The 57,671-nt window shown below is 42.0% G+C and carries 47 protein-coding genes, 1 tRNA gene and 1 pseudogene (1 of these 49 running past the window's edge); 16 read left to right on the top strand and 33 right to left on the bottom strand.

The window, feature by feature from the left end; genetic code table 11:
* The 4 genes from CL181_RS18895 to acs all read right to left on the bottom strand — a co-directional run.
* A protein-coding gene (locus CL181_RS18895) for a nucleotidyltransferase domain-containing protein (RefSeq protein ID WP_097300878.1) crosses the window boundary here: on the bottom strand, positions 1-64 show its 5' portion. Its footprint begins 482 nt before the window's first position; the window shows 64 of its 546 coding nt (coding positions 1-64); the start codon lies at positions 62-64; its stop codon lies beyond the left edge, outside the window.
* A gap of 74 nt (positions 65-138) precedes the next feature.
* Complete coding sequence (locus tag CL181_RS18890) at positions 139-645, bottom strand: DUF3368 domain-containing protein (RefSeq protein ID WP_097300877.1); 507 nt, start codon at positions 643-645, stop codon at positions 139-141.
* Positions 642-947, bottom strand: a complete 306-nt coding sequence (locus CL181_RS18885) for a UPF0175 family protein (RefSeq protein ID WP_097300876.1) — start codon at positions 945-947, stop codon at positions 642-644. The genes CL181_RS18890 and CL181_RS18885 overlap by 4 nt, the downstream gene beginning before the upstream one ends.
* A gap of 48 nt (positions 948-995) precedes the next feature.
* Positions 996-2,957, bottom strand: a complete 1,962-nt coding sequence (gene acs / locus CL181_RS18880; protein WP_097300875.1) for an acetate--CoA ligase — start codon at positions 2,955-2,957, stop codon at positions 996-998.
* Positions 2,958-3,423: 466 nt separating this feature from the next.
* Here acs and CL181_RS18875 point away from each other — a divergent pair, with 466 nt between their 5' ends.
* Complete coding sequence (locus CL181_RS18875; RefSeq protein ID WP_097300874.1) at positions 3,424-3,957, top strand: hypothetical protein; 534 nt, start codon at positions 3,424-3,426, stop codon at positions 3,955-3,957.
* Between the two features lie 383 nt (positions 3,958-4,340).
* Here the strand turns inward: CL181_RS18875 and CL181_RS18870 are convergent, their stop codons facing one another.
* The gene (locus CL181_RS18870) at positions 4,341-4,595 is read right to left on the bottom strand and encodes a hypothetical protein (RefSeq protein ID WP_097300873.1); all 255 of its coding nucleotides are present in this window, start codon (positions 4,593-4,595) and stop codon (positions 4,341-4,343) included.
* Between the two features lie 63 nt (positions 4,596-4,658).
* On the opposite strand from CL181_RS18870, the gene CL181_RS18865 reads away from it, so the two are divergent.
* The 10 genes from CL181_RS18865 to CL181_RS18820 all read left to right on the top strand — a co-directional run bounded on the left by CL181_RS18865 (position 4,659) and on the right by CL181_RS18820 (position 11,152).
* Positions 4,659-5,180, top strand: coding sequence for an S-layer protein domain-containing protein (locus CL181_RS18865; protein WP_097300872.1), 522 nt, complete (start codon positions 4,659-4,661; stop codon positions 5,178-5,180).
* A 4-nt stretch (positions 5,181-5,184) separates the two neighbouring features.
* Complete coding sequence (locus CL181_RS18860) at positions 5,185-6,231, top strand: mRNA surveillance protein pelota (RefSeq protein ID WP_097300871.1); 1,047 nt, start codon at positions 5,185-5,187, stop codon at positions 6,229-6,231.
* Positions 6,228-6,887 (top strand): DUF434 domain-containing protein, encoded by a 660-nt coding sequence (locus CL181_RS18855; RefSeq protein WP_097300870.1) that lies wholly within the window; start codon positions 6,228-6,230, stop codon positions 6,885-6,887. The genes CL181_RS18860 and CL181_RS18855 overlap by 4 nt, the downstream gene beginning before the upstream one ends.
* Before the next feature lie 4 nt (positions 6,888-6,891).
* A complete protein-coding gene (locus CL181_RS18850; protein ID WP_097300869.1) occupies positions 6,892-7,764 on the top strand; it encodes a RimK family alpha-L-glutamate ligase in 873 nt (290 codons plus the stop codon).
* A 184-nt stretch (positions 7,765-7,948) separates the two neighbouring features.
* Positions 7,949-8,203, top strand: coding sequence for a hypothetical protein (locus tag CL181_RS18845; protein ID WP_141398974.1), 255 nt, complete (start codon positions 7,949-7,951; stop codon positions 8,201-8,203).
* Positions 8,204-8,384: 181 nt separating this feature from the next.
* Positions 8,385-9,182, top strand: a complete 798-nt coding sequence (locus CL181_RS18840) for a hypothetical protein (protein ID WP_097300867.1) — start codon at positions 8,385-8,387, stop codon at positions 9,180-9,182.
* A gap of 202 nt (positions 9,183-9,384) precedes the next feature.
* The gene (locus tag CL181_RS18835) at positions 9,385-9,735 is read left to right on the top strand and encodes a hypothetical protein (protein WP_097300866.1); all 351 of its coding nucleotides are present in this window, start codon (positions 9,385-9,387) and stop codon (positions 9,733-9,735) included.
* Between the two features lie 252 nt (positions 9,736-9,987).
* Positions 9,988-10,185 carry a protein translocase SEC61 complex subunit gamma gene (locus tag CL181_RS18830; RefSeq protein WP_255251639.1) on the top strand — a complete coding sequence of 66 codons (198 nt, stop codon included), beginning with the start codon at positions 9,988-9,990 and terminating at the stop codon, positions 10,183-10,185.
* Complete coding sequence (locus CL181_RS18825; RefSeq protein ID WP_097300864.1) at positions 10,182-10,649, top strand: transcription elongation factor Spt5; 468 nt, start codon at positions 10,182-10,184, stop codon at positions 10,647-10,649. The genes CL181_RS18830 and CL181_RS18825 overlap by 4 nt, the downstream gene beginning before the upstream one ends.
* A gap of 20 nt (positions 10,650-10,669) precedes the next feature.
* On the top strand, positions 10,670-11,152 hold the full coding sequence (locus CL181_RS18820; protein ID WP_097300863.1) for a 50S ribosomal protein L11: 483 nt from the start codon (positions 10,670-10,672) through the stop codon (positions 11,150-11,152).
* Positions 11,153-11,179: 27 nt separating this feature from the next.
* On the opposite strand, the gene CL181_RS18815 is transcribed toward CL181_RS18820, so the two are convergent.
* The 9 genes from CL181_RS18815 to CL181_RS18775 all read right to left on the bottom strand — a co-directional run bounded on the left by CL181_RS18815 (position 11,180) and on the right by CL181_RS18775 (position 19,594).
* Positions 11,180-12,469, bottom strand: coding sequence for a hypothetical protein (locus CL181_RS18815; RefSeq protein WP_097300862.1), 1,290 nt, complete (start codon positions 12,467-12,469; stop codon positions 11,180-11,182).
* The gene (locus CL181_RS18810) at positions 12,466-13,209 is read right to left on the bottom strand and encodes a hypothetical protein (RefSeq protein ID WP_097300861.1); all 744 of its coding nucleotides are present in this window, start codon (positions 13,207-13,209) and stop codon (positions 12,466-12,468) included. The genes CL181_RS18815 and CL181_RS18810 overlap by 4 nt, the downstream gene beginning before the upstream one ends.
* On the bottom strand, positions 13,206-13,670 hold the full coding sequence (locus CL181_RS18805) for a hypothetical protein (protein ID WP_097300860.1): 465 nt from the start codon (positions 13,668-13,670) through the stop codon (positions 13,206-13,208). The genes CL181_RS18810 and CL181_RS18805 overlap by 4 nt, the downstream gene beginning before the upstream one ends.
* Before the next feature lie 4 nt (positions 13,671-13,674).
* A complete protein-coding gene (locus CL181_RS18800; RefSeq protein WP_097300859.1) occupies positions 13,675-14,430 on the bottom strand; it encodes a hypothetical protein in 756 nt (251 codons plus the stop codon).
* Positions 14,430-15,017 (bottom strand): hypothetical protein, encoded by a 588-nt coding sequence (locus CL181_RS18795; protein WP_255251638.1) that lies wholly within the window; start codon positions 15,015-15,017, stop codon positions 14,430-14,432. Before CL181_RS18795 ends, CL181_RS18800 begins: the two co-directional genes overlap by 1 nt.
* Positions 15,018-15,019: 2 nt before the next feature.
* Entirely contained in the window at positions 15,020-15,532 is a 513-nt protein-coding gene (locus CL181_RS18790) for a hypothetical protein (RefSeq protein WP_097300858.1), read from the bottom strand.
* 181 nt (positions 15,533-15,713) lie between these two features.
* Positions 15,714-16,025, bottom strand: coding sequence for a 30S ribosomal protein S10 (gene rpsJ / locus CL181_RS18785; protein WP_097300857.1), 312 nt, complete (start codon positions 16,023-16,025; stop codon positions 15,714-15,716).
* Positions 16,026-16,060: 35 nt separating this feature from the next.
* On the bottom strand, positions 16,061-17,332 hold the full coding sequence (gene tuf, locus CL181_RS18780; RefSeq protein WP_097300856.1) for a translation elongation factor EF-1 subunit alpha: 1,272 nt from the start codon (positions 17,330-17,332) through the stop codon (positions 16,061-16,063).
* 72 nt (positions 17,333-17,404) lie between these two features.
* Positions 17,405-19,594 (bottom strand): elongation factor EF-2, encoded by a 2,190-nt coding sequence (locus CL181_RS18775; protein WP_097300855.1) that lies wholly within the window; start codon positions 19,592-19,594, stop codon positions 17,405-17,407.
* Between the two features lie 266 nt (positions 19,595-19,860).
* Between CL181_RS18775 and CL181_RS18770 the strand changes: the two genes are divergently transcribed.
* On the top strand, positions 19,861-23,460 hold the full coding sequence (locus CL181_RS18770) for a PAS domain S-box protein (protein WP_097300854.1): 3,600 nt from the start codon (positions 19,861-19,863) through the stop codon (positions 23,458-23,460).
* A 134-nt stretch (positions 23,461-23,594) separates the two neighbouring features.
* On the opposite strand, the gene CL181_RS18765 is transcribed toward CL181_RS18770, so the two are convergent.
* The 16 genes from CL181_RS18765 to CL181_RS18690 form a co-directional block, all read right to left on the bottom strand.
* Positions 23,595-24,155 carry a 30S ribosomal protein S7 gene (locus CL181_RS18765; RefSeq protein ID WP_097300853.1) on the bottom strand — a complete coding sequence of 187 codons (561 nt, stop codon included), beginning with the start codon at positions 24,153-24,155 and terminating at the stop codon, positions 23,595-23,597.
* A 1-nt stretch (position 24,156) separates the two neighbouring features.
* Positions 24,157-24,585 (bottom strand): 30S ribosomal protein S12, encoded by a 429-nt coding sequence (locus tag CL181_RS18760; protein WP_097300852.1) that lies wholly within the window; start codon positions 24,583-24,585, stop codon positions 24,157-24,159.
* Between the two features lie 34 nt (positions 24,586-24,619).
* The gene (locus CL181_RS18755; protein WP_097300851.1) at positions 24,620-25,051 is read right to left on the bottom strand and encodes a NusA-like transcription termination signal-binding factor; all 432 of its coding nucleotides are present in this window, start codon (positions 25,049-25,051) and stop codon (positions 24,620-24,622) included.
* Positions 25,048-25,338 carry a 50S ribosomal protein L30e gene (locus tag CL181_RS18750; RefSeq protein ID WP_097300850.1) on the bottom strand — a complete coding sequence of 97 codons (291 nt, stop codon included), beginning with the start codon at positions 25,336-25,338 and terminating at the stop codon, positions 25,048-25,050. Before CL181_RS18750 ends, CL181_RS18755 begins: the two co-directional genes overlap by 4 nt.
* Before the next feature lie 12 nt (positions 25,339-25,350).
* Positions 25,351-26,496, bottom strand: a complete 1,146-nt coding sequence (rpoA2, locus tag CL181_RS18745) for a DNA-directed RNA polymerase subunit A'' (RefSeq protein WP_097300849.1) — start codon at positions 26,494-26,496, stop codon at positions 25,351-25,353.
* On the bottom strand, positions 26,493-29,123 hold the full coding sequence (locus tag CL181_RS18740) for a DNA-directed RNA polymerase subunit A' (protein ID WP_097300848.1): 2,631 nt from the start codon (positions 29,121-29,123) through the stop codon (positions 26,493-26,495). The genes rpoA2 and CL181_RS18740 overlap by 4 nt, the downstream gene beginning before the upstream one ends.
* Before the next feature lie 9 nt (positions 29,124-29,132).
* Entirely contained in the window at positions 29,133-30,947 is a 1,815-nt protein-coding gene (rpoB, locus tag CL181_RS18735; RefSeq protein ID WP_097300847.1) for a DNA-directed RNA polymerase subunit B, read from the bottom strand.
* Positions 30,940-32,535, bottom strand: coding sequence for a DNA-directed RNA polymerase subunit B'' (locus CL181_RS18730; RefSeq protein WP_097300846.1), 1,596 nt, complete (start codon positions 32,533-32,535; stop codon positions 30,940-30,942). Before CL181_RS18730 ends, rpoB begins: the two co-directional genes overlap by 8 nt.
* Positions 32,536-32,553: 18 nt before the next feature.
* Positions 32,554-32,811, bottom strand: a complete 258-nt coding sequence (locus CL181_RS18725; RefSeq protein ID WP_255251637.1) for a DNA-directed RNA polymerase subunit H — start codon at positions 32,809-32,811, stop codon at positions 32,554-32,556.
* Between the two features lie 20 nt (positions 32,812-32,831).
* Positions 32,832-32,920 (bottom strand) — tRNA-Lys (locus CL181_RS18720).
* Between the two features lie 173 nt (positions 32,921-33,093).
* A complete protein-coding gene (locus CL181_RS18715; RefSeq protein ID WP_097300844.1) occupies positions 33,094-36,636 on the bottom strand; it encodes a hypothetical protein in 3,543 nt (1,180 codons plus the stop codon).
* 205 nt (positions 36,637-36,841) lie between these two features.
* A complete protein-coding gene (locus CL181_RS18710) occupies positions 36,842-37,864 on the bottom strand; it encodes a PGF-pre-PGF domain-containing protein (protein ID WP_097300843.1) in 1,023 nt (340 codons plus the stop codon).
* Between the two features lie 32 nt (positions 37,865-37,896).
* The gene (locus CL181_RS18705) at positions 37,897-40,734 is read right to left on the bottom strand and encodes an ammonia-forming cytochrome c nitrite reductase subunit c552 (RefSeq protein WP_176505335.1); all 2,838 of its coding nucleotides are present in this window, start codon (positions 40,732-40,734) and stop codon (positions 37,897-37,899) included.
* A gap of 89 nt (positions 40,735-40,823) precedes the next feature.
* Positions 40,824-46,457, bottom strand: coding sequence for a PGF-pre-PGF domain-containing protein (locus CL181_RS18700; protein ID WP_176505334.1), 5,634 nt, complete (start codon positions 46,455-46,457; stop codon positions 40,824-40,826).
* A gap of 421 nt (positions 46,458-46,878) precedes the next feature.
* Positions 46,879-47,721, bottom strand: a complete 843-nt coding sequence (locus CL181_RS18695) for a pirin family protein (RefSeq protein WP_097300840.1) — start codon at positions 47,719-47,721, stop codon at positions 46,879-46,881.
* 99 nt (positions 47,722-47,820) lie between these two features.
* The gene (locus CL181_RS18690) at positions 47,821-51,852 is read right to left on the bottom strand and encodes a S8 family serine peptidase (RefSeq protein ID WP_097300839.1); all 4,032 of its coding nucleotides are present in this window, start codon (positions 51,850-51,852) and stop codon (positions 47,821-47,823) included.
* A gap of 344 nt (positions 51,853-52,196) precedes the next feature.
* On the opposite strand from CL181_RS18690, the gene CL181_RS18685 reads away from it, so the two are divergent.
* The 4 genes from CL181_RS18685 to CL181_RS18670 all read left to right on the top strand — a co-directional run bounded on the left by CL181_RS18685 (position 52,197) and on the right by CL181_RS18670 (position 55,828).
* Positions 52,197-53,048, top strand: a complete 852-nt coding sequence (locus CL181_RS18685; RefSeq protein WP_097300838.1) for a glycosyltransferase family protein — start codon at positions 52,197-52,199, stop codon at positions 53,046-53,048.
* A 47-nt stretch (positions 53,049-53,095) separates the two neighbouring features.
* Positions 53,096-54,121: an S-methyl-5-thioribose-1-phosphate isomerase gene (locus CL181_RS18680; RefSeq protein ID WP_097300837.1), complete on the top strand. Its 1,026-nt coding sequence runs from the start codon at positions 53,096-53,098 to the stop codon at positions 54,119-54,121.
* 127 nt (positions 54,122-54,248) lie between these two features.
* Entirely contained in the window at positions 54,249-54,614 is a 366-nt protein-coding gene (locus CL181_RS18675; RefSeq protein WP_097300836.1) for a roadblock/LC7 domain-containing protein, read from the top strand.
* Between the two features lie 41 nt (positions 54,615-54,655).
* Positions 54,656-55,828, top strand: a complete 1,173-nt coding sequence (locus CL181_RS18670; protein ID WP_097300835.1) for a redox-regulated ATPase YchF — start codon at positions 54,656-54,658, stop codon at positions 55,826-55,828.
* Between the two features lie 456 nt (positions 55,829-56,284).
* Here the strand turns inward: CL181_RS18670 and CL181_RS19905 are convergent, their stop codons facing one another.
* From CL181_RS19905 to CL181_RS18655, 3 genes and pseudogenes are all read right to left on the bottom strand, one after another.
* Positions 56,285-56,485 (bottom strand): hypothetical protein, encoded by a 201-nt coding sequence (locus CL181_RS19905; RefSeq protein WP_141398973.1) that lies wholly within the window; start codon positions 56,483-56,485, stop codon positions 56,285-56,287.
* 34 nt (positions 56,486-56,519) lie between these two features.
* Positions 56,520-56,942 carry a transposase gene (locus tag CL181_RS18660; RefSeq protein ID WP_097300833.1) on the bottom strand — a complete coding sequence of 141 codons (423 nt, stop codon included), beginning with the start codon at positions 56,940-56,942 and terminating at the stop codon, positions 56,520-56,522.
* Between the two features lie 240 nt (positions 56,943-57,182).
* Positions 57,183-57,455, bottom strand: a pseudogene (locus tag CL181_RS18655) (formylmethanofuran dehydrogenase subunit B); the annotation flags it as partial.
* Between the last annotated feature and the right edge of the window lie 216 nt (positions 57,456-57,671).

The following is a 57,671-nucleotide window of genomic DNA, read 5'->3' as shown; positions in this document are numbered from 1 at the left end:
GGTTTCGGATTTCTTCTTCATTACTTTCTATACATTTCACAATTTCTTCACCAATTATCATCATTTCATACTCCTTCGGTTTCCGTTAACATTTGGACTCATTTGATCTTTACTCACTTTTCCCTTCAAAATCGCCTTCTATTTCATCGCCATCAAAATCTCAGCATACAATTCTGTCGAACATCTCCAACCGTGATGTATCATCTCATTCAGGCTTTCCAGCGTCTTTTTTCTGGTTATAAGCTTCATTTTCATCATACGAAGGAGCAAATAGATAGTTCCATGATGCCCTATTCCTTCCATCTGTGCCATTCCTCTTGCTTCTTCGTCATCCAATAACGCGATTCCATCCAATTCAGAAGCGAGAGCAAGTGTATCCACATCACCCGGATGGATTTTTGGATTGTCTGTAAGGTGATGTATGTATTTTTTATTGTGAGGGTTCTTTATTTTTATTATACCAGCCTCGATAATTTTTTCAATCATGAAGGCTTCCGGTTCTCCGATTTCTTTGCCTCTTTCCACCACTTCCCTGAAAATGGATTTAGTGATATATTTATCTTCAGGGAAATGCGCCACTTTATCTAAAATTTTTATCTTCCCCAGATATATCAAAGGCGTGGCGTCAAATACCAGTGGTTTCATCGCAGCGCATCATCCATATCCTGTTGTATGAATTTTTGGGATTTTATCCATACTATTCCTTTTTCCCTCACGGCATCAGCAAAATCCCATACTGTCATTCCAGACATTTCCGCCGCCTTAAGGAAGGTCACTTTTCCGTCCTCAAGGAACCTCAAAGCCTTCTCTACTTTCCATTTCTGTAGCCCATCCGAAAGCAGTTTCCTGATAGAAGCTGATTTTTCAAGTGATTCCTCTTTCATAAATTTCTCAAGTTCAGAGAATATTTCTTCAGGAATCCTTGCAGAAATGCTTATTTCTGTCATGTATGTAATGTATGCATTGCATACATAAATGCTTTATGTTTTTTCAATTCACTCCCTCTCCTCCACAAGCACTTCCACAACAGACGGATCAGCAAGCGTAGTGATATCCCCCAGGTCATGGACATCGCCAGATGCGATCTTCCTCAATATGCGTCTCATTATCTTTCCAGAGCGCGTCTTGGGAAGCGCATCTGCAAATTGCAGCTTCTCAGGCTTTGCGATTGGACCAATAGAATTCCTGACATGGGTGACAAGATCGGCTTTCAGGTCAGAGTTCTTTGTCACTCCTTCTTTAAGTGTGACAAAGGCGTAGATGGCTTCTCCTTTAATATCATGCGGATAACCCACAACAGCGGCTTCAGCAACTGCATTGTGGGACACAAGTGAACTCTCTATCTCCGCAGTTCCCAGCCTGTGCCCTGAAACCTTTATCACGTCGTCGATCCTTCCCATGATCCAGAAATATCCATCCTCGTCCTTTCGTGCGCTGTCCCCGGTCTGGTACACTCCCGGGAACTGGGCAAAATACTTCTCGATAAAGCGCTCATGGCTGCCGAAAACAGTTCTCATCATCCCGGGCCAGGGCTTCTTTATCACAAGCTGCCCGCCTTCATTAATGCCCGCTTCAGTTCCATCCGCTTTCACGACCATAGGCTCAATTCCTGGAAAAGGAAATGTCGCAGAACCGGGTTTGAGAGGTGTAGCTCCCGGAAGTGGTGTTATCAGTATTCCCCCGGTCTCAGTCTGCCACCATGTATCCACTATGGGACAGCGCCTGTTCCCGATCACGTTATAATACCACATCCATGCCTCGGGATTTATTGGCTCTCCCACGGTTCCAAGAAGCCGAAGGCTTGAGAGGTCTCGTCCTTTTGGCCATTCATCCCCGCTTCGCTCCAGAGCCCTGATAGCTGTCGGAGCTGTGTAGAAAATCGTCACCTTATATTTCTCAATAAGTTCCCAGAACCTGTCAGGCTCTGGATAATTCGGAACACCTTCAAACATCAGGCTTGTTGCGCCGCTTGCAAGCGGCCCATACACAATGTAACTGTGACCTGTTATCCATCCTATGTCAGCAGTGCACCAGAATAAATCCTCATCCCTGTAATCAAATATCCATTTGAAAGTCTGCATAGCATACAATAAATATCCGCCAGTGGTATGAAGCACACCTTTTGGCTTGCCGGTGCTTCCGCTTGTGTAAAGAATAAATAGCGGATCTTCAGCATCCATCACTTCCGGTTTGCATTCAGTGCTTGCGTTCTTAACCTCCTCATTCCACCAGAAGTCTCTCCCCTGCTTCATATTCACTTTTGTGCCTGTGCGATCGTAAACAATAACTGTGTTCACAGAATTTTTTTCATTGCCGCTTATCGCCCGGTCGACACTTTCCTTGAGCGGGACGATTTTCCCTCCCCTTAAACCAGCATCAGCCGTGATTACAAATGAACATGAACTATCATGAATGCGATCTACTAATGAATCAGCGCTAAAACCTGCAAATACAACGTTGTGAATGGCTCCGATCCTTGCGCATGCCAGCATTGAGATCACAAGCTGGGGGATCATGGGGAGGTAAATCGCTATTCTATCCCCTTTTTTTGCACCTTTGTTCTTCAGCACGTTCGCGAATTTGCAGACTTCCGTATATAATTGTTCATATGTGAATAGTTGTGTTTCACCGCCATCACCCTCCCAGCGTATAGCGATCCTGTCCCTATGTTGGGATAGGTGCCTGTCAAGACAATTATATGATGCATTCAGCTTTCCACCCTCGAACCAGCGGCAAATGGCTTTTTCAGGATCCCAGAAATTGGCCTTTTCCCACTTCTTGAACCAGTCAAGCTGCTGTGCTTTCTCTGCCCAGAATGATGCGGGGTCGCTGATCGATTGTTTATAAATTTCTTTATATTCATCAAAACTTTTTATATATGCTTTTTTGCTAAATTCAGAAGGCGGATAAAAGATACGTTTTTCATCCTGTAAAGATTCTATTGTGTTTTCAGCCATGCCGGTTCACCTGTCTTAATTTAGTGTTATTATTAAAATAGATTGTCCAGTTTTTCTGTATGAATATAGACATTATTAAACAATATTTTTCAAAAAAATTTGTGAAGAGGTGTGTTAAGCTAAAATAATACGTACCCCTTTGTTTCCACTGGAAAAATAATTTAAACATAATTGAAGGTTTAAATCAAATATTAAATAATATTAAACAATATTGTTATTCAAATTGATAAAAAAATGCATAATAATCCATATTTATTTAAAATACCCTTTAATTTTGTTATATTTAACATATATATCCATTTACCTTTATTTCAATTGAAAAGTATATATACCAATAATTACATCTATTTACAAAGTCGTTCACAAAACGAACACTATTTAAAACGAAGGAAACATCGGAGGGGAAATCCGGATGTAAAACTGTCTGTCTCGATGGGGCGGGCAGTCCTCCAATTTTTTGAGGTTTATGAAAATAAGGCTTGAAATCGAAGGAACAAACGCTTGCAGCATAAATTATAAAGGTCCTGAATGCATTGACCTTGCAGTTGCTTACCTTAATTCAATCGAGGCTGATGAAGTTGAAGTGCAAGTGCATATTGTCAAAGATGACGGAACAAAGGCAGATGCCGAATTCGAAGGTGAATTCCCGGTATTATCAGCTATGAAATTCATTCTTGCTGCTTCAAAAACAAGAAATGAAATTCCACCCCGGACCTCGATTATGAACAACATAAGTGAATCAAAAACATTGACATTAAAAGAAAGATTGGAAATGTTCTTAAGATTTGAATACCCAAGGGTATGGTTCACATCTCTTGACGTAAAAAAACAATACGAGTCGGTTTACGGAAAAATCGGCCTCAGCACGGTATCAACATATCTTGCAAGGATGTCCCGCGAGAATATACTTATTCGAAGAGGAAATCGAAGCCAGCGAGAATATCAGTTTAAAGACAAAAATAATATCATTAGTAATATGGAATTCGGCCTTGTAAAATAATAGGGAAATGACATTAAATAATGAGTGGGTTGATGAGCTGACCCCCGGATGATTTCCGCAGGGCCTGCAGCACCCTTGCAACACGAACATTTGTGATTGCTTGCCGCAAATTGCGCTCCATACGCTTTCTCATTGCACCCCCATCGGGTGAAATCCCAGTCGAGCCACTTCCTTTTAGACCATGTATGGCCACAGGACCTTTACGCCCGGGAAACTTGGAAATTCTCTTTCTATTTCCAATATGGCTTTTCTGCCGATTTCATACTAGCTCATCATAGCGTGCACCATATTCACACACATTCATGATATATGGTAATTGATTATTCTGTTTTGTCATAATTAATAGTTTTTGGTAACAAATATGATACAAAATGTGGTATAATTCAAATTTCAACATAACCCAGGTATGTTAAGAGCTTGCGCGCAATATCAATTGATTCTTCCCTTGTTTTTGCTTTTATAAGCATCCTGCCGCTTGGATACATTGAGACGTCCACTCCCTCATATGTCAACAATAATATATGTTTTGTTGAAATCTTCGGATCAAGAACGCAACTTGCCCTGGCCAGATCGATCTTAATATTGGTGCTCACCTCAAAAGCTGTCCTTCCTGAGCATACCCTGACTGAAATAACCATATTTTGTTTTGTGTGAGATGTAAAGCAAATATATAAGCATGTGTATAAAGTCAATGAAAACAAATGGGAAAAAATGTATTGGCTTTGGCGGTATCTTTAATTATTCTTGCACTTTCAGGGTCAGCAGCAAATGATACTATCCTGAATGGAACTGATTTCTATCTTTCTACGGGAGATTCATATGGCCTTCCCCAGGGGTATGTAGTAAAATTAAAAAGCGTGAGCAATGAGGATTCCATCTGGCTTGAATTAGAATCAAACGACACGGTCGTGAAGAGTGAAATTATACACATTAAAGACTACTTCACATACAATAAGACGAACAGGACAATATTATCCCTGCGAGTGGATAATATATATTCGGGTTCAAAAGATACTAATCTTGTTTCTTTTTTTCCTGTGTACCAATACACTGATCCTGATATGCCCGCGCCAAAAATCATTGGAATAACACCTGTTAAGACCCCGGAACAGGCTAACTACAGCGTCCCACCCCCGGAACAGCCCATTCCTGAATTTATGATCTGGATAACCGGAATTATTTTTATAATTGCGTTATTTTATATTGGCCGGAAACTATGGTGATTGGATGAAACTGTTAAAAAAAGACCTGCGGGGAAATGATGGTGAGATCTCGCTCATGGTGGAATCATTAGATGACATGTGGCATTTAAAATACATACTTGAGCCCCAGGACATTGTTTTTGCAGTTACGAAAAGACGTATTGAGGGAGCTACGGATAAACTGAGACCTGAAAAAGCTGATAAGAAAACGATGCGGCTCGGGATATGTGTCGAGAAAGTGGAATTCCATAAGTTCGCAAACCGCCTGCGTGTTCATGGCACTATAGTTGATGGAATTGATACCGGCGCATACCACACTATAAACATCGAAGAGGGAACTGATATATCCATAATCAAAACGTGGAAAAGCGACCAGCTCGAAAGAATAAAAGAAGCGCAAATCGCATCCATGCGCCCAAAAGTGATTATCGCAACAATAGAAGAAGGAGAGGCATCCATAGGAATGGTAAGACAGTTCGGCGTTGAAGAATCATCATCGCTTCGGCAATCACTTGGAAAAGGCGAGGGCAATACACGTAATGAATTCTTCGGGGAACTGGCTTCGCAGTTAAAATGGGCGGCAGAGAAAGTAGATGCTGTCATACTTGCAGGACCGGGATTTACAAAAGAGGATTTTCTTGAGTTCATAAGAACAAGGGAACCTGAACTCGCAAAAAAAGCGGTTCTTGAAGATACAACTTCAATCGGTATATCCGGATTCCAGGAGGTGCTTCGAAGGGGCGCAGTTGACAGGATAATGGAAGAATCAAGGATCGGAAGGGAAGCAAAACTTATTGAAGAATTGATGAAAGAGATATCCATAAACGGGAAAGTATCCTATGGAATGGCAGATGTCAGGAACGCACAGAACCTTGGAGCCATCCATACTCTTTTGATTACTGATGAATTGCTTCGTACAGAACGTGAAGGCAAATCAATCGATGAATTCTTAAAAGAAGTTGAGCATTCACAGGGAAGAATTGTAGTATTTAGCACAGAGTTTGAGCCCGGAAAGAAGCTTGAAGCACTGGGAGGTATAGCCGCACTTTTGCGGTTCAGGGTGAACCCATGAGTATTGAGGATGCAGCTATTGACATTAGATATCTTCTTAACAGGGGATTTCCCCAAAAAAGCGCTGTGGGATTTGTATGCGATCACTACAGGATGGATTCTGATTCAAGGCATATTCTTTCAAGGGCAGTTATCGCAAGGTCGATTTGTGAAAAAAGGCGCCTGAAATTCCTGCCATGTGATAAAATACGGGGAAATAAGGTCATAATTGACGGGTATAACATCATTATCGGAATGGAAAGTATCCTTGAGAAAAAAGCAATTCTTTGCGATGATAGGGTTATCAGGGACATAAAGGGCATATCCAGGAATTTCAATACTTCAGGGAATACACATCATGCCATCGAATTGATATTATCATTCTTAAAAGAGAAAGGCCCTTCACAAGTATGTTTTCTCTTTGATTCACAAATCAGTAAAAGTGGTTTACTGGCAGGATTGCTCCGGGAAAAAATCGATCAGGCAGGTTTAATTGGCGATGCTCGTACTTCAAGACATGCGGATCATGATTTAAAGTGCTCCCATGATATTGTAGCATCAAGTGATGGCGTGATAATAGATAACGCTGAAAGAACAATTAATTTTCTTTTTTGTATGATATGCGAAATCCCGCACCTTGAAGCCGGTATTTCAAGAATAAACGAATTTACGGGATGACAAAATGAAAAAGATAGGTATTTCAGTAACAGACCCGGCAGACTGGACTGGAATTGCACTCCATAATTCCGTTATGCAATGCGGAATGGAAGCACTGGCTTTTAGCTTCAATGAAGCGACTTCAAACATCCCATCAGGTAAGTTATACTCAGGGGAGATCGATCTTACAACTCTTGATGCTATTATTGTAAGAGACCTTGGACCTTCAACAAGAAATGATGTTTCTTTCAGGTTCGATATCCTCTGCCAGCTGGAAGACCTTGGTATAGCGGTCATCAATTCGCCGGATTCAATTGCAAGGTCTGCCAATAAATATGTTTCAAGTTATATGTTCCGAAATAATGGGATCAATACACCCGTTACCCTGGTGACAAATTCCCGGGAGGAAGCGCTTGACGCATTGGCATCTTTTGGGCGCGCTGTGGTGAAGCCTGTGTTCGGATATAAAGGAATTGGCGTAGAATGCGTAAAAAACAATGAAATGGGAAGGCAGAAACTCAAAGTACTGCTTGAAAAAAACGGCCTTGTGTATATACAGGAATTTATTCCCAATCCAGGAAGGGACATCAGGGTATTTGTTGTGAATAATAAAGTAATGGGCTCGATTTACAGGATAGCACCAGAAGGAAGCTGGATCAATAACCTGAGCCAGGGAGGTAGCGCAAAACCCTGCATATTGACAGGCGAACAGGAAAAATTGAGCTTGAAAGCCTCGGAAGTTATCGGAACGACTTACGCTGGCGTGGATATTATCGAAGGCGATAAACCTTATGTTATTGAGATCAATGGAACGCCTTCTGGCAAAGGTATATTCGAGGCGTGCGGGGTGGATGTCACGATCGATATCATCGAATATCTAAAGGATTTAATTAAGTGACACCACAAAGTTTATAATCATCATAATCATAATATGGGTTGCATTAAGAGGATAGGAAAATATGCATAATTCCAATGAAATTATGATTTATAAAATTATTGATTCTTTAACATATACTTTGTATTTATTTTTTATTTTCCTTTCAATTCAAATATTTTTCTTATGGAAAGAAATCGATAAAAAATTGGTACAGTCAATAATAACAGGACCTTTCTTAAGAAAAAATTGTTTATATCTTTTATTTGGCATATTTTTCATTTTTTCCGATCTATCAGAGGGGATCAAACAGTTCGATGCATCTTCCGGGGTATTGGAAGTGCTGACGCCTTTAACTCTTGTTTTAGTTTCTTATGAATGGTACAGTAAATTAAGACCAATGGTATGCAAATTACTGCCAGAAGAACTTACGAATTTCAAAGAATGTTCTCCCTTTACTTAGGGTTGGTGCCCGGTGACCTTGCGCAGTAAGTTCTATTTAAATCATCTGGTTATTTGTATCTAAATATCAATATACTTGAAAGACAAACCTTCAAATCCCAAAAATCCAGATTGGAAGATTCCTACCAGATAGGCATAAAGCAAACAATATATACAGTAGTCAATCTATCTACCCAGAGATTATGATAGGATTATCTGAGGGATTAATTACTAATGCTTTATACGATGTTGCTAAGAAGATATTAAAAAAAGACCCCATCAGGTCTGCATTAGACCAAACTATCGATGAAATAACACGGGAAAAACACGATGGTTGGTATGAATTACGGGAAATAGATAGAAATCAAAAAGAAATTTTTAACAATATAAATATAATCGAAAAGGCTACTTTCCTAAAGATAGTAATTGATAATGGCGTATCACCCGAAATTGCTTTACGATTGTATATGAAATTTTCTGAGAAATTTAAAGAAAATATAAAGGAAGCGGCAAAGAAAGAACCAGAGGTATTTTTTCATTATGCAATTAGGGAATTTGAAAATATCAAAACAAATAATGAAGAATTATTAAAACTTCTTATAGGATTTGCCAATAAAAATGAGATTTATCTTGATAGAATTATAAAGCATTTCAAGGAATTGGAAAAACAAATCAATAACCCCATAAATCAACAGAATAAACATAAAATAACTGATATATTAATACGTGGAAGAGAACATTTTTTTAAATATGACAACAAATATATATGTGGAATTCTCAAGAGAGAAGATGGCGTTATTGCTCTAAGTTATTATCGACAATTTAATGACGTAAAAGATATAAAACATTGTCTTCTAACGGGGAATAATTGTATAACCTTCTCCTCTGATAAATTTGAAGAGTGTGAGTTAATATCCTTTAAAGACTTGTATAAATTTATCGTTGAAGAAAAAAAAGAATTGGATTCTACAAAAATTTTAGATGATATTATAAGTAATTAGGTTAAAAATTTAAATATATAATCAGTAATAGTTTAAAATCTTGATAAAATATACAATAATAAAATAAACATGCGAACTAATCTCCTATCAAAACATATAGATAAGCATGTAGTTATACTGCCAGCAATAATTTTATAACATCTGAGTTAAATATGACTAATAGAAAAATTACAAGAAAAATATACAGTACATAGTGAGAAATATGATTAAAAATATATTAACTATAAAATCCATGATTATAAATAAACATAAAATAACTGATATATTAATACATGGAAGAGAACACTTTTTCAGATACGACAATAAATATGTATGGGGAATTCTCAAGAGAGAAGATGGCGTTATTGCTCTAAGTTGTTATCCACAATTTAATGACGTAAGAGATATAGAGCATTGTCTTCTAACGGGGGATAATTGTATAACCTTCTCCTCTAATGAATTTGAAGCGCACGAGTCAATATCTTTTAAAGACTTGTATACAATAATTATAAGTGGAGGAAAAAAAATAGATTATACAAGAATTTTAGATGATATTATTGGTGCACATGTTTAATCAATAATTATGGTTTTTGTATAGACTGTATCTTTTGTCATTATATCCTGTATATGTTTCTATTGGCACCAGCAAAATTAAGACACAGATGAGAAGTTTCATCCAGTTTTTGAAAAAAAAAAATAATATAAAAATGTGAATAAATTTATACCAAAAACTATTTTTATGTTGAGTATAATTATAGACTGCTATTATTTTAGGGTAGCTTTTATAATAATCATGCAATCATTAAAAACATGGATGTGAAAAATATTGTTCGAAGATAAAGAAATAGGAAATGTTCCTTTGAGATTAAGCGAATACGTCAGGGTGCTCAAGCTCACAAGGAAACCATCAAGAGAAGAATTTTCAGTGATTGCAAAAGTAGCCGGTGCAGGTATACTTTTAGTAGGATTCATAGGTTTTATCATTTATATATTAGTAACGGTAATGCCGGGATGGCTTAAATGAACGATGAAGCTGCCGCCATATATGTCATCAAGACAACAGCGAACCAGGAAAGGACGGTAGCGAATTTGATAGAGAAAGTTACCAAGAAAGAGCATCTGGGCATATATGCAGTGCTTGCCCCTGATGAACTGAAAGGCTATGTTCTTGTCGAAGCGGAAAGTCCTGAAGCAGTGGATGAGGTCATTCAGAATGTTCCCCACGCCAGGGCAATGATTAAAGGCCAGTCAAATTTCGATGAAATATCCCATTTCCTCACGCCCAAACTTTCAGTTACCGGAATTACAGAAGGAAGCATAGTGGAACTGATATCAGGTCCATTCAAGGGAGAAAAAGCAAGAGTAAAAAGGATTGATTCAACTCATGAAGAGATTACAGTTGAATTGTTCGAGGCGATGGTCCCCATCCCCGTAACAGTTCGCGGTGATAATGTTCGAATATTGAAACGAGAAGAAGAAGAGAAATAATATTAACAGGAGATATTAACATGGTGAGCGTTGTAGAAGCATTGGTTTCCGGCGGTTCAGCGTCCGCAGGTCCGCCATTGGGCCCATCACTTGGCCCGCTTGGCGTAAATGTAAAGGCAATAATAGAAAAAATAAATGAACAGACAGCAGCTTTTAAGGGAATGCAGGTCCCGGTCAAAGTAATTATTGATGATAAGAAACAATTCACAATAACGGTGGGAACACCCCCGACATCAGCACTCATAATAAAAGAGGCTGGAGTAGAAAAGGGCTCAGGAACACCGAATACCGTGACCGTTGGAAATATAACGGCCAAACAGGCTGTCAAGATAGCCAAAATGAAAAAGAGCGACACTCTTGCAAAATCATTGAAAAATACAGTAAAAGAAGTCGTTGGTTCATGCGTTCCCCTTGGTATAACCTTTGAAGGATTAAAACCCAAGGAAGCAATAGCGGCAATCAACAGCGGTAAATTCGACTCGGAATTCTCCGAGGCGAATTAATTTTTTTGGCAACAGATATATTTTTAACTAACTTATCCCCACATCAGCCCTGTTCTCCGTGACGTGCAGGAAAGTGAGAGCGCCAGGGCCGGGATCATAGTCAAGTGTTAACTGCGATTTTGAATAATCTACTTTTTTGTTTTCATCTGTGTTAAAAGTGACATCAGATCCCATCAAACTGAGATAATGCTGGAAAATATCATAAACACTACGACTATTTCCTGAGCCCGGCCACGTATTTAAAGTATCATCTGTCGTAAGATTCATGCTTTGATTAAGGAAATCAACATTTATAGAGTTTGGCCAATTACTAACTCCCCCGCACAACAGGCATCCTTCCCATTCTTCCTCCCCACCGGGTGAATCGAATTCGATTTTGATAATTAAATCATTCCCATCTTTTTCTACTTCCAATTCCAGTTCTGTAGTACCATTTCTTGCTTCAATCTCCCAATCCAGATTATTAAGTTTATTCATCTGGCTATCGAAAAGATTAACTGAAAAATTATTTATTGGGGTCGGATTGCTTGTGTTAATATTCCTGATTGTGATCTGACCTGCGGGTAAGGAAAAAGTCCCCATCGGCGATAAAACTTCAAGAACAATAATAGCTGTCTTATTCTTATCATTAACTGAAACATTTGTATAACTTAAGGTTCTCGCATAATCAGCCCATGATTTATAATAATCGCTTGTGATATTGACATTTACTATTCCATTATTAGTGCCATTTACCGGATTCATCCTTCCTGCGCTTGCATTTGGATACTTTATCATGGCTTCCATTTTCTTGATAGAAACCACAGTAGTTCCTTTTCCAGCGACAGACGCATTGCCGCTTACATTAATTACAGGAAGTGTTAATGTCCAGCCATTATAATGGAATTCTGGAGGAGAAAGCATAACTGTGCCTCCTCCTGCATATTGCGCCCATACACCGCCGCCCTCATAAGACACTATCCTGTCGCCAAGAGTATATTTTATCTTTCCCATCGGAATTGTGAAATTAAAATCACTGCTATTTACAAAAATATAACCCGGATTCTTGGAGCTGTTCGGCTCGACTGTCAGTGTGCCTCCTCCAAGTTCAAAATTTGTTATCTGAAGCGGTGAATCACCCAATGTTACCCTGCTCGCACGAGAGTCCAGGACAGTAAATGCCTGTTCCACATTCTTGGAATTTGCCATATCTTCTAAGTTGTAAATCGCAGGTACGCCGAACAGGGTTATCATGCTTATTCCAAGAATAGTAATGGATAGGATAATTACGTGGCCTATAACTTCTGCTTCCGCTCTTTCAGAACTAAAAAGCTTCATTCTACCTCCGTATCCAGCTGGATATTTATTATATACACATCAATATTTTCCATTTCAAGTTTTGCAGTGCATTCATCCGGATCACAGGGACTCCAGCCCTTAACATTAATGAAATAATTCTCCCAACCATTTGAATAAGTGCTATTTATCCTTACACTGATATTTCTCATATTTTTATAAAAATCTATATTTGGTATACCTTTAGCTGTAACCCTGCTCATACCGCTGCCGCCTATAGACGAAGTACCGCCTATTGCCACAACAGGAATAACAAGCATTTTGCTCTGATTGGAAATGAGCGGTTTTGAAACTATTATTGTATTGCCGTTGGGATACCTGGCCCATACACCCGTTCCTTCATAAGCGATGATAGTTTCCCCCACAACACTTTCAATACTTCGCATCTGCCTGTCTACCAGAGTGACGTTTTGGTTCGTCGAGTTTATTGCTGTAATATTGATGGAACTATTTCCCGTAACGCTTAGCGACCCGCCGTACATTTTCAACTCTACATTCTGAGAAGGCGCCTGCCCCATCGCTACTTTATTGACGTTATTTGCAAGTACAATAAAACTCTGTTTTGTATTTTCTATATGGTTTGCTTCCTGGGCATTTTTCACGATCGGATATCCTGCCATTCCTATGAGCCCAATGGATAGCACCAGTAAACCGAGGATTGTCACAAAGTCAACTACTTCAGAGACTGCATCTTCCGAGGAAAGAAATTTTATGTTATTCATTGTTTTATTTTAATAGTATTATTGTTGTTATCGTACCACAGTGTATAGTCCTGGGCATTGCTGTATATCTCTTCATTTATAATATCTGAAGAATTAAATGGTATCCAGGCCTTTGCATCATTTTCAGCATCCAGGAATATCTTTTCGCGGGTTACATTGATACTATAGCTCTCACCTGCAATGGATGCAGGAATTGAAAAATCGTATTCGAGCTCGTTTACAGTACCCTCGTATGATCCTGTTATATTTGCCAGGGTATCCATGGAAGTTACCCTCGCTGCAAATCCGCTTCCCAGGATATCAAAACTTGCCCTCATTGCTGTTTCTCTGGATTGATCTAAGAGTGTATAAAAAGAAAGAATGATCCCGGAAAAAACCAGCACTGTAATTGAAAACATAAGAATAAAGCCAATTGTGACGGATACTGCATCCTCATTTGTTAATAATTTCTTTATTTTCATATTATCACCACGGTACAGATACAGGAATAGTGATATTGGCGCGTGTATCGCTGGTGGAAAAAAGTATTGTGGCGTTCAAGATGTAATCGCGAGCACGAATAAAGGATTTATTATTGCTTGTATTACCTGTGATATTGAATCTGCCAGATACATTTGCGCCATTTATAAATGATATTGTATATGGAGTGACGCTTACATTTGCAATGATTTGAGCACTATTAATAGTAATATTTTGAGGAGCGGTGAAGTTTATTTGCCATGATTTTGTTGAACTATTAATACTTATATTAAAAGGAGGAGATATTGTTGTTACATTCACTGTTATATTTGAATCTTTTACATTTTCAATTACAGTCCAGTTCCTTGCGCCATTTGCAGTCCCGTTCTCTGTGAAATTCGCGTAGCGAGTGGTGTTCCAGTTGCTTATATCCCAGCTCAAGTTCACACATTCGCCATGCAGCGCATAGATTATTGATAAGTTTTCATTGAAATTTTGCATTTGTTTAGTGAAATTGCTAAACTTCAGAGCAGGATTTTGCCCTGGTGCTGTTACATTCCTGTATGCGCTTTTTATTTCATCCCCACTTATACGCATGAGGTTCACCAGATCATATTTTATGGGATCTCCTCCTGCTTCCCCGGCCATATTGCTCTCAAATATGATATTATTGAGCATAACCGTGGCAATAACAAGACCAATCGCAATGATAAAACCCGCAAGAAGCATAAACTGGGCGCGCTCGTTTTCTATTATTCCCATCACATCCTCCATAAAATAAGTTTGACATCCACAATATTATAAAGGTTGGTTGAGGGATCGATATCCGTTAATTGAATATTAGTCGCATTTGGATTATCACTGTTATGTATTGCGATTTTCCTTGAAACTATCACGGCATTGTCTGAAGGATTCCCATTGTAAATCATTTTCTGGGTTACTAAAAAAGTCCCATCGTTTCTAAGAAAAGTCAGTTCCACACTATGCGCGATGCCCTGCTTTATAAGGGTATATTTAAGATTGTTCGTTAGATTATTTGTAAGATTATTTTGAGAGTACGAAGCATTCCCCTTTTCCATATAATTTGTTCCATCCCAGATGTATTCTTTGCCATTCCATCTCAGTATATCATTCGTTAGATTTGAATTATATCCGGGTTCAGCATAATCAAGCGCCCCTAAAATATCCTGGCCGAGCACCTGAAGTTCGGTTTCCACATGCACGTTGGCTGTTGAAGAAGTAAGGGGTGTCATCGAAGTAGCATCTATTGCATATACGATAACAAGAAGCATTATTGTGGCTGCTGCCACTCCTTCCATTGTATGCATCTGGCCTTTTTCATCGAACACGATTACCACACCCTCACGGAAAGAATAGCTGCTTCATTATAACCAGTAGAGGAATTTATGATCAATACTATACGTTTAATTTGCCCGATATCAGTTGCTTTTGGAAGAGCAGGGCCGCTCTGGTTCATCGGTCTGTTCGGATCAGTAAGGTTTGCAACTGTCATATTCATATTAAACGCAGATTCACTGCTGGATAAACCAATTTCCAGAAGTGCGGCATTATAGTTAGCCATGTTTGAATAATTTAATCTCGTATCATTTAAATAATATAATTTACCCTGGTCTATAACATTTAATTCACTTGATTTATCTGCATGAAGCATACGTTCGACAAGTACGGTTCCTGCCCTGTCCGCAGCAAGCGTAACCTGATCGGAGCTTGATTGAAAGGGAGTAAATATACTATTAATGAACTGGAAAACAAAAAAAACTGACAGGAGAAATATTCCTATCCCTGCTATATAATCTATATTTACCTGGGCATTATCGTTTTTTAAAAAGTTAATTATTCTCATTGATAGCCCTGACTGTCCGCAATTAAGCACGTTCATTCTATATCATCACTATACTTATCATAATACTATACATATACAAAAGGCTTATGGCGACAAAAATGTCCCTGTGATGGATAAATTACAGAAAATCTGCAATAAAAATCAAATTATAATAATATATTAAAAAAAGACTGTAAAAAAATTAACTGGTGAGAACAATCTCAATACTGATATCTTTGGGAACCTGTATGCGCATTAACTGCCGCAGTGCCCTTTCATCAGCATCAAGGTCGATAAGTCTCTTATGGACTCTCATTTCCCAGTGATCCCATGTCGCACTTCCTTCGCCATCAGGGCTTTTCCTGCATGGCACTACTAATTTCTTGGTTGGGAGGGGAACCGGGCCGCAAATGCTTACTCCTGTCTTAACTGCGATATCTTTTACCTGTGAACATATTCCGTCAAGAGTAATAGGACTTGTCCCGGATAAACGTATTCTTGCTTTCTGTACCATAAATAACACCGTTTTATTGAGAAAAAGTGAGAATATTATATTCTCGCTTTGATGTCCTGTACCATTCCTGCGGCAATTGTCATTCCCATATCCCGGATCGCAAAGCGACCGAGCTGCGGGATATCTTTTACCTTTTCGATACATAGCGGTTTTGCAGGTTTGATCGTCACGATAGCTGCATCCCCGGCTTTTATGAAGTCGGGATTTTCAGCTGCGGTCTGACCTGTCTTTGGATCAAGTTTCTTTAATATTGCTGTGATCGTTCCTGCAACCTGTGCAGTATGACAATGCAGAACCGGTGTATAACCAATAGAAATTGCTGACGGGTGCTGCAATACAACAATTTGTGCTGTGAATTCTTCAGCAACAGTTGGAGGTTTGGCAACAGATCCGCAAACGTCTCCACGTCTGATATCTTTCTTCTCAACACCCCTTACGTTCCATCCGATGTTATCGCCAGGAACCGCTTCTTTTATTTCCTGGTGATGCATTTCAATGGATTTGACTTCGCCGACTGCTTTGGCTGGCATGAATATTATTTTATCGCCAGGTCTCATCACTCCGGTTTCAACCCTGCCCACTGGAACTGTTCCGATACCGGAAATTGTGTAAGCATCCTGGACCGGAATGCGAAGTGGTAATGTTGTGGGTTTGTCTGGCATTTTCAACATATCAAGAGCTGCAAGCAAAGTCGGTCCTGTATACCATTTTGTATTCTCACTTGGCTTTGCAAGGTTATCGCCTTTGAAAGCTGATGTCGGGATAAAGTTTATTTCATCCGGCTTATAACCCACCATTTTGAGAAGTGTGCTTATATCGGCTTTTACTGCATCATATCGAGCCTTATCATAGTTGACTTCGTCCATTTTGTTGATTGCTATGATCAACTGGTTAATACCCAGGGTTCTTGAAAGGAATACATGTTCTTTTGTCTGTGACTGGACGCCTTCTTTGCCTGCGACTACAAGAATTGCAGCATCAGCCTGTGAAGCGCCTGTGATCATGTTCTTTACGAAATCCCTGTGGCCAGGGCAGTCCACGACTGTGAAATAATATTTTGCGGTATCAAATCGCTGGTGAGCAACGTCTATTGTGATACCCCTGTCCCTCTCTTCCTTAAGGGAGTCCATGACCCATGCGAAAACGAAGGATTCTTTACCTTTCGCTTTTGCTTCTTCTCTGTATTTTTCTATAATATGCGGCGGCACGGCGCCGGTATCATACATTAATCGCCCTGTAAGGGTTGATTTTCCATGGTCTATATGCCCTATAATTGCTAAATTTAAATGTGGTTTCTCTGCCATAATATTTCTCCTTTATATTTATTGAAGATTGTTTTCTGTCCGTATTGTTGTTTTTGTTTTTAAACCTTCCGTTCATCACGGACTTATGAAATCACTCGGTTTAGGCATTTCGAGTTTAAGTCCTTTCCTCTGCCTTATGCCCATCACTATCTCATTAAGCATGTTCCCCGGTATCGGTTCAAATCCGACAAATTCCGTGCTCCACATAGCTCTGCCTTCAGTAGCCGAGCGGATATCCCCGGAGAATCCGAACAATTGTGCAACGGGTGCTTTGGACTCGATAATGGTCATGTCGCCTTCTGATTGCATATCTAATATAGAACCGCGTCGGCCCTGCATCTCACGCATCGCGCCTCCCATCTGGTCATGCGGAACATGGATGAATACTTTCTGGAAAGGTTCAAGAAGTGTGGCACCGGCCATAAGCATTGCTGCCTGGATTGCCTGTCTTGATGCAGGAATGACCTGCGCAGGTCCCCTGTGGACTGCATCTTCATGGAGTTTTGCATCCATTAATTTTACTTTAACGCCCATTACTGGTTCACGGGACAAAGGTCCGGCTTTCATGACCTCTTCAAATCCTTCAAGGATCAGTTCCATTGTTTCATGCAGGTACTGGATACCTTTGGTCATATCTATGTACATATTTGTTTCATAAATATGGGCAATACTCTTGGCTTCGTCCTTACTCATTCCTGCTTTCATCAGTATGTCCCTGCGCTCCACTTCTCCCTGCCTCATTGAGATTTCATTATTCTTGATAAGTTCAATTATAGCCGGGGACAGAGGCTCAACTTCCACATAGAACCTGTTGTGGCGGTTCGGGGATTTCCCTTCAACAGGACCCACATGACCCGAAATTGTTTCCCTGTATACAACAAGCGGTTTGGATGTGGTGATATCGACATGTTTGTCGCGCTTGATCCTGCCTGCGACTACCTCAAGATGAAGTTCACCCATTCCTGCAAGCAAATGTTCTCCAGTTTCCTGGTTTATCATTACTTTGAGCGTCGGGTCTTCTTTTGCGACCTGTCTTAATACTTCAACAAGTTTTGGCAGGTCCTTCATGTGTTTAGCTTCAACAGCCACAGTCATCACAGGCTCGCTGACATGCCTTATGCTCTCAAACGGGGTCATGCTTTTATCGCTTGATGCTGTAGAACCTACTATCGCATCAGTTAAACCTGTTACTGCTACGATATTTCCGGCAGGAATCTTCTCGCACTCAATTCTCTCAGGACCCATGAAAAGGCCTACTGACTGGATCCTGTTCGCATTTGGCATTCCTGAAATGAAAACTTCCTTGCCCCTTTCAAGAGTACCTGAGAAAAGCCTTCCGCTTGCTACCTCACCTGCATGCGGGTCAGTGGTAATATCTGTTATCATTAAAGCTATCTTGCCGTTCCTGTCCACGTTTATCATGGACTTCCCGATATCACTTTCCTTATCGCCATGCCATATGACTTTTATTCGTTCCTGCTGTGCCCTGACAGGGCTTGGAAGGAATTTTATGATCATATCATTCATTACTACATGAAGCGGACATTTTATAGCAAGTTCATTCTGCTTTTCAGCCTGGCACAATTCGATAATTTCCTTAAATCCGATGCCGGTCTTTTTCATATAGGGAATGCTTATCGCCCAGTTATTTAAGGCTGATCCGAATGCAACTTTGCCAACTGCGGGGTCAAGCTTCAGTCTATCATATTCGTTGGGTTTCAGGCCTTTAACGATCTTATTGACTTTATCAATAACAAGCCCCAGCCGCATTTGCATATCAGCGGGTGTAAGCTTTATCTCATTAATCAGTCTGTCAACCTTGTTTATGAAAAGAATTGGTGTTACGTTTTCACGAAGCGCCTGACGCAGCACTGTTTCAGTCTGCGGCATCGGACCTTCGACAGCATCAACAAGAACGACCGCCCCGTCCACAGCCCTCATGGCGCGAGTTACGTCGCCGCCAAAGTCAACGTGACCCGGTGTATCTATAAGGTTGATGAGATATTCCTGGCCTTCATACTGATGTACCATAGAAACAGTTGCAGAATCGATGGTAATTCCACGTCTTTGTTCTTCTTCATCAAAATCCATGAATAATTGTTCGCCAGCCAGTTCTGATGAGATCATGCCTGCACCGGCAAGTAGATTATCTGAAAATGTTGTTTTTCCATGGTCTATATGTGCAACTGTACCGATGTTTCGGATAAACTCGGGTTTATCCATCAGTTCAGTGACATGTTCAACCATTTTCTTTCGTCTGCCCATTTGATTTACCTCTTATATTTAAAATTTTTATTGCTCTATTATTCTATCCTATATAAACACTTTGAAAATCCAAAAACCACTTATGGAAACTACAAAATTACGGATACAATACTTCAGCATGCGATTATAACTGAAAAAATACAAATATAGTCATAAACAATTGAAAATAATTATCATAGGTATATTTAATTACCTTAATAACCATTTTCCAACCGCACAGTGGTATTTGCATCTGTGATCCTTGATGGTATTTCGTGGGTTCATTAATGTCTATTATGAAAAGCAAAAGTCAAATTCCAGGGTGGGCAATCCTTGTTCTTGCATTAGCAGTTGCATTGTTAGCTGCTGCTACTATTGCTATGCTCCACCAGTATGCTAATGAGAGTCGCCAGGCAGAATTGTTATTGTCTCGCCTTAAAGGGCAATCATACCATCTGGACGCCCTGGAATGGCAATTCGAGAGGAGACCTGGTCCTGAATTACTGGAAGAAGTCCAGCAGGTCGAGAGCCAGATAGCACAAACATTCGATGAATTAATGCTGCTTGATCCGGGCGAAGAGAGGTTGCAGCAACTTCATAAAACCCAGCTCGAATTCCAAAACAATATGCATGAAATGTTCAGGTTGATAACAGCGGGAGATCTTGAAAAAGCAGATATCCTTGATAAGGAGCGGGTCGATCCGGGTTTCAATGCGCTCAGTGATATGATCACCAATACCAGCGCTATCTATAGTGAAAGAGCGGATCAGGCACAGAGGAAAGCTGGTATAGATACTACCCTGGTTATTATCGCAGCCGGGATAATGGTCGGATCCCTGATATTACGGTTCCAGAAGATGCAACTGAGGGCTAAACTGATAACCATCGAGCAAAAAGTGCTGCGCCAGAGCGAAGAACGCTACCGCACAATCATCGAAACTGCGCATGATCTCATCTGGACATTAAATAACGATGGTAACTTCACTTTTTTTAACATGCGGAGTGAAGAAACCAGTGGATACAAACTTTCTGAATTGATCGGTAAAAGCTTTGCCCCTCTGATTTTCCCGGAAGATTTACCAAAAGTACATGAAATATTCCTTAAAACTCTCCAGGGTAATCCACAAAGTTATGATGTAAGGGTATATAACAAAGATGGCAAGATATTCATCCTTTCGGTTAATACCGTCCCTTTATATGAAAATGATAAAATCATTGGAACTGTTAGCTTCGGAAGGGATATCACTGAGCATAAGCAGGTTGAGGAAGCACTACAACAATCTGAGGAAAAATATCGCACGTTAATTGATAATATCCAGGATGGCGTCTTTATTATTCAGGATGCTAAAATCCAATTTGCAAATGAGTCGTTTGCCAGGATAGGCGGGTACACTGTGGAGGAAGTTATTGGAAAGGATTTACAGGAATTTGTTGCGCCAGAAGATTCAAAAATGGTCACAGATCGCTACTATCGAAGACAGGCAGGAGAGGACGTACCTAAAGAATATGAATTCCATGTGCTGCATAAAGATGGAGTAACCAGGATACTGATCAATGCAAATGTTGGACTTAGTACTTTTCGCAGCAGGGTGGCACTTGTAGGGACTGTGAAGGACATAACCGAGCGCAGGCGGGCTGAGGAGGAGCTACGGTTATTTCGTAATCTGATTGATCGATCAAACGACGCTATATTTGTTGCTGACCCTGAAACCGGTCATATCCTGGATGCCAATGGTAAAGCATGCACCAGCCTGGGATATAAACGCGAGGAACTCCTTAACATGCATGTTTTTGACTTTGCAACCGTCCTGCCAGATCATTCTTCCTGGAAAGAGCATGTGCAAGAAGTCAAGAAAAAAGGATATATGATTTTTGAAGGTCAGCAGAGGCGTAAAGACGGCGCTATATTTCCTGTAGAGGTAAATATCAGTTATATTTCTCTTGAAAAAAATAATTACATATTATCTGTAGCCCGTGATATTACTGAGCGTAAGCGTATGGAAAATACGCTAAGAGAGTCAGAGGACAGATACAGGACTGTATTCGAGACTACCGGAACAGTGATGGCGATTATCGAAGAGGATACTAAAATATCCCTGGTGAACGAAGAGTTTGAAAAACTCACAGGTTATCCCGGAGAGGAAGTGGAAGGTAAAAAAAGCTTGACAGAATTTATTGTAAAAGAAGACCTGGAAAGGATGAAAAAGTACCACCGTGAGCGGAGAGTTGACCCGAAGCTGGCTCCAAATAAATACGAGATCCGGTTAATTGACAGGAACGGCAGTATAAAGGATATTTTCCTGAACATCGCTATGATCCCTGGAACAAAAAAGAGTATAGTGTCTCTTATGGATATCACCGAGCACAAAAGATCCGAAGAGCAAGTACGGGAGCAGGCTGCTCTTCTTGAAAAGGCACAGGATGCTATTTTAGTCCGGAATTTAGAAGACAGCATCACTTACTGGAATAAAAGCGCACAACGCCTGTACGGCTGGACTGCACAGGAAGCTATAGGCAAAAATGCCAGCGAGCTTCTGTATAAAGATATAGAAGATTCATCCCGCCATATCGAAGCCCGAAAGAGCGTAGTTGAGAGGGGTGAGTGGAACGGTGATCTGTACCATGTAACAAAAGACGGCAGGGAAATCATTGTCGAAAGCCGCTGGACGCTGATGCATGATAATAAGGGAAAACCAAAATCAATACTTGCCATAAATACGGATATAACTGAGAAAAAGAAGCTTGAAGAACAGTTCCTGCGGGCACAGCGCATGGAGAGCGTGGGCACGCTTGCAGGAGGTATAGCACATGACATCAACAATGTTCTGACGCCGATAATGCTGTCATTGGAACTGTTAAAGGAAAAATTCACGGATAATAAAAGCCAGCAATTGATTGATATTCTTGACCGGAGCGCCAAACGCGGAGCCAGCCTGATAAAGCAGGTCCAGTCATTTGCGCGAGGTGTAGAGGGTGAACGCATGCCTCTTCAAACAGCGCATCTTATATCGGAAATAAGGCAGATAGCACAAGAGACATTTCCGAGATCGATTGAGATCATGACCGATATACAGAAAGACCTCTGGACAATCTCCGGAGATGCAACACAGCTACACCAGGTCCTGATGAATCTGTGCGTGAACGCCCGCGATGCTATGCCTGACGGCGGTATCCTGACTATATCTGCCAGGAATATTTTCATTGATGAGGACTACACTCATATTGATATTGAAGCCAGGGTTGGTCATTATATCGTAATTGCTGTCACGGATACCGGAGCCGGTATTCCTCCTAAAATAATGGACAGGATGTTCGAACCGTTTTTCACAACAAAAGAGAATGGTAAAGGCACAGGTCTTGGTCTTTCTACCGCTCTTGGAATTGTGAAAAGTCACGGCGGGTTTATAAATGTATATAGCGAAGCTGGAAAAGGAACGACATTCAAGGTTCATTTGCCTGCAATTACAACGACCGAAACACAGAAAGCGGAGGAGCCAGCGCATGAACGTTTCAGGGGATCTGGAGAATTGATTCTTATTGTTGATGATGAAGCCCAGATCCGTGATATCACCAGTTCAGTATTACAAACAAACGGATACAGAGTGCTCACAGCCAATAACGGGCTGGAGGCAATAGCTTTGTACGAGCAAAACAGAGAAGAAATCAAAATTGTTCTTATGGATATGATGATGCCGGTTATGGACGGGCTGGCAAGCATTCAAGAACTGCGTAAAATCAATCCGCAGCTAAAGATTATTGCAGCAAGCGGATTAACAGAGAAAGACAAACTAACAAAAGCTGCAGGCACAGTGAACGCTTTTTTACCAAAGCCTTACACGGCTGAGAAATTATTGAGAACCATACATGAGGTTCTAAGCGCAGAGTGAACATAGCATTATGTAACAGAGCATTGGAATTTAATCAGAATCCTCGAATTTTCTAATCCGATGTCCGTGACTGGTGTTAGTCAAACTATTTAAAAAAAAAAATAAAAAGTAATCACACAACCGCAGTTATGCGATTATCTTGCCGCTTTTGCGACCCTTTCAATATTGTCTTTCTTGCCCATGGCATATCCTTTTACGTCATGGTTGGCTGCAGCGATGATCTCTTCTGCAAGCGCATTTGCAAGGGTTTTCTTTGTGCCGAAAGATGCCTTCTGGGCTCCTTCAGCGATAAGGCGTAGAGCAGTATCTACGCGGCGCTGCGGAGCAGTATCTACAGATTTCGGAACAGCAATACCACCATATTGTAACCTGACTGTTTCCTCCCTTGGGCCTGCATTTGTAATAGCATTTGCAAGAACCTGTATCGGATTCTGACCGGTTCTCTTGTTAACTGTTTCAAATGCTTCCATCATTATCGTGGTAACAGTTATCTTGGCGCCCGTATTGTGCTCTTCACGCATGACTTTATTTATGAGCCTCTCCACAATGTTCAGGTTCGTCTTGGCGAACTGCTTTTTTGAATTCTTGCCACCCGAATGCGGGACAACTGTAGGTGTAAGATTAATATAACTCCTGACACTCGGGTCTTTGACCTCAACTTCTGTAAAATCCCATTTTCCGAATAATTTTTGCATATTATCTCACCGGTTTTGCCTTTTTGCCAAGCACCATTTGTCTTAGATCAACATTATTTACAGATATTACTTTCCAGCGAACTCCAGGAATATCTCCCATGGCTCCCCCCATTTTTCCGCCGATCCGTTCAACGACCACTTCATCATGTTCGTCTATGAAATTAATAGCCCCATCCAGGGGACAGAAAGCTGTTATCTGTTTGCCGTTCTTGATAAGCTGAAGCCGGATGCATTTCCTGATCCCTGAGTTTGGCTGTTTTGCCTCGATACCGACTTTCTCAAGAGCAATACCCCTTGCCTGCGGGGAGCCTCCGAGAGGGTCAGCCTTTACATCCAAATTAAGGGCTCGTCTTGCGAAATCTCCATCGCTCCATCTATTACTTTTGTCGACGCTCTCTAGTTTACGAGCCGCGTATAATCCTTTTCCCATGTAGTTTTTTCCTCCAATATGTATATAATTTTAATCACTGAATTATTACGTCGTTTATATTATGATGCCTTAAGGAGAGCTTTTTTACTTTTTCAATATTTTTGCCGTCTCTCCCGATGGCAAGCCCCTTCTCTTTAGTTGGAACTTCTACATAAGCTATACGCTTGCCATCATTAATTTTAATATTAATATTTTTTAAAGTTATTGGATGAAATGCATTTTTAATGAACAATACAGGATCATCGGAATGCTCGATTATTTCTACCGATTTACCAATTGCCTTTTTCACGTTGTTGATATGTTCCCCGCCTTTTCCTATAGCAAGCCCCATATCACCACTCCTGACTACAAAAAGAAGCCTGTTGTTCTCGGTATCCTCATAGCAATCTCTTGCTTGCGCCCCCGTGATTTTTTCAAATAACGCGATGTACCTTATTCCATCCATGCTTAACTTAACTTCACTCATTCATTCTCCTTTAAAGTGAGTATTCCGGAATCACCTGGCTCCAGAACCGCAAAAGCTGTAATTGAGAATGGCTTTCCACACGCAATCCCAAGATCAAACCCGTTTCCTGGATAATTTATTGCAGGTACTCCTTTTAATTCATTTCTTGTTTTTTCAAGACAATTCGATGATAAAACAACACTCTGCGCCTTTCCATTTTTTACAGCATCAATGGTCTGACGCGTGCCTATGACAACTTTTCCTGTTGATAAAACGCTTCTGAATACTTTATTTAAATCAGTTTCCATACTTATTCTCCATTATTTAGCTTTTCGTGCAATTAATTTAACGTTTCCGGTGCCCAATCTTATGGGTTGTCCGACTATTACGTTTTCGGTGACGCCTCTTAGCTCATCAACATCACCCCTCATTCCGGAATCCAGCAGGTGATTGACCGTTACTTCAAACGCAGCCCTTGCGAGCACACTGGCCTTTTCACCGGAAATACCATGCCTGCCTATGGGTTTTACATCCCCGTCAACAGTCATGATATCTGATACGAGCATTATATGCCTGACATCCACATTAAGACCCTGTTCTTTAAGGGTGTCTGTGGCCTCATTGATCAATGCCTGCCTTGCGGCCTCGATTCCCATTACTTCAAAGATCTCGTTTACATTATTTGTCCTTGTCCGGGTTGCATCAACACCCTCTATTGCCAGGACTTCTTTGAGCACAGAACCTTCGGTGTATAATACATATTCACCAGTATCTTCCTTCCTGATAACGACCCTTTTTATACCCTTAATACCTTTCAAAATTACCGAATGTAAACTTTTTACAAGCTGCAAAAGTTCCCTGTATGAGGGTTTGCCGGGCTCTAATACAAGCGTATCTCCTTTTATTTCGCATGATACCCCAAGTTCCTCTTCGATCCTATCTGCGATTTCCTTCGAAGTCATGTTCCTCTGGGTCAGCGCTTTTTTGTTCAGGTCAATCAGTACCTTCATTTCTGTAATATCGGTTGATATGCTGCCCAGGACATTTATATAAGTGGCCTCTATTTTCCAGGCAAGTTCACGTGCTTTATCCCTGTCATGGGAATAATTCTTTTCAAGAAAAATGGTCATCATCGGAGTACTGGGATTCTTCCTGGCATCCACTATTTCGATCAACCTGGGCAAACCAAGAGTAACGTTAATTTCGGCTACACCTGCGTAGTGGAATGTTCTCATTGTCATCTGCGTACCAGGTTCTCCGATTGATTGAGCAGAAACTACACCAGCCGCTTCACCAGCCTCAATTTTGGCATTGTCATATCCGGAATGAAGGCGTTTTACGATCTCTTCCATCTGTTTCTTTGTGACTTTGCGCTCTTTAAGTTCCCTGTTAAGGTTATCAATTACATTCTGGGGCAACTTGATATCTGCGATCATCTCATCAATGTTTTTCTGAGTTGCGCTCATTCCTTCACTCCTGTTACTGAATCAATTATCCGCTTTACTGCATCGGTTTTACTGAAATCACTGTTCATTGGATTGATACCGTCTTCTCCGAATTTGAACTGGATTATCATGTTCCTTGTATCCCTCACCGTGCCATCATATTGTACTTCAAGGTCCTGGAGAGCATTCACAAGCCTGCGCTGCAAGTACCCGGACTGTGATGTTCTTACAGCTGTATCCACAAGACCTTCTCTTCCTCCAATAGCATGGAAGAAATATTCAGTGGGCGATAATCCACCCTTGTAACTTGCTTTTACAAATCCGTGGGCTTGCGCTCCCAGATCACCTTTATCGAAGTGGGATAATGTCCGTCCTGCGTATCCTCTCTGGATCCTCTCACCCCGGACTGCCTGCTGTCCCACGCATGCCGCCATCTGTGTAAGGTTAAGCATCGAACCCCTGGCGCCTGACTTTGCCATTATCACCGCAGAATTATCCATTCCAAGATGCCGTCCTGCAATTTCACCGGTAGCATCTCTTGCCTTGCTTAATTCCTTCATTATTTCCATTTCAAGCGTTTCCCGGATGGTTCGCCCGGGCAACTGTTCAAGCTCGCCGGCTTCGTAAGCCTGGATCAGTTTTTCCACCTTATCAGTAGCCGAGTTCAAAGTCTCATTTATCTGGTTTTGTGCTTCAGGGGGCACATATTCGTCGTTTATCCCGAAACTGAACCCGCTTCGCATAATGCCCCTGATAGAAAGACGGGTGGAATCATCAATAAATTTACAGGCTGTCGCAGTATTGAATTCTTTTATTAATTTGTCAATGATCACACTTTTGAAAGCGCCTACTGCTTTTTCATCAATTGAGCCTTTTTCCAGCACACCATCTTTGATCACTACATAAGCGTCATGTTCACAATCAACACCTTTGCAGTTATCACATTGTTCACATATTTCGGCCTTGAATTCCAGGTCAAGACCTTTTGGAAGTATCTGGCTGAAAATCTGTTTTCCATTCCAGTATGGTTCCCCATCTTCTTTTCCTGCAGGTTCCGGCAATTCCCAGATCTCGGATTTTGCAAGTAATTCCAGTGCATCATCTTTATTAATCTTATCTTTACTATTTGTAAGTAGGAAAAGACCTGAAATGTGGTCATGGATACCGCCAATAATAGGACCTCCGAATCTCGGGGAGATGATATTCTCCCGGATATTCATCAGTATTTTTGCTTCTGCACGCGCATCTTCTGTTTGCGGTACATGCATGTTCATTTCATCACCGTCAAAGTCAGCGTTATATGGCGGGCATACGGCTGGATTTAACCTGAAAGTCTTATGCGGCAACACTTTTACTTCATGAGACATTATACTCATCCTGTGAAGTGAAGGCTGCCTGTTGAATAAAACTACGTCGCCATCTTTCATCTGCCTGTCAACTTTCCATCCCAGTTCAACAAGGTCTGCAAGTTCAGCGCCGTTCTTATCAGTGATCCTTAGCCTTCTTCCGTCCGCCCTGACGATATAATTGGCGCCAGGATGGTTATCAGGACCGCGCCTGACATATTCCTTTACTTCATTAATATTTCTTGGTGTTACATACAATGTTATAGTGAGTTCCTTGGCAATTGCAAGGGGAACTCCCACTTCATGCATACCAAGATTAGGATCAGGCGAGATCACTGTTCTTGCAGAGAAATTAACACGTTTACCGGATAAGCTTCCCCTGAACCTTCCTTCTTTACCTTTTAATCTCTGGGATAAGGTCTTAAGCGGCCTGCCTGATCTGTGGCGGGCCGGGGGCACTCCTGAAACTGCATTATCGATAAATGTGGTTATGTGGTATTGTAATAATTCCCACAGATCCTCTATGATCAACTGGGGGGCTCCAGCTTCCCGGTTTTCCTGGAATCTCTGGTTAATACGGATTATGTCTACAAGTTTATGAGTAAGGTCATCTTCGCTTCTCTGCCCTGATTCAAGAGTAATTGACGGCCTCATAGTAACAGGAGGAACCGCAAGCACGGTCAGAATTATCCATTCCGGACGTGCATTCCTGGAATCCATGCCGATCACTTCAATATCCTCATCAGTCATTTTTTCAAGACGTGAACGAATGTCCGTTGGCATCAGCTTGTGGCCGTCTTCCACAAATGTTGTGGGTTTCTCAAATTTGATCTCTTTTTGCTCTTCATTACAATACTGGCACTTTCCGGCTTTACGCGCTTCCTTGAAAACGTCATTTACAACATCTTCTATGGATTGTCCCATTTTCTTAAGCGTGCGTATCTTTTCTACGGTTTCTTTTTTCTGGTTGGGATCCAGAAGCAGCGCACCGCAATTCCTGCATGTTGCTCTTAATATTTTGCGTATCAGCTTGGCAAAACCCACATGCATCACAGGCGCTACAAGTTCAATATGCCCGAAATGACCCGGACACTCGCCCGCCCTTCCGCCGCATGTCTTGCATCTAAGACCGGGGTCTATTACACCAAGTCTTGTATCCATTAATCCCATTTCAATGGGAAAACCGTCATCATCGTATGTATCAGCAGTTATGATTCTTGTTACACTCATTTTCCTGAATTCTTTAGGTGAAATAAGTCCGAATCTGATCTGTTTTATTCTTTTGGGGGTTGCAATTACCATAATTTTCACCTACACAGCATCTTCCAATTCAAGCCTTGGCGCTACGCCAAGAGAGATTATTTCATCAAGGAGCAGTTTAAAGGCATAGCTCATCTCAACAGGGTGTATATCAGTTTCTGCGCCGCAGTCATGGCAGATAGTAGTATTCCTTCTTTTATCGAGGGTTGCTATCATGCCGCAGTTAGAACATACATATTCCATGACCCTGTCTGATTCGTCAAGCAATCTTTCCTTAAGGGCCATTGCAGCGCCATGCCCGATAAGAACATCTCGTTCCATTTCTCCAAACCTCAAGCCTCCTTCTCTTGCCCTGCCTTCAGTTGGCTGTCTGGTCAATACCTGTACAGGTCCGCGTGACCTGGCATGCATTTTTGATGAAACCATGTGGTACAGCTTCTGGTAAAGGATAACTCCAACAAAGATATCAGCCTGGATCTTATTGCCTGTTATTCCATCATAAAAAACTTCCTTTCCGGTATTTGAAAATCCGAATTTTGCAAGTGAGGATGTTAAATTCTCTTCTGATTCGCCTGAGAAAGCTGTTCCATCGATCCTGCGTCCTTCAAGTCCTCCTACTTTACCACCTATCATCTCAAGAACGTGACCTACGGTCATTCTTGAAGGGATGGCATGCGGGTTAATTATAAGGTCAGGAACCATACCATTCTCTGTAAATGGCATATCCTCATAAGGTACTATCAGGCCAATTACGCCTTTCTGGCCATGCCGTGAGGCGAATTTATCCCCGATCTCAGGTACCCTGTAATCCCGTGTCCTTACTTTTGCAAGTCTTGAACCGTTTTCAGATTCGGTAAGGATTACGGTATCTACAATACCTTTTTCATTTGAACGCATCGTTACAGAACTCTCCCTGCGCTGCACAGGGCTCAAACCTAATTCTGTCGGCTCTTCCAGGAACCTTGGCGGGCTTGTCTTTCCGATCAGGACATCATTTGGCCCGACTGGAATTTCAGGATTAACAAGACCGTCGCTATCCAGTTGATTATAAACTTCCGCAGTTCTGGCACCCCTTACTTCCGTATCAGGGATCTCGAATTTATCTTCCTGGCCTCCCGGGTATTTTCTTTCTTCTCCTTCGTTCGTCCTGAAGAAATGACTTCTTCCAAGACCGCGTTCGATCGCACCTTTGTTTATAACAAGGGCATCTTCAATATTATATCCTTCGTAAGATAATACCGCAACAACGAAATTCTGACCTGCGGGGCGCGTGTCAAAACCGATCGCTTCTGCGGTCTGGGTCGAAGTAAGCGCTTTCTGGGGATAATGCAATACGTGGGCTCTTGTATCAGGTCTTAATTTCATGTTCGGGGTTGACATACCAAGACACTGTTTGACCATGCCCGCACCCATTGTGTTCCTTGGCGATGCATTATGTTCCGGGAAAGGAACCATGCCTGTACATATTCCAAGGATCAAAGAGGGGTCCATCTCAAGATGACTATGCTTGGGATTCAAATTCTTTTCATCGATCGCAATGAACGCATTTTCTTCTTCTTCAGCATCTAGGTACTCGATTAAACCTGCATCCACAAGACTATCAAAAGTAACCTCCTTCTTCTTCAGGCGTTCAATATGTTCTGGTGTCACAAGAGGTTTGCCGTTTTCAACAATTATTGCCGGGCGTCTTGCCCTGCCCTGGTCCGAGTTGATGATTATCTCGTTTGTATCCTCATAGAATATGATATTCACCTGTTTCTTGATCTCACCCATTCTCCGTCTTTTTCTCAAATCATGGACGAGTTCTTTTGGATTTGCAATAGTACCAATAAGTTCACCGTTTAAAAAAACTCTTGCCTTACTCAAATGATTCAGCCTCCTCTTCCGGCATATTTATTTTTATTTCTTCAGCTTCTTCAAGCGCTTCTAATTCCGTGGCATATGTTGTGGGAACTTCTTCCATTCCAAGAAGCTGGGGTATGATCGGCGCCGTACCCATGTCCAGGAGCATTTTCTTAAGCTGTACTTCATTACCTGCAGCTGTTGATATCTCCACAAGCTGCGCAAAGTTTTTCACAAGTCCGCAGTTGGGGCCTTCCGGTGTTTCCGAAGGGCATATTCTCCCCCACTGGGTGGGATGCAAGTCCCTTGCTTCAAAATGCGGTTGTGCTCTTGATAAAGGTGAAATGACCCTTCTTAAATGGGACAAGGTCGCAATATAATCAGTTCTGTCAAGCAATTGTGACACTCCTGTCCTGCCCCCTACCCAGTTACCTGTAGCCAGGGCATGTACAAGCCGTTCGGTTAAAACATCTGACCTGACAATTGTCGTGACATTCAGATCCCTGTTCCTCATGCTTGCCCTTTCAAGCTGGTATTTGATATCACGTGTAAGCCTGTTGAAAGATACCCTGAACAGGTCTTCGATCAATTCGCCAGACAGTTTTAGCCTCTTATTTGCATAGTGGTCTTTATCATCGCTGCCTCTTTTGGTAAGCGCCAGTTCAAAACATGCCTGTGCCATGCGGCCGATAAACTGTGCTTTTACGATCCTGTGAATTTCATCATTCCCAAGATGGGGTAATAAATACCTGTCAATAACATAATTCGCCCTTTTGACCTGGTAATCCCTGGATTGGCCTGAAGCCACCCTTAACCCTATTTTTTCCATTGCTTCGGTCTTATTGGCAGCCTCAGCTTCTTCAAGGTTCTCAAGCATGAATTTGATGATCTCAGGATCATCAGATACGGTATTGACAATGTCCTGATCGGTCTCGATTCCAAGAGCCCTCATAAGAGTGACGAAATTGATCCTGCCCGATATGGATGGGAATGAAACTTCAAGGATCGATTTCTTGTTTCTCTCAACAACAACAAGGGCGCGATAACCCCTGCGCTGCGAGAATACTTTGGCAACTTCAATATTCTCACCATAGCGTTCTTCCATTTCCACAAGGATCTTATTCGGGGCAAGATCTTCAAGTGTAGTTATGACGCGTTCCGTACCGTTCACTATGAAATATCCACCGGGATCCTGCGGGTCTTCTCCCAGTTCGATCATTTCCTTCTGGGACAATCCCACAAGGTTACACGCTTTTGACCAGATCATTATCGGGAGTAAGCCGATCTCTGCTTCTTTTTCTTCCTTTTCTCCCTCAGGCGTGACGATCGCCATACTCAGGAAAAGCGGTGCAGCGTAAGTAATATTTCGAAGCCGCGCTTCAGTGGGATGGAGTTTATCAACAGCACCATCCGCCTCCCTCACAACAGGGAAACCGACTCTTATCTTTTTGAGTTTGACGTATGTTCCCTCAATTTCAGTTTCAATTATTCTCTGCTCTTCAATGACTTTCTGAAGACCATGGTCCAGGAAATCATTAAAAGAATCTACATGATGTCTAACAATTTTGTCACTTGTAAAATACGCTTTTGATAGTACCCTTCTGTCCAACATATTACCTCGATTTACAGCTCACGCGATTACCATGCGATAATAATAAGCTATACCTGCCGTTTTGCTTTCCCGGGTGATCCGTATTACATCTCCGACTTTTGCTTTTGCTGCCACTACGGTAGGATCTATTATTCGGATTTTAGGCAATTGCTCTCTTTCTACTTTGAATTCGGTTAATACTTTTTCAACTTCATCCTCACTTAATATTTCGTGATTCGGTACCATTCTATGTTTTAGGGGATTGAACTCCCTGCCGGTATTCTCTTTCTCTTTCACACAATTACCTCCCGGGCAGACGGGCTCGGAGGGATTTGAACCCTCGACCATCGGGTTTCTTCTCATTTGAATAAAAGCCCGGTGCTCTGCCTGACTGAGCTACGAGCCCAACCGTATCATCCACGAATCTTAAATAAACGCTACCAATCACGGATGAAAAATATTCCTCAATAAATGGCAATTCTCTTAAAACCTCGCAGACGTGCGCCCCTTGTACGGCACTATTAACCTTAAATGTTTCCCTTGAAGTTATGCGTTGGACAAGTCCTCAAATATCACATTTTATCTAAAACGTCTCAAAACAAAAACGACCACTAATATAGCTAACGTGTCTGCCAATGTGAGCATACTTGTATTTTTCGTCTCCGGGGCTTTCAAACTCCCGCCCTCTATTATGAACTCAACTGAAGATGGAACTCCCCAATTGTTGTTTCTCTCCATGGCTTCAACATACACCACATGTTTGCCTGGCGATAATTTTGATATATCCATCCGGGCAAATACATCCTCTGCCTGTGAATCAAAAACCCCATCTGCCGGGGACATCCGTGATTTATTAAGCGGTGTATCAATGTAATACCTGGCATCTCTTACTTTCATTTTATATCCCGCAGTTACCGATGCTCTCAATATGGTCATGTTATTTTCTTTTGTAATTACTGTTTTTTTAACCGAAGGCGTCATGTGCAGCCCTGTAATTTCATGGATATTTGATACATGACAGGTTTCACATTTTTCGTTCTTATGCTCCTCGTCGCCTATGTACACGGCGTTATAATTATTATTTGTAGCCGCATGACAGCTCAGGCAGTTCCTGGGGTTCTTGTAACCAGCCGGATGTGCCTGTATATCCGCAGTCCCGCCATGACATGCGCGGCAGGCATTGTCCCCTCCGCCATTCAGTGTATCATGCTTTCCGAGTGAGAATACTTTTTTCTGTGAAAAGCCCTCCCTCCCGTGACAGGAAAGACAGTTTCCCCCGCCGTTTCCGCCGTCATAGATCTGGGGAGAGTGGAAATTGTCAGGTATTTTCCCGACATTAATGGTTGAATTTTCCCACAGCCAGCTTGTATTATAACCAGCAAGCGTCTGATTTGCATTTATTTTCCTGATATCAGGCGACAGGGAAACCACATCCTCAATAACTACCATATTTTTCGGCCTTGCCTGGATTATTCCCGACACCCTTGCCCTGAAAACCGTGATATTTTTTGGCTGGTTCCCAAGATAATTAATTTGCGGATTGAATTCAAATATACCACCCCTGTTTACGATATCCTCATAAAAATAATTGCCAGTACGCAGCTGGAGAATAACAACTTCGCTTTTTGTATCCACGCCTCTTACTACAAGGCTTGTTCCTTCCGAGATATTCCAGACTTGTCCTTCATACAGCGACCTGCGTTTTTCCGGCTGTATGGTCACATGCTTGTCTTCGTCAGTAAGTACTCCTAATAATTGAAGAACAACATTTTCATCGAATATTTTATTATCTGTAAAATTGGCCGTTTCCTTAGTGTAATAGATCTCATCTTTCTCACCACTGACCCTTTCGATGACTCTATACTTTGCTTTTGGCATTGCTTTCACATGGCATGAATAACATGACGTGATTTTTTTCTCAGGATGGACTCTTTTTAGCCTGAAACCTTCATACTGGATAAAGCCAGTATCACTTCCTTTAAAAATGCCTGTGACATTAATTACAATCGCAGGCACTTTTACACTACCATTATCGATAGTGAGGTACTCCTCATATGTATAATTTCCAGTTCCTATAAGTCTCTTATCAACAATTAGATTTTCTTTTCTAAGTTCTATCAACACGCTGCTCCTGACCGATGAGACTTCAATTACTTTGAGGATGAAACCGAAACCCAGGTCTATATATTCCCCCTCCCTGGCGGTGAATCTGTTATTTTCCCTGTTGAGTTCTATAAGTGCGGTCCTGTTCTCGTATATCAACGTAGCGTTCCCCCACTCTTTGGAATTATCCTCATTAAGATGGCAGTATATGCAATTTATACTGTCAAAGAGATCACCCGAGGCAAAATGGGATACTGTTGAATTTATGTTCCTGCCCTGTGAATTTACGCTGTTTGCATGGCATCCCTGACAGTCATTATTGGTTGTGACATTGGAATTAAAAGCGTTCGTGGGATTGTCAATCAGGCTTGCGTTCCTGAAATGTGAATATATCATGGGAGCGCGGAATTTCTGGTCCAGGGAATGGCATGTATCATTGCTGCACTTCTTCGGTGACTTATATTCCGGAGGATGTCCCAGAGGCTGGGTTCCGTTGCCGTGGCATGCCCAGCAGGCACCGTTCCCGCCTCCGTTCATGCCATAATGTACGCTCAAATTAAATGAAACGATATCTATTCTCTTATCAGCAGGCGCACCTCCGCCTCTGCTATCATGGCAGGAGATGCAATCCGGCCCTCCTCCGCCTGCGCCAACATTGTGAATGAATAAAGCACTTGTTGCAGGAGCATTTGGTGCATGACACGTCCTGCATGCAAGATCGGAATATTCAGCCAGCGAGTGGTTGTAGAAAGTAGTCCCATCTGTTGCTGTTGCAGGAACAAGCCCGGACTTGTTCTGCATTTCAGGCGGTATGGGAGTATAGGACGTGGCATTATAGGAATAATTTCCAGAGGGGTCACTGCCATTGTAATGGCAGTTGGCGCACCAGAAACTTGTATTTGTAATGCTCTGGTTCAGGGCGTTTCCCGCAGTGATATTCGAGACATTTCCAGGCGCATTAGTATCATGAAGTGTTTTCCCATGGCAATAATAGCAGGCGTTAACCTGGCTGTCCCAGTAAGCGGCCTGTGTGCCGTTCCACAATCCTCCGGAAGCAGGATTAGAACTGTGCATCAATGGCGAGGGAAAGCGCGGCGCGCCTGCAAATTTTACCAGGCCGTTCCCCAGGTGGCAGGTAGTGCAGTTCGCTGCCTGGAACTGGAGCCTGAAGTAAGGCGCTGGAAGTCCGAAATCATGACAATCCCCGCAGCCGGTAGCGTTCACGCTGCGGTATGTTCCATCCGGAAGCAAATATTTTATATTATGGATATCCGAATCCGTATCTGCATGACACAGTATGCATTCCACACTTCCTGCATGCCTGTCCTTTTGCAGCCTGTCGCTCTGATGACAGTTATTGCAGAATCCTGAATTCGGAACCGGCTTTGTCAGGTTTGTGCCGTGTATCCTGTCAGTCCCGTGGCAGGTCGTGCAATAGGGACGCCCTGCGGGATGGGTGGAATTGATTATGCCGGATGTGTGGTTTCCTCTCATACTATTGTCCTGGTTTTGCATGACATCACTGTAAACAGTTGAGGAATTCTGATGGCAAAAAGCACAGTACGACTCGCCAGGAGCCAGGCCGAAGCTTGCGTTCCTTCCATAATGGGCTGCGCTTGCGTTGGCGCTGTATCTGAAAAGGTTTGAGGTCTTATTATGGCAATCAGCGCATGACGCTATCACGGACACATTGCCTGTCCTGTTATGATTAGAAACCCTGGGGGCAGCCGGAACTGTTCCATTAATGTGGCAGTCCTCGCAGCTGTATGTGGATATTGGAAAACTATGGAAAACCAATGTATTGGCCGAATAATGACATGCTATGCAGTCCCCACTTGTAATATTTCCTGCCCCATCTGTAGAATTGACATCCGCATGAACACCAAAAAGAGACAGGTTAATTAAAGGGAATTCGTTCGCATTAGAGCTGTGGCATACCATGCATTCAAGCGCACTGCCTGCTGGGCTGAGGAATATAAGATAGGCCAACAATGCCAGTATGATAGGGATTTTTTTCATATAATACTCAATACAATTAATACGATAAATCGGTTCTTATTATTATCATCATTATGATATGGATTTGATGATATATTAACTTTAGTATTGCAGATTCCCCTATTATGTTATGGCAGTGATTATCAATAAATGTGTTGGAGACTTTTGAGTTTTTTAATGCTTAAATCAAAAAAATTGATATATAAAAAAGTAAAAAAAGAGACAGCTACTTGCTTCTCTTTCTTAAAACTACAGCCATCAAACCCGCTATGGCAAGAACGAACTCTAACCCTGGCGCTTTTTTAGTAGCCGCAGGTGCGGGAGTTTGCGTCTGGTTAGTTACTTTAACCCCGGCCGCAGGCGCTGTTATCTCTTTAACGCCTGAAATGGCAAACGGTGAGAATGCGTTGGTCTTTGCCTCATAGTACGTGAACTTCTCATCACTGTTCTTTTTCTCAGTAGCAAGCGAGGTCCATTGTGTCCCGTCCCATCTGTGCATTGAGATATCCGATTCCTTTAAACCTTTTGATGTTAGCCAGGAATTCTCAAGTTTGAATTTGATAACAGCTTCTTTTATGTTCTTTGGCACTGCAAAACCTGATGTGCCAACCCAGATATTGACGTATTTATAAACATCTCCCGGAGCATCATCTTTCACCAGTGTTGACCTGCTCTTAAGAAGCTCGACCTGGACATTTATAAGACCGGCATTTATACTGCTCGTTATCGTTATCTCGGAAACGGGCAGTTCCGGGGTCGTGAAACTAAATGACCTGAGAACATTTATGGATAAGACTTCCTCCCTGGTTTCTTTCTTCAGGACATTCTCAAAGGCTTCTGCAGAAATACTTGCTCCGCCTCCTCCTCCGCCTCCATTGACGCCGCTATCTCCTCCGGCAGTACAGGTATTTGTTGAAGAACTTAATACTGCCAGGTCCAGCCTGTTGTTTGTTCCTTTGGCGCCAACTGTTTGTTTTGTTGCGGTCTTGCCGTCTACATTGAAAGTCAGGGTCTCGCCGGAAACTATGCCTCTATCCAGGGGTACTTTTACCAGGTACGTAGAATTCTGTGTACTTATTGTGCTTACAGCTACATTGCATGATGAATCAAGCACTGTAACCGATGCATTTGGCTTTGTGATGCCATCTACTGTCACATAACCCCAATAAGAAGTCACAAGCGGTTCGGTTATTGCCTGGCCTATAGGGACCAAAAACAATAGTATTATTAATAAAATATTTTTTTTCATTCTGTCACTCCAAAATAATAAAAAGTGTGGACTTATACAGTCCACACGCAGTCTCTTATTGCATATATCCAGTACCCTTCTCCCGCAACGATCTGTGTCAGATCGTTAAGAGATGAGGGCATGGCAGGGTCATACAATTCCCATGGATCTGCCGGGTTGCTGGTGTTATAACCCCAGACTACGGTTATATTGCTCGCCACCGATGACATTACCGAGACCGGCGATGTAACCGCTGATGCATTCTGGAGAGCCTTCAGGTTCCATCCTGCGGTCAGGTTGACCGTGGATACTAATGCCTGCCCGAGAGAGGCATTTGAAGCATCCGCATAAGCTACAGCTTCATCAAGCAGTGTAATCGCCTTATCGGGGTTATGTACACCCCAGCTGTCGTCTGATTCCACAAGCTTGAGATTCCAGTATGCCCTGGCGATCTTATCCGCGCTCAGGTTCTTCACGCCTGTATAGTTCTTATATTCTGCCAGTGCACCCCTAACTGTTGAGTTAGCGGAATTCCACTTCGCCTGGGTAGCGGCTTGTACAGTGTCAATCCTGTCTGGAATTGTAGAATATATTGTTCCGCCATGATTTAATCCGTCATGACAACCGTTGCATCTTGAAGTATTCTGAAGACCGGTTTCATTCACTCTGAAGGTATGTCCCGTTATCTTATCGGTATCGCTCGCTAATCCTGTGGCATTGGTCTTGTTGACATACATGTGGCAATCAATACATTCGAAGCCCTGACCTGATTCCTTCGGAGAGGTAAGGAAAAGATCCTTCGCTGGCCAGCCGTGCGGTGAAATTGGATAAACTGTGGCGCTGGTACTGGTAGCGTCTGTTCCGTTCCAGCCAGGCCCTGCCCTGTATATTCTGGGATTATCATTCGAATGGCAGTTACCGCACAGTTCTGTGGTATTTGCCATCAGTGTGTAGTTAGCTTTGTATCTTCCGCTTGCATAGCTTGCATCCCTGTTGTACCAGCTATACTTCAGACCTGATTCGTTTATCGAGTCGCCCATATCGTGTACATTATGACAAATCGCGCATGTTATACCCCTGAAATCAGATACGTTTCTAACTATATATGAAGGGTTCCATTCAAATGGTGAATGGCATTTCATGCATTCGCTATTATTGCGCTTGGGGGCGCCGCTGCTGCTAAAGCCAGTCTGGTTTGCAAAGTAGGAATCATTTTTGTAAAATTGGGTTTTGTTATGCCTGCTTGCAGCCCATTCGGTTTCCACAGGAACTATTGAAATATTGCTTAAATTCAAGTTCTCAGCGCTTGTCACATGGCAATTCGTACCCTTTGAACATGTGTACTGCGGATAGTTCGTTGCCTCCTGCGCATCAAAGGAATGATCCTTCTTTCCGCCTGCATTGGACATGTGGCAGTCAACGCATGTTGCAGTTTCGTTAGCGTTAGTTACATTATTCCTGCCATGGCTAAGGTTTAAGCCAGGTATATGTTCCAATCCATGCCTGTAGTGACACTGTGAGCACAGGACTTCAGATTCAGGACGGCCTGTCAGATCAATGCCTGTAGTACCATAGCTGTCATCTATTACCTGGGTATTATAGATTTTTGACGTGCTTCCAAGGAATGGGTATAATACGGTGATAAGGCTCAGGTTATCAAATATATCATTTCCCGCCACCAATGAAGCATTGGTACCTGTGAACACGCTGGTATTGTTGAACTTGCTGACATTGCTCGCGGTTCCGTTAAAGAAGCTCAATTTCGCATCTTTCAGATTCGCCATTATGGTGGCATTGAAACTATTGTTCGCTAATATCTGCCCGTACTGGCTATCAGTCGTACTGTGGGGATTGTGGCATACTGAGCATGTTATATTTGTACCATCACCAGTTGACGCCGGAGCTCCTATATACCTGTTATACGGCGAATGGCACTGGGTACAGCTGGGGTTAGTGGATTCTTCAGCAGGGCCAAGTGCATGTTTGTTTGTCATTGCCGGTCCCTGTCTGGTATCGCCATAATGGCATCTTATACAATCCTCGCCCTTGGTGTAAACGGTCACATTATGGCCGTTGCCGCCAGGTCCATGACAGTTCTCGCATGTAATTCCTTCTTCTTCCCATGTTCCTATTATTCCGGATAAATTGCTCTCGTTACCGCCAGTCGCATTATAGCCTGTGGTGTGGCAGGTTCCACATGAGTATTGGGGTCTATTTTCCGGATCAGTTGTGTTATAAGGCGTAAATTCCCCTGTTAAAACGTTATATTTCCTGAATAAATATCCTGTGGCATTAAGGTATCTAAAAGAAGTTTTACCTACTATCATATATGAGACGTTCGTATTAGTCCAGTTCAACCCATCAAAGTCAGGAAGACTGAGGTTCATCGCCGCACCTGAAGTGTTCTTGGTCAACATGACGCGGTGCATCGTGTTCGTCCAGTTATCGTACTTCGCTTTGTGGCAGTCTTCGCATACCGAAGAATTCAGGTATGTTGGAGTGCCTGTTAGCAGAGTGAAATTGTTCCCATTGGCATTCACATGGCAGTTACCACATGCTGGCGCTGCAAACAATTTAGAAGCCAGCATGGTACTATTGAATCTATGAGTGCTGTTGTAAGATGAACCATTCGAGGTTAGCGGGAAAAATGTTGTAGCCAAATTTGTATGACATGTGGAACAACTACTAACATTTGTTGGCACCGCATTACCGTTAAATTTATGAATATCTTTAAAATTATTGCCCTGGCTTGTTAGTGTGGAGTCGATATTGAGATCTACATGACAATAGCTACAGTTTCCTGCTGTAAAGCCAGATTTAGCGCTTCCAGTTCCTGCCAGCGCCAGCAGTATTATCAAAATTCCTATACCTAATATAATTCCTTTTCTCATAATTTTAGCCTCCTTCATTTCATTTAATCTCCTTTTTAGTCAGCATGATTTCATGACAATAAAATAAGGGGCATAAAGCCCCCGAATTCTTACTCATTCTTCTTCACCACCAGGAAATAGTATGCTGCAGCCCCGATGATCACAAGGATTATCAATCCGATGATCCATGACGGGATACCTCCCGCATCTCCACCCGGCTTTGCTGTTGATCCGGGTGTGGGTGTTCCGGCTGGAGTGGATGTTACTGTGGCAGTTGGTTGTGCGCCGCCTGCCTTTGCAACTATTGCAAAGGGCGAGAAGGAATTTGTCCTGCCCTCAAAGTATGAGTAGGTATCATCCTTTGACACGAACTTTGTCTCAAGCTGTATCCAGTTGCTACCATCCCATTTCTCAAGAACCATAGCGCTGTTTTGAACGCGGTTCTCACTCATCCAGGAGTTTGCAACCCTGAATTTGATGAGAGCATCCTTGATGTTCTTTGATGTTGCAAAGCCCGTAGTTCCGACCCAGATATTGGCGTTCTTATACACAAGTCCCTCAGGCGGGAAGCTCACGAGGGTCGATGTATTCTTCAATACTTCTACAGATGCGGTGATAATCCCCAGAGTGGTATTGCCTGTTATATTGACATACATTATGGGGTTCTTTTTATCGGTGAACCTGTAGGATGTGAGAGCATCCTTTGATATCTGCAGATCATATTTCTCGATCACTTCGATATTTGATACGTTCTCAGCTGATTTGCCTCCTCCGCCACCTCCACCGCTACCGCTGTCGCCGCCGCCACCACAACTGCTACATGGTGTAGTGGTTGGGGTTGTTGTTCCAAGCAATGCGAATGTGCTGAAGTGGTTGGGTGCTGCTTCGAGATACCACCTGCCGCTTTCATTACCGCTTGCAGTTGTTGTCAAAGCTTCCCATGCTGGTGTTGCTGCTGTCGTATTGAAATAATATATCTTGACGCCTCCAGTATAATTTGCCGGATTGACATCCAGATATAATCTCAAGGTATGGTTCGTGACATTCGATGCATTTGTGTCATTGCTCCGGATGACCAGGTAGTTCCCGATCTTTCCTGAACCCAATCCGACACCATCCGGGCTTATTAAAGTTTCTGAGACGTTTATGTCCATACTCCTGCTGGCAGTGACATTCATACTGATGTTCCTGGAAACTCCCCGGGTGACATTTATGGCAGTAGATATATTTGCTGGAATAATTATATCTCCACTCTGCTCAATAACCAGCTGGGAAATACGGACAGCTTCGTAAACCGTCGTGAAATTTATTGTCTGGTAGGTTACCCAGCCGGTTGTAGTGGCCGAGATCATACCTTCATAGTCATAAGCTGCCTGTCCGATGATGGTCACGCCTCCCATGGTTATATTGTCAAGGCCTGCAACATTTGTTATCGAACTTTCACCGCTTACAGTCACATTGGTTAATGTCGAGTTGGCAACTGTTGCGCCTGTCAATGTAGAATTCGTGATCGATGCATTATCGCTTATAGTTGAACGGGTAAGGTTCGAACTATCTACAGTTGCATTTCCAATTGTAGAGTTGTCGATGTTTGAGTCAGCATAGGTACCTGTGATAACTGAGCCATCAGTGATTGTTGTACCCGGGCCTGTTATGGTTGAATTCGTTATCAACGTCGAGTTACCTGAGATGGTTGCATTGTCCCGTACAGTTGCATCTATCAATGTTGCATTTGCGACTGTTGCATTATCAACAGTCGTATTTTCCAGATATGCACCGCCTGTAACATTTGAATTGTTAACCGTACTGTTGATTGTGGTGTTAGCTACGCTTGAATTCCTCATGATCGCATTCAGTGTGATTCTTGCGGTCTTTGACTGTGTACCATTGCTGATGATTACTGTGACAGGCCAGCCTCCAAGGTTGCTGTTGTTCACTTCCACAATTACGTTTCCTGTGGATGTAATGGTATTAAGAAGCAGCGGAGATGGTGTTGTAGTGTTTGTCACTGTCGTTGTGTCATTTGCAGGTGAGGTTACTACAGTGAACGTTGCATTGTCACCTGTATTAACCACTGTCAGGTTGAAAGTGACTTTCTGTCCTGCATTTGCTGATCCCACTGTTCTGTTTGCGGTTACTGTGACTGTATTGGGGGACAGCAAAATAGCAGGCACTGGTGTGCTGGTATTTGCAGTAACAATCTTGCCTGTTGTAGTATTATTGCTCAAATATCCTGTTTTTGTAACATTTATCGAATATGTTGCAGGGAAAACCGGAGCTGAATATGACCCTAATGGATCGGTTGTCGTGGTTACCGACAGGCCAAGTGTGGCATTTGTGATGGTAACTGTAGCGCCGTCTATTCCAAGGCCCGTACTTGCTTTAAGAACGCTGCCGATTATGGTTCCATTGTACAGTCCCAGATCCAGCCTGGTATTATTTCCACTATTGACTACAGCTATGGTTCTTGATAGCACTGATATATTGTTCACATTGAAAGTTATGGTTTCTCCTGAAACCACACCCTCATCAGCGGGTGTATAGATATCGTCCCATGGCACTGCTACCTGGTATGTGCCATTAGAGGCGCTGGTCGTATTCGCAACTTCAGCACCGTTTGATCCGTGTACACTAATATAACCTGAGCTTAAAACGCCATTAATGGCGACATAACCCCAGTAAGAGGCTGCCACATCAGGTTGATCCAGAATCACAGACGTTGTGGTATTGACAGAAGCATTCGTAATAAGGTCTGATGAAGTCGCTGTCAAATTTATGTGGAATACTCCCTGCGTTGTATTTGTCACATTGAGAAGGAATATTCTTGAAGCTCCTGCTGCAAGGTCGTTGATTGAAGTAATATTTGTGGCATTCACTGAGGCCGTTGTATCCCCATCCAGTACCAGCGTATATGAGTCTACCATATTTCCTGTATTTGTCAGGTTAATGGTATAGGTCGCGTTTATTGCGGGCCTGGTTGAGGCTGCAGCTGACACCGGATCGATCGTGAGGATGACATTTCTTACGGGTGCCGCAGTAATGGTTGTGATTGTATTGATAGAACCTGCTCTGGTCGAATCGTTTAACGACCGTGCAGTAACATTGACATAAGCAGTTCCTTCTGCGGCATTTGTCACGCTCAGAAGTATTGTCCGGGTCTCCATTGATCCTAAAGTAATATTTTCGCTTACATTCAGGGCTGCTGTGGACGCATTGGTTGAATTTACGGTCAGGTTGTATGTATCTGTAGCAGAACCATTATTTTGCAGGAGAAGGGTGTATGTCTTATTTACTGTTGCATTGGTTGTCCCTGTTGCAATGCCTGAAACTGACAGGTTAACGCCGTATGTTGCAACCGTATAATTCAACGTAACAATTAATTCGTTACTTGTTGTAACGTTAATCGTTTTAATTCCTGTCGATCCCGGCAATGTGATGTTGCTGATATTGATATATTGGACCTCACTAATATTCGCCAGACCAGTGCTTGATGATACATTCACGAAGAGTGTACCATTGGTCTTTTCCCAATCCAACGGATCTGCTGAGCCATTGATGCTTATATTAACTATAGCTGCACTTGCATCAAAGCCGTCCGGGAATGTGATGTTGTACCATGAAGTAGTGTTTACGGTATCATTCATCGTGAAATTCATGGCTACATTTCTCCCTGCGATCCCTGTGCTGTTGGTAAGATTTGCAGTGAAATTTCCAGCAGTTCCTGAAACAGTAGGTCCTACTCCTGAGAAATGAGGGATGGTGAGCCAGACCATTCTCCTTGTTAGATCCAAATAACAGGGTGATGTTATATTGGTAGTGCACGGCATGCCTGTAGCGTTATTAAACCATGTTGTATTGAAAGCGCTATAATCTGACGGAATTTGAGATGTATCATTTACACTCATATTCCATGCTTCGTTCCAGCTATTATCATACAGTTTCCCGAGTTTAACTGAAACATTGTTTGGATTTACACTACCAAGAGGAATACCTATGAGAACTTCATCATATATCTCCGGTCCCATGCTTCCAAACCGCCATACCTGTTCTAATAATGTCCCGTTCTGGGATGTTTGATTTGCACTGGGATCAAACACTGCATCCGGCGGTCCTGATGCCAGCATATCCACATTCTTGTAATGCACTGTGATGTTATTGCTGACAAGCTTCATCCTCATGCTTATTTTGCCGCCGCCGATAACTACCTTGAACGGGTTAAAATCAGCCATGTTCTTTTCGCCGCCGGCGTCATTGAATAAATTGCAGCCCGGTGCCGGCTGTGGAACATCACACTGTGGATTGCTTTTCAGCATCTTTATCTTAATATCTGGTGGCGGTCCACTGCGATTTATTGCTCCGGGTTCAAATGATGTAAGATTAATAACTACAGGCTCAGTCGCCAATTGGGCTGATGTCTTTGAAGTCTTAAGAGGCGCAAAATCCTGTGTGAATATGTTTATTTTGTTTATATCCGCATTGATTACAGGGATGCTGAATGAACCATTGCTGGCTTGCGAAACATCTGTCATCCAGTTAAAAGTTGAGCCATTATAAGCAGAGTAATTAACCTTCACTTCAACATGTGCAAAACCGCTTATATTGTTCCCTGAAGATTCATTCTTCAACCGGAAGGATAACTTTTTGGTCGTTATATTGGTTGTACCCGGCGGCCCTCCCGGTCCTCCACTTGCGTTATTCAACTGAATGATTGTTGTGGTGCCCAGAAGTGTCTCCAGTGTAAAGTTAAAGTTAGGTACCGATGTATTCGAATAATCCAGGGATATATTCCTAAACGCTCCATAATAATTCTCACCCTGATTTGCAGTTGCAAACAACAATATGTTCGCCGTCATCTGTGCCCCTGGCAGTGTTATATTAAAAGTACCATTTGCCGGGTCATAAATATCACTCTGGCAATCCCCACCATCGCAATTCCATGCGCTCATGTTGTAAGGCATTGGATGATCCTGGAATATCATGCTTCCAGGTTCCATCAGGTAAGCTATTATATTCAGGTTTGTGAAGTTAGATGAGCCATTGGATAAATTTGCATAGCCAGTGACTCTTCTTAATAAGTTGGAAGTATTAAATGAAATATTTGCATAATTATCTGTATATGTTGTGAGGTTATTCAGGTCATAGCTAACAGGAAAACTCTGGTTCGGATATATCATGATAGAATAACTTCTGTTTGCAGGAACATAGACCAGGGCATTTGATATTTCGCTATTAAAGTTTGAAGCTATTGGATATCCAAGTCTTGTGTCCTTTATCTGATACCTGAAAGTTGTAACGGCACCAGTCACATTTACTGCCGAAATATTTATTGTGCCGCCGGGTCTCAGATAAAAATCGATCGGGGAGCCCATCGTAAGTTGTAATATTTGCGGATATGGAAACTCTGGTAATGACTGGCCGATGTAATCAATGGTATTATTTGTTGCATTAAAGTGCCTCAATACTATTTTATAAAAATATAATGGGTTATCCGTAACACCGCTGACATTAAAATACCCTGATGTATTACTCAAATTAGAGTGAGTTGTTTGTAATTGGGGACCCTGTGGACCAAATGAGTACACCTCTATACTTGCATTAGTACCGTTCAGACCGCCTTTTGTTTCATCATAAGCATATCCTTGAAAATTAAAAGCGCTCGCTGTCCCTGCTATAAACACTAAAAACAGCATTGTGGTCACAACAATTCTTAAAAAATCTAATATATTACCCTCAGTTCTTTTCATTAATACCATTTCCTCCGTAGTTTTAAATGACACCATAATTATAAATTTCATGGCCTGCCCACAAAATTTACATTTGGATTATCATTGTTATGATGATATATATAGTTTCTCAAGCAAGGTAAAAATTTTAGAATGTGACCAAATTTGAATTTTATTGGTGTTAAAGAAAAAATATGAAAACAAATGCGTTACGGGATTTGGCCGCAATTGCCTCCTCGAAGATTAAGCCATTAAGAGCCTATCCGAAAAATCAATCAATATTATATTTCCGAATGAACCACAGAGATCACAGAGAACACAGAGACATGTTTAAAAATCTCTGCGCTCTCTGTGTTCTTTGTGGTTTCAACTTTTCGGATAGGTTCTAAGTTAAGGCCTTAGTGAAACGAGCAACAAAGATATGATTAAGAAAAAAACGAACTTATTTGATAAACGTACCATTGCGGTATTCCTCAAAAGCTATATACAGTTCCTCCTGCGTATTCATAACAATAGGCCCGGCCCATGCTACAGGCTCGCCAAGAGGTTTGCCCGATACAAGTAGGAAACGCAGGCTCTTTTCGCCTGCTGTGATTTTCACATTATCCCCATCTTTGAAAATTACCAGATGTTCGATGCCTGTTGATTTTTTCTTATCAGCATCAAAAAATCCGCTTCCTTCGATCACATAAGCGAATGCCCTGTACCCCCTCTTGATACCATGCTCAAATTCCGAGCCAGGAGCCATCGTAATATCAAGATACTCAGGATCGACCACGATATCCTGTACCGGTCCTTTTGTGTTCCCGAATTCCCCACAAATGATCCTGATGCTAACGTTTTTATCTATCATGACTTCTGGTATCTGTGACTTTTTTACTTCCCTGTACCTTGGTTCCATCATTTTATGAGTGGATGGAAGATTCACCCATAACTGAAGACCCCACATATGCCCATTATGTCCTTCTGGCATTTCCTGGTGGATGATCCCTCTTCCGGCAGTCATCCATTGCACATCACCTGGCTGGATCACACCTTTATTTCCCATGCTGTCACCATGTTCCACCGCGCCTTCCAGCACATATGTCACTGTTTCAATACCCCTGTGCGGATGCCAGGGAAATCCGGCGATATAGTCAGCAGGGTTATCGGAATGGAAATCATCAAGAAGCAGGAAAGGATCCAATAAAGGCACTTCATTGAAACCGAATGACCTTTTCAGGTGTACTCCCGCGCCTTCCAGTGTTGGTTTGCCTTTTAATATGCTTTCAATCTTCCGGTTCATTTATTTTATTGTCACTCCTTTTCGATAGTTTATATTTGGCTCAGGAGCTTATCTTTTTTTCCCTATAACATCTTGCTTTTTTCCCACATTATGCAGGACTTAAATACTGATACTGAAGTTGCTTTTGCTGGAATTTGTATAAACTGGATTACTCGTGCTGCTAATCCTGATCTTATAGTCTGCTCCGCTTGCTTGAGTCGCTGGAATTGTCCAGGTTTGTGAACCGTCATTAAGAGTTCTCCACACAATCGTTCTGCTCAGGATGCCTGATTTCAGGAGTTCGATCTTCACATAACCTTTTGGATTCTCGGTTGAATTCCACTTTATTGTTTGAATCGTTCCCCTTGTCCAGTTCTCTCCCCCATTCGGAGAAACTACAGTGAAGGATGGGATAGGGATAGTAAAGTTGGTATCACTGGTGTCACTGTTAGAAGCGTTAATGGTACTTGTAATTTTCACTTTGTAGTCGGCTCCTGGCACCTGTGCAGCCGGGATCAGCCACGGATGTGAACCATCATTTAAGGTTGCCGATATGATCAATTGGTTCAGCTTACCGGGTTTCAGCAGTTCTATCTTCACGTAACTTTTCGGATTCTCGGTTGATGTCCAGTTTATAATATTAATAGCTCCCCTTGTCCAGTTCTCTCCTCCATTTGGAGAGACTACATTGAAAGATGGGACAGGGATAGTAAAGTTGGTATCACTGGTGTCATTGTTAGAAGCGTTAATGGTGCTTGTGATCTTTACTTTGTAATCACTTCCCGGCGCCTGCGCAGGAGGGATCAGCCATGGATGTGAACCATCGTTTAAGGTTGCTGCTATGATCAATTGGTTCCGCTTACCAGGTCTTAGGAGTTCTATTTTCACATAAGTTCCAGGACTCTCGGTTGAATTCCACCTTATTGTTTGAATCGTTCCCCTTGTCCAGGATTCTGAACCATTGGGAGAAATTACCTTGAATGACGGAACAGGGATGGTGAAATTGCTATCGCCGGTATCATTGTAAGCAGTATTGGCAGTGCTTGTGATCCTTACCTTATAATCACTTCCTTGCGCCTGTGCCGCTGGGATCAGCCATGGATGCGAGCCGTCATTCAGGGTTGCTGATATGATCAATTGGTTCAACTTACCAGGTTTCAGGAGTTCTATCTTTACATACGCCCCTGGACTTCCGGTTGAATTCCATTTAATAGTTTTCGTTGTGCCTCGAGTCCAGTTTTCTCCACCGTTTGGAGATACGACAGTGATTCCTGTAGCAGATTTGTATTTAAGCGGCAGGTAGTCCGCATTGGTAGTATTGAGCGAATATTTTAAATCACATAATCCATCAATATTACTATCCGAACAGGTCTGGCTGAAACCATTCCCTGATGGATTTGCCCAGAAGTTCCCTCCAAGATAAGGGCCTCCAATTATGTTCGTTTCTGAATTTTTAGTGACGTTCCAGGTGTTCTTTAAAATCGAGCCACTGAACAGAAAATTGTTAGTATTGTTGAAATAATTGTTGTAGATAGTGTTTCTGGTGGAAGAAAAGAGCTCTATTCCATAATTATTCAAAATAAAAGTGTTATTTGTCAGAGTATTGTCATCTGAAGAATAAATCGTGACACCTCTTTCAGAATAATCTTGTAGATTGTTGGTTGATAATTTGCTGTCCCTGATCGAGTTATTGGAAGAATTTCTAATGAAGATCCCCCACCCACTTTGCTTAACCGTTATATTTTGGAGTCGAGAGTTGTTGGTTCCCCAGAAATATACTCCTTTGTCCATATTGGACATTTCCAGGTCTTTGATAGTCACGTTATTGCATAAAATACAGTAGAATGTGCTTGCTTTTGTTGAAACACCATAGATTGTGTTTTTTGCATATTTTACATAATATACCGGTCTTCCGTCAGCGAGATTTGTTGTATAGATATTATTTCCTTCAAAATGAGATCTGAGATTGCCGCCCACTCCAAAGTTGAAGAGGTTGTTTTCCATGATGTTATTGGTGGCGGTTGTGTTAAAGGCGTAGACGAAGAATATTCCAGAATTACCATTAGTAACTTTGTTGCCGCTGATGGTATTATTTGTGGAAGTGTCATAGACTTTGATTCCAACTGAAGTGCTATTGGAGATGTTGTTGCTGGTTATGTTATTGTAGTTAGAGGAGTCGAGGAAAATCCCAAGACTGTTCGAGTTTGCATTATTGCCGCTGAGCGTGTTATTATTTGAAATGATCTTGATCCCTGCCTCCAGATAAGAGGCTCCCCCGGTCACTGTAAATCCTTCAAGAATAATTCCGTCCGCAGAAAGCTTGATCGCACTTCCACTACCCCTGGCATCCACAACAGGACTACCAAATCCACGGAGGATCAACTGCTTGGAAATATTTACATTCTCATAGTATGTCCCACTTCTCACGATAATTGTGTTTCCTGGATTTGCTGCATCGATAGCTGCCTGAATACTTGTGTAATCACAGCCAATAGGACAGACTGTGGTGTATGTTAGAGCGAAAGTGAGAGCTTTTTGAACATTCAAACGTCCTCCAGTCACAGTCTTTCCATACAAAGAGGGGAGAGGATCAACACTTTTCATTAAGATATTCTTGATTCCAAGATGAGTAAGTGATGGGTTGAATGCTTTTAATAGTGCAGCTGCTCCTGAAACATGAGGTGCGGCCATAGAAGTTCCGCTATATAAAGAATACGAATTACCTGGGACTGAACTGAGAATATCAACACCTGGCGCCCCGAGATCGACGGTCAGAACTCCATAATTCGAAAAATCGGCAAGATGATCATTTTTATCTGTTGCTGCTATTGATATGACATTCGGGACATCGTAGCCAGAAGGATAATTTGGATATTGGTCTGTGTCTTTTGCCCAATTTCCTGCAGCTGCCACAAAAAGAATTCCTGCCTCATCCGCAGCTCTGATAGCTGCTTCTAATGCTGATGAGTATTCTCCTCCTCCCCAGCTGTTGCTCATTATATCAGCGCCCATCATGGTTGCATAGTTAATTGCTTCAATTGCATCTGATGTGTAACCCCAACCATCGTCGCCTATAAATTTTACAGCCATAATGCTTACATCCCATGATACACCTGCCACACCTTTGCCATTGTTCCCGGCTCCTCCTATAGTCCCTGAGACATGTGTGCCATGAAAATATACATCCATGGGGTTATTATCGTCATATGCAAAGTCCCAGCCATAATAATCATCCACAAAACCGTTATTATCATCGTCTATTCCATTACCCTGAATTTCTCCAGGATTTGTCCACATATTGCCTGCAAGGTCTTCGTGAGTATAATCAACACCAGTGTCAATTACTGCAACAATTACTTCTTTAGATCCTGTGGAAATGTCCCATGCTTGCAGTGCATCTATATCTGCATCAGGTATGCCTCCGGTCTGGCCAGTATTATTCATCGCCCAGAGTTTATTAAAACGTGGATCGTTTGGAGTTTTGAGCGCTTTTACTATATAATTTGGCTCTGTATTCTCGAATTTATTAGATCTGGAGAGAGATTCTATAGTATTTTCAAGTCTTGACTCATCAACTCTAATTAGATGATATCCGATTTTAGGATAGTCCTTTATTAGCGTGATATTCTGCGACTTATAGAAATTCTCAAAATCTTTTTTTGGTAATTTCTTAGTATATTTAACGAGCAATTCTCCAGGCCTATGTTCCGATTTTAATGAAGTGATATCAAATCTATTTCTTGATGATTGGTTATTATTTCTTGAGAAAAGACCAGCTTGTGCCGGTTCATCCATAAAATTTTTGTAAATGTTGAGTTTGTTATTGTTCATCCTCACAATGAATTCATCGGTTCTATTGTCATTGATCGTTAAATTTACCTTTGTTTTTTCATCATTAAGTTTTAGGGAAAGAGAGTTTATTTCAGTGGAGACCAAAATAGTCTTACCACCATCGATTTTTTCAATTTTTGCGGTTTTCGCCCACCCTGCAGGACTATCAATATGACTTATATTCCGTAATATTGGATCATGTGAGGAATTAAGAGTTACAGGAGACTCCTGAGCTATAGAGGGATTTATAATAACTACCGCAAGAATACAAAATAAAAATATACTTCCAATTCTAATATTATTATTTCTCAGATAAGTCATACTATCTCTCCCCCGCCGCCAATGCAAACGCCGTTATTCCAACCGCGATTCGAAGGGTGTACCCTTTCAAAATGTGATTATCAAATATCATATTACCACCTATCCATTGAAAATGGCCCCCCAACATCTTTTAAATGAAGCAGCCAAAAGATTTTGATGCTATGATTCTATTTAAAACTATTGATTTAATTTTTTAATTGAAATAAAAATGAGCATCATGATAATCAGAGCAGGCGGATTGTACGCCTTCCGGAAAGCTCGCACCCTTAAATCATACCCGATAATCGGAAATAGCAACCGTGGTTGGTGATATTTATATACATCAAATCCGAATCTAAGAATATATGGTTCACAATATTTATTTTTCAATATGTGGGGAAGGTTATGGTCATTCAAGCAGGGATATGGCAATAGCTGCGAAACTTAAAAGCTCCGGGGCCAATGTTCTCATGGGGAGTTATGGTTATGCACTGGATCGCCTGAAAAAGAGTTTTGATTGCATTAAAATTGAAAAAGAATTCGAAATGACGGCAAAAGATGGAGCCTTTGACCTCAAAGCTACAATTTCACAAAGCACAAATTCAGTACTTCATTATTCAAGAATAATATCCCGGGAAAAAAAGATCATGGAGGATTTTTCTGCAACATGCATGGTTGCAGATGGCAGGGGCGCCTCAGTTTTTGCAGCCTTCAAACTCGGGTTGCCCTGCATTATAATATCCAACCAGACAAGCATTGAGTCTTTTTTCAAGGAAAGCAAATTCCTGTTGAACCTTATCGGGCTTATATTTGCCAAATTCAAAAGCGACAATATACCAAAAAACACAACCGTTGTGGGGTTCTGTGAAGATCCATCTCCGTATATAGCAGCAGCAGAGCTTGTTATTGCACAGGCAGGTCACAGCACCGCCATGGAAATCCTGACACTTGGAAAACCAGCCCTTATTATTCCGATAAAAGATCATGTCGAGCAGGAATATAATGCAAAAAGGATGAAAGAATTAGGGATGTGCGAAACCCTGGATTACGAATCCTTTAACGGCGAAATTCTCTATGAAAAGATAAAACTTCTTTTGAATGAAAATAGATTCAAGGAAAAAGCGAAGTTATTTTCTGACAATGCACGGGAAATGAAAGGATCGCAGAGAGCAGCAGATATTATTCTTGAGTTATCGAATCGGATACAGTCTTATTAGCACTTTAAAAGCAATTTATTTAAACACGAATGATAAATACGATTTCAATGAGAACAATAGACTGGAATAAAAATAACAACAATATTACGATGATAGACCAGACCCTTCTGCCTGCGGAATATAAAGTCATCGAATGCTCTACAATAGATACATTATGCGAAGCAATAAAATCCCTTCGCGTCCGCGGCGCGCCTGCACTCGGGGCTGCCGGAGGTTTTGGTGTTGCTCTTGCTGCATTTCGAAGCAATGCCAGCTCATTGGACAGATCAATAGATGACATCCAGGATGCCGCAAATACTATAATCGCCACAAGACCCACAGCAGTAAACCTTTCATGGGGAGTAAAACGCGTATTGGGGGCTTTAGAGGATGCAAAGAATATCAAAGAAGTAAGGATGTTCGCGCTTGATGAGGCAAAAGCAATAGCTGATGAGGATGTGGAAAAGAACATGCAGCTTGGGGAGCATGGCGCTACGCTCCTTGAAGATGGGGATACTGTCATGACACACTGCAACGCGGGAAGGCTTGCCTGTGTGGACTGGGGAACTGCCCTTGGAGTTATCCGTTCTGCCCGCGCCCAGGGAAAAGATATAAAAGTTATTTCCTGCGAGACACGACCTCTAAACCAGGGAAGCCGGATAACAACATGGGAATTAATGGAGGACAAAATTCCGGTAACGCTAATCACAGACAGCATGTCAGGTCATGTGATGAGAAAAGGAATGGTTGATAAAGTCATTGTGGGCGCAGACAGGATCACCCAGGATGCCGTGTTCAATAAGATCGGAACATATACACATTCGGTCATTGCAAAAGAGCACCAGGTGCCATTTTATGTTGCAGCGCCTGTTTCAACATTTGATTTTGAACGGTTTGAAGATGAAATCGAGATCGAATTAAGAAAACCTGAAGAACTGAAATATTTTGGGAATCACCAGATAGCTCCACTCGGGGTAAATGTTTATAATCCGGCCTTTGACGCAACTCCAATGGAGAATGTGACTGCTCTTATCACAGAAAATGGGGTTTTTTATCCTCCATTCCTCCTTAATGAGGTCAAGGTACATACCTGATTATTTTTGTGACATACCATGTCTCAAGAAATAGATTTTGAAAAACGGATATTTTTAGACATACCCGAAAGAATTATAATATCACACGTGCATGCTTTATTAGTGTAATATATGATAGGTGTAATATATGACAGAAAAAAAAATGTCGGATGTATATAATAAGGTTCTATTAGACCTGAAGAAAATGAATGGTGTGAAAATGATCGCATTAGCAGGTCGTGATGGTTATCTTATCGGTGAACATGCAACCGAAGGATCGGAAATGCTTACCCTGATGTCAGCAAACATGCTGCGTGCTGCTGAAACGGCCACTAATAAGCTTGAAAAAGTCAATCCCAATCGTGTGATAGTAGATTATAATGGCGGAAAGCTGATCACAACATCAGCAGGTTCAAAAGCGTTAATATCAGTTATGGCGACGAATAACGCAAATCTTGATCCCATCATAAAAGAAATTGAAAAGACAGCAGGAAAAATTAAGGAAATCCTTTAAATATACATAAAAGTTAAGTTCAAAAGATATGTATTAGCAGCATGTCCATTTCAATAGCTCTTGCCGGGAAACCAAACTCAGGAAAATCAACATTTTTTAAAGCTGCAACCCTTGCGAATGTTGAGATAGCGAACTATCCTTTTACCACTATCGATGCGAATCATGGCGTGGCATATGTGAGGACTGTATGCCCATGCAGGGAATTGAAACTTGATTGCGGTAATTGCAGGGAAGGTGCGAGGTTCGTGCCGGTTGAAATGATCGATGTGGCGGGTCTTGTGCCTGATGCCCATAAAGGACGGGGACTTGGCAATGAATTTCTTGATAATCTCAGGCAGGCAAAGGCCATAATCCATGTAATAGATGCATCCGGCGGCACTGATATCGAAGGTAATCCCGTTACAGTGGGTTCGCATGACCCGCTTGGAGATATAGAATTCCTTCCGCATGAGATAACCATGTGGATGGCAGGCATCCTGAAGCGCAACTGGGAGAGGCTTTCAAGAAAGGTAAATGCAGAAGGACTAAAGATCGAAGAGACTATCGCATCACAGCTTGAAGGCGCAGGAATAACAGAAGCACATGTCAGGACCATTCTTTCAAGGATGAGACTGCCGCGCGATAAGCCCCAGGTCTGGACAGAAGAGCAGATAATCGAGCTATCAGATATGCTCCGGGCTGAAAGTAAGCCATTTATAATTGCAGCCAATAAAATAGATATCGCTTCACAGGAAAATATCGAGCGCCTTTTGAAAAAGGGAGCTATCCCGGTAAGCGGAGCAACAGAAGTTGTGCTGCGCCTTGCAGATAAGAGCGGCGCCATAAAATACATTCCCGGAGATGCTGATTTTGTTGAATCACCAAACCTAACCAGCGCCCAGAAAGAAGCGTTATCAAAAATCCGGCTGCTTTTGAAGAAGAATGGCGGCACAGGTATCCAGAAATGCATCAATGAAACGGTTTTTAAGCTTCTTGAACTGATCGTTGTTTATCCGGTTGAAGATGAGAACAGGTTCACAGATAAGAAAGGAACAATACTTCCCGATGCATTCATTATGAAAAAAGGCAGTACGCCAAAAGACCTTGCCTTCATGATACATACGGACATCGGAAAGAGTTTCCTCCATGCAGTCGATGCGCGCACCAAGATGAGGCTTGGGGAGAAACACGAGCTGAAGAATGGGGATATTGTGAAGATAGTGTCTGTGAAATAGTTGAAACACGATTATACTAATCACGATTCAACTATTTATTATAGTTAAAAACCAAACAATTCAAATTATCTTTGCGATCTGATATGAAAAAAATTAACAGCCATGTTAATGCTCACCTTCTAACCTTGGCTGGGCAAATACCAATATGATGCCGCTAGCTAATATATTTTATCGTCTGTATACACATACCCACTGCAGCGAAGCTGCGGCGCTGAAGCTATTTTTGATGGAAAATAGCCTCTTTTTATAAGCGTGGTTAATTTAAATTCAAGTGGTTCTTTCTGCTATTTTCTTCATCCGTTTGATCTTTTTTCAGTCTTTATCTTATCACCATAGAGTGAAGGATTTCTGGAGGAAAGTACAGCATATATTATCTTCACAAGTTTTCGGGCAACTGCCACAACTGCTTTATTATCGCTTCTTCTTTTGGCGATTTTGCTATAGAATTCATTGATTTTAGAATTGCTTCTTACAGAAATGTGAGCACACTGCACAAGTATCCATCTGTATGAGAACAGCGCTATAATAATCAATCCCTGGAATTGACATGAGCAGTTTGACATCCTCACTATCCTTATTTGCTATCTGGCTGTTCATCAACTCGATCTGGGTATTCAGGGTTTTCAATGTCTCCAGATAGCTCTTGATAGCAGACATATCGACAGGTCTAAGCTCCAGAGTGTTGAGAAACTCAATTCCAGCTTTCTGATATAATTGAAGCTCTGAGCCTGACTGTTTCTCGCTCATCCCGCACATCGCGAGGAGGAAAATAAGAGCATACCAACATATCACCTCTTAACAATTTTGCAAGCATTTTTGCATCAAGTTTGTCGTTTTTTAGTTTGTTCGATGCTATAGCTTTTGTCTTGAGGGGATGGACTAGATGAAGATCAGATTCATTCTCTTCAAGTTTGTCCCAAAATACGATCCACATGTTCCCGGTGGATTCAACTGCAATATGCGTTTTTCTTCCACCTAACTTATCTTTGACTTTGTTTATTCCTTCTATATCGTTTCCAAACCGAAACTCATCGACTATCTTTCCTTTGATATCCTGGACACAAGCTACTCCATAGTCTCTATGGATATCGATCCCTACATATTTTTCCTCCATTGTATTGCCTCCTTTGTGGTGTATCGCAGCATACAGCCATTCGCACGTTCCTTTTGCATAACGACAGCTGCGCGGAAGTGGTCCAGTCAACGAATCGGCCGTTATTGGCCATGTTAATTCTCGGACCGTACCACGCCACCCAAAAAAGGATAGTAGAGAGGCATTAACATGTCGTCAACGAACTCGAGAACAACCTACAACTAAACCAGAGTTCGTTTCGAGTTCGTATCAGTTCGCTGTTTATCTCAAACGCTTTATCCTCTCAAATAACTGTTTCATCGTATCCTCATTACTCTGCGTGAACCCGAAAGGCGATTTCGTGAACGGCTGGAAATACACAGGCACATCATCCAGCCTGTAGAATGTACCGTCGCATTCCATGGCATCGATAACGCCGGGCAATACGACATCAGAAGCAAGCGTGGTCGGGCATGGAGCAATATCAAGGCATGCCATGGGTATCTCCTTCAAGTATTCGGCGCATGTAGCAGGGAAGTGAGAAACAAGGTCAGCAGACTAGGGATTTTATTTCCTGCATCCATTTTGAAAGGATTGCCATAATTTGAATGAATACAAATATCGGGTGCAGCCTGGTTCAAACCTGTCACTTTGTCCTCCGGGGTTCAGGGGTAGCGGATGCCCCGGAATTCATTCCGGGGAGGAAGCGTACCCCGCCTTTAGATAATACTTTCACACCGCTAACATCAAGAATATATCTGATAATGCTGA

The sequence above is a fragment of the Candidatus Methanoperedens sp. BLZ2 genome (assembly GCF_002487355.1).
Taxonomy (GTDB): Archaea; Halobacteriota; Methanosarcinia; order Methanosarcinales; family Methanoperedenaceae; genus Methanoperedens.
This window is presented reverse-complemented; position numbering and strand designations above follow the sequence as displayed.

Coding starts and splice junctions, on each gene's coding strand:
- CL181_RS18890 (WP_097300877.1), bottom strand. CDS start 645: ATGAAACCACTGGTATTTGACGCCACGCCTTTGATATATCTGGGGAAG.
- CL181_RS18885 (WP_097300876.1), bottom strand. CDS start 947: ATGACAGAAATAAGCATTTCTGCAAGGATTCCTGAAGAAATATTCTCT.
- acs (WP_097300875.1), bottom strand. CDS start 2,957: ATGGCTGAAAACACAATAGAATCTTTACAGGATGAAAAACGTATCTTT.
- CL181_RS18875 (WP_097300874.1), top strand. CDS start 3,424: ATGAAAATAAGGCTTGAAATCGAAGGAACAAACGCTTGCAGCATAAAT.
- CL181_RS18870 (WP_097300873.1), bottom strand. CDS start 4,595: ATGGTTATTTCAGTCAGGGTATGCTCAGGAAGGACAGCTTTTGAGGTG.
- CL181_RS18865 (WP_097300872.1), top strand. CDS start 4,659: ATGGGAAAAAATGTATTGGCTTTGGCGGTATCTTTAATTATTCTTGCA.
- CL181_RS18860 (WP_097300871.1), top strand. CDS start 5,185: ATGAAACTGTTAAAAAAAGACCTGCGGGGAAATGATGGTGAGATCTCG.
- CL181_RS18855 (WP_097300870.1), top strand. CDS start 6,228: ATGAGTATTGAGGATGCAGCTATTGACATTAGATATCTTCTTAACAGG.
- CL181_RS18850 (WP_097300869.1), top strand. CDS start 6,892: ATGAAAAAGATAGGTATTTCAGTAACAGACCCGGCAGACTGGACTGGA.
- CL181_RS18840 (WP_097300867.1), top strand. CDS start 8,385: ATGATAGGATTATCTGAGGGATTAATTACTAATGCTTTATACGATGTT.
- CL181_RS18835 (WP_097300866.1), top strand. CDS start 9,385: ATGATTAAAAATATATTAACTATAAAATCCATGATTATAAATAAACAT.
- CL181_RS18825 (WP_097300864.1), top strand. CDS start 10,182: ATGAACGATGAAGCTGCCGCCATATATGTCATCAAGACAACAGCGAAC.
- CL181_RS18820 (WP_097300863.1), top strand. CDS start 10,670: ATGGTGAGCGTTGTAGAAGCATTGGTTTCCGGCGGTTCAGCGTCCGCA.
- CL181_RS18815 (WP_097300862.1), bottom strand. CDS start 12,469: ATGAAGCTTTTTAGTTCTGAAAGAGCGGAAGCAGAAGTTATAGGCCAC.
- CL181_RS18810 (WP_097300861.1), bottom strand. CDS start 13,209: ATGAATAACATAAAATTTCTTTCCTCGGAAGATGCAGTCTCTGAAGTA.
- CL181_RS18805 (WP_097300860.1), bottom strand. CDS start 13,670: ATGAAAATAAAGAAATTATTAACAAATGAGGATGCAGTATCCGTCACA.
- CL181_RS18800 (WP_097300859.1), bottom strand. CDS start 14,430: ATGGGAATAATAGAAAACGAGCGCGCCCAGTTTATGCTTCTTGCGGGT.
- CL181_RS18790 (WP_097300858.1), bottom strand. CDS start 15,532: ATGAGAATAATTAACTTTTTAAAAAACGATAATGCCCAGGTAAATATA.
- rpsJ (WP_097300857.1), bottom strand. CDS start 16,025: ATGGTACAGAAAGCAAGAATACGTTTATCCGGGACAAGTCCTATTACT.
- CL181_RS18775 (WP_097300855.1), bottom strand. CDS start 19,594: ATGGGCAGACGAAAGAAAATGGTTGAACATGTCACTGAACTGATGGAT.
- CL181_RS18770 (WP_097300854.1), top strand. CDS start 19,861: ATGTCTATTATGAAAAGCAAAAGTCAAATTCCAGGGTGGGCAATCCTT.
- CL181_RS18765 (WP_097300853.1), bottom strand. CDS start 24,155: ATGCAAAAATTATTCGGAAAATGGGATTTTACAGAAGTTGAGGTCAAA.
- CL181_RS18760 (WP_097300852.1), bottom strand. CDS start 24,585: ATGGGAAAAGGATTATACGCGGCTCGTAAACTAGAGAGCGTCGACAAA.
- CL181_RS18755 (WP_097300851.1), bottom strand. CDS start 25,051: ATGAGTGAAGTTAAGTTAAGCATGGATGGAATAAGGTACATCGCGTTA.
- CL181_RS18750 (WP_097300850.1), bottom strand. CDS start 25,338: ATGGAAACTGATTTAAATAAAGTATTCAGAAGCGTTTTATCAACAGGA.
- rpoA2 (WP_097300849.1), bottom strand. CDS start 26,496: ATGAGCGCAACTCAGAAAAACATTGATGAGATGATCGCAGATATCAAG.
- CL181_RS18740 (WP_097300848.1), bottom strand. CDS start 29,123: ATGGTAATTGCAACCCCCAAAAGAATAAAACAGATCAGATTCGGACTT.
- CL181_RS18730 (WP_097300846.1), bottom strand. CDS start 32,535: ATGTTGGACAGAAGGGTACTATCAAAAGCGTATTTTACAAGTGACAAA.
- CL181_RS18715 (WP_097300844.1), bottom strand. CDS start 36,636: ATGAAAAAAATCCCTATCATACTGGCATTGTTGGCCTATCTTATATTC.
- CL181_RS18710 (WP_097300843.1), bottom strand. CDS start 37,864: ATGAAAAAAAATATTTTATTAATAATACTATTGTTTTTGGTCCCTATA.
- CL181_RS18705 (WP_176505335.1), bottom strand. CDS start 40,734: ATGAGAAAAGGAATTATATTAGGTATAGGAATTTTGATAATACTGCTG.
- CL181_RS18700 (WP_176505334.1), bottom strand. CDS start 46,457: ATGAAAAGAACTGAGGGTAATATATTAGATTTTTTAAGAATTGTTGTG.
- CL181_RS18695 (WP_097300840.1), bottom strand. CDS start 47,721: ATGAACCGGAAGATTGAAAGCATATTAAAAGGCAAACCAACACTGGAA.
- CL181_RS18690 (WP_097300839.1), bottom strand. CDS start 51,852: ATGACTTATCTGAGAAATAATAATATTAGAATTGGAAGTATATTTTTA.
- CL181_RS18685 (WP_097300838.1), top strand. CDS start 52,197: ATGGTTCACAATATTTATTTTTCAATATGTGGGGAAGGTTATGGTCAT.
- CL181_RS18680 (WP_097300837.1), top strand. CDS start 53,096: ATGAGAACAATAGACTGGAATAAAAATAACAACAATATTACGATGATA.
- CL181_RS18675 (WP_097300836.1), top strand. CDS start 54,249: ATGACAGAAAAAAAAATGTCGGATGTATATAATAAGGTTCTATTAGAC.
- CL181_RS18670 (WP_097300835.1), top strand. CDS start 54,656: ATGTCCATTTCAATAGCTCTTGCCGGGAAACCAAACTCAGGAAAATCA.
- CL181_RS19905 (WP_141398973.1), bottom strand. CDS start 56,485: ATGTCTGCTATCAAGAGCTATCTGGAGACATTGAAAACCCTGAATACC.
- CL181_RS18660 (WP_097300833.1), bottom strand. CDS start 56,942: ATGGAGGAAAAATATGTAGGGATCGATATCCATAGAGACTATGGAGTA.